The 55,615-nt window shown below is 64.3% G+C and carries 56 protein-coding genes, 2 tRNA genes and 1 pseudogene (2 of these 59 cut by a window edge); 25 read left to right on the plus strand and 34 right to left on the minus strand.

All coding sequences use genetic code 11. From position 1 onward, the window contains the following. The 5 genes from dapD to cls all read left to right on the plus strand — a co-directional run. Positions 1–308, plus strand: partial view of a 2,3,4,5-tetrahydropyridine-2,6-dicarboxylate N-succinyltransferase gene (gene dapD, locus P9220_RS11935; RefSeq protein ID WP_309765039.1) — the 3' end only. Its footprint begins 520 nt before the window's first position; 308 of the gene's 828 nt are visible here — the last part of the coding sequence; the start codon falls outside the window, past its left edge; the stop codon is at positions 306–308. 1 nt (position 309) lies between these two features. Beyond that, on the plus strand, positions 310–669 hold the full coding sequence (locus P9220_RS11940; protein ID WP_309765040.1) for an ArsC family reductase: 360 nt from the start codon (positions 310–312) through the stop codon (positions 667–669). Positions 670–773: 104 nt separating this feature from the next. Beyond that, positions 774–1,913, plus strand: a complete 1,140-nt coding sequence (gene dapE, locus P9220_RS11945) for a succinyl-diaminopimelate desuccinylase (RefSeq protein ID WP_309765041.1) — start codon at positions 774–776, stop codon at positions 1,911–1,913. A gap of 30 nt (positions 1,914–1,943) precedes the next feature. Then, positions 1,944–2,834 carry a 50S ribosomal protein L3 N(5)-glutamine methyltransferase gene (gene prmB / locus P9220_RS11950; RefSeq protein ID WP_309765042.1) on the plus strand — a complete coding sequence of 297 codons (891 nt, stop codon included), beginning with the start codon at positions 1,944–1,946 and terminating at the stop codon, positions 2,832–2,834. A 118-nt stretch (positions 2,835–2,952) separates the two neighbouring features. Continuing rightward, entirely contained in the window at positions 2,953–4,446 is a 1,494-nt protein-coding gene (gene cls / locus P9220_RS11955; RefSeq protein WP_309765478.1) for a cardiolipin synthase, read from the plus strand. 4 nt (positions 4,447–4,450) lie between these two features. Here the strand turns inward: cls and P9220_RS11960 are convergent, their stop codons facing one another. Further along, positions 4,451–4,942, minus strand: coding sequence for a glutathione peroxidase (locus P9220_RS11960; protein ID WP_309765043.1), 492 nt, complete (start codon positions 4,940–4,942; stop codon positions 4,451–4,453). Positions 4,943–5,095: 153 nt separating this feature from the next. Between P9220_RS11960 and P9220_RS11965 the strand changes: the two genes are divergently transcribed. Together P9220_RS11965 and P9220_RS11970 are read left to right on the plus strand one after the other, a co-directional pair. Beyond that, entirely contained in the window at positions 5,096–7,042 is a 1,947-nt protein-coding gene (locus tag P9220_RS11965) for an ATP-binding cassette domain-containing protein (RefSeq protein ID WP_309765044.1), read from the plus strand. Beyond that, positions 7,039–8,070, plus strand: a pseudogene (locus P9220_RS11970) (CaiB/BaiF CoA transferase family protein). Before P9220_RS11965 ends, P9220_RS11970 begins: the two are co-directional and overlap by 4 nt. Here P9220_RS11970 and P9220_RS11975 read toward each other — a convergent pair. From P9220_RS11975 to alr, 3 genes are all read right to left on the minus strand, one after another. Further along, positions 8,067–8,330, minus strand: a complete 264-nt coding sequence (locus P9220_RS11975) for a DUF2866 domain-containing protein (protein WP_309765045.1) — start codon at positions 8,328–8,330, stop codon at positions 8,067–8,069. The pseudogene P9220_RS11970 and the gene P9220_RS11975 overlap by 4 nt on opposite strands. Before the next feature lie 151 nt (positions 8,331–8,481). After that, complete coding sequence (radA, locus tag P9220_RS11980; RefSeq protein WP_309765046.1) at positions 8,482–9,870, minus strand: DNA repair protein RadA; 1,389 nt, start codon at positions 9,868–9,870, stop codon at positions 8,482–8,484. Positions 9,871–9,919: 49 nt separating this feature from the next. Next, the gene (alr, locus tag P9220_RS11985) at positions 9,920–10,990 is read right to left on the minus strand and encodes an alanine racemase (protein ID WP_309765047.1); all 1,071 of its coding nucleotides are present in this window, start codon (positions 10,988–10,990) and stop codon (positions 9,920–9,922) included. Positions 10,991–11,295: 305 nt separating this feature from the next. Between alr and lplT the strand changes: the two genes are divergently transcribed. From lplT to thiD, 4 genes are read left to right on the plus strand one after another with little or no spacing between them, the layout of a single operon-like run. Further along, positions 11,296–12,603, plus strand: a complete 1,308-nt coding sequence (gene lplT / locus P9220_RS11990; RefSeq protein ID WP_309765048.1) for a lysophospholipid transporter LplT — start codon at positions 11,296–11,298, stop codon at positions 12,601–12,603. Between the two features lie 34 nt (positions 12,604–12,637). After that, positions 12,638–13,453, plus strand: a complete 816-nt coding sequence (thiM, locus tag P9220_RS11995) for a hydroxyethylthiazole kinase (protein WP_309765049.1) — start codon at positions 12,638–12,640, stop codon at positions 13,451–13,453. Position 13,454: 1 nt separating this feature from the next. Beyond that, on the plus strand, positions 13,455–14,102 hold the full coding sequence (gene thiE, locus P9220_RS12000) for a thiamine phosphate synthase (RefSeq protein ID WP_309765050.1): 648 nt from the start codon (positions 13,455–13,457) through the stop codon (positions 14,100–14,102). A gap of 8 nt (positions 14,103–14,110) precedes the next feature. Further along, a complete protein-coding gene (gene thiD, locus P9220_RS12005) occupies positions 14,111–14,923 on the plus strand; it encodes a bifunctional hydroxymethylpyrimidine kinase/phosphomethylpyrimidine kinase (RefSeq protein ID WP_309765051.1) in 813 nt (270 codons plus the stop codon). 18 nt (positions 14,924–14,941) lie between these two features. On the opposite strand, the gene P9220_RS12010 is transcribed toward thiD, so the two are convergent. From P9220_RS12010 to tsaB, 4 genes are read right to left on the minus strand one after another with little or no spacing between them, the layout of a single operon-like run. Beyond that, positions 14,942–15,898 (minus strand): DUF1853 family protein, encoded by a 957-nt coding sequence (locus P9220_RS12010; protein WP_309765052.1) that lies wholly within the window; start codon positions 15,896–15,898, stop codon positions 14,942–14,944. Then, positions 15,898–17,016 (minus strand): uracil-DNA glycosylase family protein, encoded by a 1,119-nt coding sequence (locus P9220_RS12015; protein ID WP_309765053.1) that lies wholly within the window; start codon positions 17,014–17,016, stop codon positions 15,898–15,900. The genes P9220_RS12010 and P9220_RS12015 overlap by 1 nt, the downstream gene beginning before the upstream one ends. Continuing rightward, positions 17,003–17,494 (minus strand): ribosomal protein S18-alanine N-acetyltransferase, encoded by a 492-nt coding sequence (gene rimI / locus P9220_RS12020; protein ID WP_309765054.1) that lies wholly within the window; start codon positions 17,492–17,494, stop codon positions 17,003–17,005. The genes P9220_RS12015 and rimI overlap by 14 nt, the downstream gene beginning before the upstream one ends. Then, positions 17,491–18,309, minus strand: a complete 819-nt coding sequence (tsaB, locus tag P9220_RS12025; RefSeq protein ID WP_309765055.1) for a tRNA (adenosine(37)-N6)-threonylcarbamoyltransferase complex dimerization subunit type 1 TsaB — start codon at positions 18,307–18,309, stop codon at positions 17,491–17,493. Before tsaB ends, rimI begins: the two co-directional genes overlap by 4 nt. Before the next feature lie 144 nt (positions 18,310–18,453). On the opposite strand from tsaB, the gene P9220_RS12030 reads away from it, so the two are divergent. The 3 genes from P9220_RS12030 to aceA all read left to right on the plus strand — a co-directional run bounded on the left by P9220_RS12030 (position 18,454) and on the right by aceA (position 22,503). After that, positions 18,454–18,723: an acyl-CoA-binding protein gene (locus tag P9220_RS12030; protein WP_309765056.1), complete on the plus strand. Its 270-nt coding sequence runs from the start codon at positions 18,454–18,456 to the stop codon at positions 18,721–18,723. Between the two features lie 434 nt (positions 18,724–19,157). Then, on the plus strand, positions 19,158–20,792 hold the full coding sequence (locus P9220_RS12035) for a DEAD/DEAH box helicase (RefSeq protein ID WP_309765057.1): 1,635 nt from the start codon (positions 19,158–19,160) through the stop codon (positions 20,790–20,792). 403 nt (positions 20,793–21,195) lie between these two features. After that, positions 21,196–22,503, plus strand: coding sequence for an isocitrate lyase (gene aceA / locus P9220_RS12040; protein WP_309765058.1), 1,308 nt, complete (start codon positions 21,196–21,198; stop codon positions 22,501–22,503). A gap of 90 nt (positions 22,504–22,593) precedes the next feature. Here the strand turns inward: aceA and P9220_RS12045 are convergent, their stop codons facing one another. The 3 genes from P9220_RS12045 to P9220_RS12055 are packed head-to-tail and all read right to left on the minus strand — an operon-like array spanning position 22,594 to position 24,897. Then, positions 22,594–23,028, minus strand: coding sequence for a universal stress protein (locus P9220_RS12045; RefSeq protein WP_250451246.1), 435 nt, complete (start codon positions 23,026–23,028; stop codon positions 22,594–22,596). A gap of 41 nt (positions 23,029–23,069) precedes the next feature. Next, positions 23,070–23,978 carry a DUF3800 domain-containing protein gene (locus tag P9220_RS12050; RefSeq protein ID WP_309765059.1) on the minus strand — a complete coding sequence of 303 codons (909 nt, stop codon included), beginning with the start codon at positions 23,976–23,978 and terminating at the stop codon, positions 23,070–23,072. A 13-nt stretch (positions 23,979–23,991) separates the two neighbouring features. Further along, positions 23,992–24,897 (minus strand): LysR family transcriptional regulator, encoded by a 906-nt coding sequence (locus tag P9220_RS12055; protein ID WP_309765479.1) that lies wholly within the window; start codon positions 24,895–24,897, stop codon positions 23,992–23,994. Between the two features lie 139 nt (positions 24,898–25,036). Between P9220_RS12055 and P9220_RS12060 the strand changes: the two genes are divergently transcribed. The 3 genes from P9220_RS12060 (at position 25,037) to P9220_RS12070 (ending at position 27,881) form a co-directional block, all read left to right on the plus strand. Further along, positions 25,037–25,783 (plus strand): haloacid dehalogenase type II, encoded by a 747-nt coding sequence (locus P9220_RS12060; protein ID WP_309765060.1) that lies wholly within the window; start codon positions 25,037–25,039, stop codon positions 25,781–25,783. Positions 25,784–25,846: 63 nt separating this feature from the next. After that, on the plus strand, positions 25,847–27,457 hold the full coding sequence (aceB, locus tag P9220_RS12065; protein WP_309765061.1) for a malate synthase A: 1,611 nt from the start codon (positions 25,847–25,849) through the stop codon (positions 27,455–27,457). Positions 27,458–27,620: 163 nt separating this feature from the next. Continuing rightward, positions 27,621–27,881, plus strand: a complete 261-nt coding sequence (locus tag P9220_RS12070) for a DNA-binding protein (protein ID WP_309765480.1) — start codon at positions 27,621–27,623, stop codon at positions 27,879–27,881. 24 nt (positions 27,882–27,905) lie between these two features. On the opposite strand, the gene P9220_RS12075 is transcribed toward P9220_RS12070, so the two are convergent. Both P9220_RS12075 and bamC read right to left on the minus strand, forming a co-directional pair. After that, on the minus strand, positions 27,906–28,196 hold the full coding sequence (locus P9220_RS12075; RefSeq protein ID WP_309765062.1) for a putative quinol monooxygenase: 291 nt from the start codon (positions 28,194–28,196) through the stop codon (positions 27,906–27,908). Positions 28,197–28,670: 474 nt separating this feature from the next. Then, the gene (bamC, locus tag P9220_RS12080) at positions 28,671–29,876 is read right to left on the minus strand and encodes an outer membrane protein assembly factor BamC (protein ID WP_309765063.1); all 1,206 of its coding nucleotides are present in this window, start codon (positions 29,874–29,876) and stop codon (positions 28,671–28,673) included. A 419-nt stretch (positions 29,877–30,295) separates the two neighbouring features. On the opposite strand from bamC, the gene P9220_RS12085 reads away from it, so the two are divergent. Beyond that, positions 30,296–30,763 carry a DUF2844 domain-containing protein gene (locus P9220_RS12085; RefSeq protein ID WP_309765064.1) on the plus strand — a complete coding sequence of 156 codons (468 nt, stop codon included), beginning with the start codon at positions 30,296–30,298 and terminating at the stop codon, positions 30,761–30,763. A gap of 17 nt (positions 30,764–30,780) precedes the next feature. Next, the gene (locus P9220_RS12090; protein WP_309765066.1) at positions 30,781–32,058 is read left to right on the plus strand and encodes a DUF3443 domain-containing protein; all 1,278 of its coding nucleotides are present in this window, start codon (positions 30,781–30,783) and stop codon (positions 32,056–32,058) included. Positions 32,059–32,142: 84 nt separating this feature from the next. Here the strand turns inward: P9220_RS12090 and pcaC are convergent, their stop codons facing one another. The 6 genes from pcaC to P9220_RS12120 are packed head-to-tail and all read right to left on the minus strand — an operon-like array spanning position 32,143 to position 37,326. After that, positions 32,143–32,535 (minus strand): 4-carboxymuconolactone decarboxylase, encoded by a 393-nt coding sequence (pcaC, locus tag P9220_RS12095; RefSeq protein ID WP_309765067.1) that lies wholly within the window; start codon positions 32,533–32,535, stop codon positions 32,143–32,145. Further along, complete coding sequence (gene pcaD, locus P9220_RS12100; RefSeq protein WP_309765068.1) at positions 32,532–33,326, minus strand: 3-oxoadipate enol-lactonase; 795 nt, start codon at positions 33,324–33,326, stop codon at positions 32,532–32,534. Before pcaD ends, pcaC begins: the two co-directional genes overlap by 4 nt. Before the next feature lie 40 nt (positions 33,327–33,366). Continuing rightward, positions 33,367–34,725, minus strand: coding sequence for a 3-carboxy-cis,cis-muconate cycloisomerase (locus tag P9220_RS12105; RefSeq protein ID WP_309765069.1), 1,359 nt, complete (start codon positions 34,723–34,725; stop codon positions 33,367–33,369). Between the two features lie 4 nt (positions 34,726–34,729). Beyond that, positions 34,730–35,932 carry a 3-oxoadipyl-CoA thiolase gene (pcaF, locus tag P9220_RS12110; RefSeq protein WP_309765070.1) on the minus strand — a complete coding sequence of 401 codons (1,203 nt, stop codon included), beginning with the start codon at positions 35,930–35,932 and terminating at the stop codon, positions 34,730–34,732. 28 nt (positions 35,933–35,960) lie between these two features. After that, positions 35,961–36,617, minus strand: a complete 657-nt coding sequence (locus P9220_RS12115; protein WP_309765071.1) for a 3-oxoacid CoA-transferase subunit B — start codon at positions 36,615–36,617, stop codon at positions 35,961–35,963. 16 nt (positions 36,618–36,633) lie between these two features. Beyond that, entirely contained in the window at positions 36,634–37,326 is a 693-nt protein-coding gene (locus P9220_RS12120) for a 3-oxoacid CoA-transferase subunit A (protein WP_309765072.1), read from the minus strand. A 243-nt stretch (positions 37,327–37,569) separates the two neighbouring features. Between P9220_RS12120 and P9220_RS12125 the strand changes: the two genes are divergently transcribed. From P9220_RS12125 to P9220_RS12145, 5 genes are all read left to right on the plus strand, one after another. Beyond that, positions 37,570–38,373, plus strand: a complete 804-nt coding sequence (locus tag P9220_RS12125) for an IclR family transcriptional regulator (RefSeq protein ID WP_309765073.1) — start codon at positions 37,570–37,572, stop codon at positions 38,371–38,373. Between the two features lie 7 nt (positions 38,374–38,380). Beyond that, a complete protein-coding gene (locus P9220_RS12130) occupies positions 38,381–39,304 on the plus strand; it encodes a LysR family transcriptional regulator (protein WP_309765074.1) in 924 nt (307 codons plus the stop codon). Between the two features lie 59 nt (positions 39,305–39,363). Further along, positions 39,364–40,257, plus strand: a complete 894-nt coding sequence (locus P9220_RS12135) for a LysR family transcriptional regulator (protein ID WP_309765075.1) — start codon at positions 39,364–39,366, stop codon at positions 40,255–40,257. A gap of 34 nt (positions 40,258–40,291) precedes the next feature. After that, entirely contained in the window at positions 40,292–40,462 is a 171-nt protein-coding gene (locus tag P9220_RS12140) for a hypothetical protein (RefSeq protein WP_309765076.1), read from the plus strand. 96 nt (positions 40,463–40,558) lie between these two features. Next, positions 40,559–40,635, plus strand: a tRNA-Pro gene (locus P9220_RS12145). 545 nt (positions 40,636–41,180) lie between these two features. Here the strand turns inward: P9220_RS12145 and P9220_RS12150 are convergent. The 14 genes from P9220_RS12150 to P9220_RS12215 all read right to left on the minus strand — a co-directional run bounded on the left by P9220_RS12150 (position 41,181) and on the right by P9220_RS12215 (position 54,773). Then, entirely contained in the window at positions 41,181–41,564 is a 384-nt protein-coding gene (locus P9220_RS12150; RefSeq protein WP_309765077.1) for a MerR family transcriptional regulator, read from the minus strand. A gap of 83 nt (positions 41,565–41,647) precedes the next feature. Beyond that, complete coding sequence (locus P9220_RS12155) at positions 41,648–42,055, minus strand: integration host factor subunit alpha (protein WP_309765078.1); 408 nt, start codon at positions 42,053–42,055, stop codon at positions 41,648–41,650. A 63-nt stretch (positions 42,056–42,118) separates the two neighbouring features. Beyond that, positions 42,119–44,551 carry a phenylalanine--tRNA ligase subunit beta gene (gene pheT, locus P9220_RS12160; RefSeq protein WP_309765079.1) on the minus strand — a complete coding sequence of 811 codons (2,433 nt, stop codon included), beginning with the start codon at positions 44,549–44,551 and terminating at the stop codon, positions 42,119–42,121. 83 nt (positions 44,552–44,634) lie between these two features. After that, a complete protein-coding gene (pheS, locus tag P9220_RS12165; protein WP_309765080.1) occupies positions 44,635–45,648 on the minus strand; it encodes a phenylalanine--tRNA ligase subunit alpha in 1,014 nt (337 codons plus the stop codon). 192 nt (positions 45,649–45,840) lie between these two features. Then, entirely contained in the window at positions 45,841–46,200 is a 360-nt protein-coding gene (gene rplT / locus P9220_RS12170; RefSeq protein WP_008350196.1) for a 50S ribosomal protein L20, read from the minus strand. A 28-nt stretch (positions 46,201–46,228) separates the two neighbouring features. Then, a complete protein-coding gene (gene rpmI, locus P9220_RS12175; RefSeq protein ID WP_309765081.1) occupies positions 46,229–46,426 on the minus strand; it encodes a 50S ribosomal protein L35 in 198 nt (65 codons plus the stop codon). A 230-nt stretch (positions 46,427–46,656) separates the two neighbouring features. Next, entirely contained in the window at positions 46,657–47,184 is a 528-nt protein-coding gene (gene infC / locus P9220_RS12180; RefSeq protein WP_084592761.1) for a translation initiation factor IF-3, read from the minus strand. Positions 47,185–47,231: 47 nt separating this feature from the next. Beyond that, entirely contained in the window at positions 47,232–49,139 is a 1,908-nt protein-coding gene (gene thrS, locus P9220_RS12185; RefSeq protein WP_309765082.1) for a threonine--tRNA ligase, read from the minus strand. A gap of 299 nt (positions 49,140–49,438) precedes the next feature. Then, positions 49,439–49,515: transfer RNA gene (locus P9220_RS12190), tRNA-Val, on the minus strand. Between the two features lie 122 nt (positions 49,516–49,637). After that, complete coding sequence (locus P9220_RS12195) at positions 49,638–51,872, minus strand: bifunctional (p)ppGpp synthetase/guanosine-3',5'-bis(diphosphate) 3'-pyrophosphohydrolase (RefSeq protein ID WP_309765481.1); 2,235 nt, start codon at positions 51,870–51,872, stop codon at positions 49,638–49,640. Between the two features lie 47 nt (positions 51,873–51,919). After that, a complete protein-coding gene (locus P9220_RS12200) occupies positions 51,920–52,273 on the minus strand; it encodes a RidA family protein (RefSeq protein ID WP_035967012.1) in 354 nt (117 codons plus the stop codon). Between the two features lie 63 nt (positions 52,274–52,336). After that, positions 52,337–53,257, minus strand: a complete 921-nt coding sequence (locus tag P9220_RS12205) for an alpha/beta hydrolase (protein WP_309765083.1) — start codon at positions 53,255–53,257, stop codon at positions 52,337–52,339. Positions 53,258–53,424: 167 nt separating this feature from the next. Then, a complete protein-coding gene (locus P9220_RS12210; protein ID WP_309765084.1) occupies positions 53,425–54,066 on the minus strand; it encodes a CoA transferase subunit B in 642 nt (213 codons plus the stop codon). A gap of 2 nt (positions 54,067–54,068) precedes the next feature. Beyond that, the gene (locus P9220_RS12215) at positions 54,069–54,773 is read right to left on the minus strand and encodes a CoA transferase subunit A (RefSeq protein WP_309765085.1); all 705 of its coding nucleotides are present in this window, start codon (positions 54,771–54,773) and stop codon (positions 54,069–54,071) included. Between the two features lie 186 nt (positions 54,774–54,959). Here P9220_RS12215 and P9220_RS12220 point away from each other — a divergent pair, with 186 nt between their 5' ends. After that, positions 54,960–55,505: a LuxR C-terminal-related transcriptional regulator gene (locus tag P9220_RS12220; RefSeq protein WP_309765086.1), complete on the plus strand. Its 546-nt coding sequence runs from the start codon at positions 54,960–54,962 to the stop codon at positions 55,503–55,505. A 3-nt stretch (positions 55,506–55,508) separates the two neighbouring features. On the opposite strand, the gene P9220_RS12225 is transcribed toward P9220_RS12220, so the two are convergent. After that, positions 55,509–55,615 carry the 3' portion of an acyl-CoA thioesterase gene (locus P9220_RS12225; RefSeq protein ID WP_309765087.1) on the minus strand. It continues 340 nt past the right edge of the window, so only the last 107 of its 447 coding nucleotides appear in the window; the start codon falls outside the window, past its right edge; its stop codon occupies positions 55,509–55,511.

Below are 55,615 nucleotides of genomic sequence, written 5' to 3' on the forward strand. Positions count from 1 at the left end.
AGGCGAACCCGGTCATCATCGAGGACAACTGCTTCATCGGCGCGCGCTCGGAAGTGGTGGAAGGCGTGATCGTCGAAGAGAACTCGGTCATTTCGATGGGCGTGTACCTCGGCCAGTCGACGAAAATTTACGACCGCGAAACAGGCGAAGTCACGTATGGCCGAATTCCGGCCGGTTCGGTGGTGGTCGCGGGCAATCTGCCGTCGAAGGACGGTTCGCACAGCCTCTACTGCGCGGTCATCGTGAAGAAGGTCGATGCCAAGACGCGCGCGAAAGTCGGCCTGAACGAACTGCTGCGAGGCGACTGAGTTGGCCAAGACGACTGTCGTGTACGGCATTCCGAACTGCGACTCGGTGAAGAAGGCGCGCGTGTGGCTGGAAGAGCGCGGCGTGCCGTTCGAATTTCACGACTTCAAGAAAGCCGGCGTGAACGAGAAACTGCTTCAGGACTGGTTGAAGGACGTGCCGCTCGATCAGCTCATCAACAAGCGCGGCACGACCTGGCGCGGGCTGTCGGACGTCCACAAGGCCGAAGCCGACACCACGGCCGGCGCCATCGCGCTGATGATCCACAAGCCGTCGATCATCAAGCGGCCGGTCATCGTCGTGAACGGCCGCGTGAAGACGCTCGGCTTCTCGGCCGAGCAGTACGAGACGCTCTTCGCGTAATGCGTGGCGATGGCTCTCACGGACGCCATCGCTCGCCTCGATACAGAACCGCTTGCCGGCCGCCGCGCCGGCATTTTTTTGTCTTTCCAGACGCAGGTCCAACCATGTCCGGCACACTCTCCCTTACCGAAGCCCTGATCGCACGCGCGTCCGTCACGCCCGACGATCGCGATTGCCAGTCGCTGATGACCGAACGTCTGTCCGCTGCCGGCTTCGTGTGCGAAACCATCGCGTCGGGCGGCGTCACGAACCTGTGGGCAGTCAAACGCGGCGCGGACGGCGCTGCGGGCAAGCTGCTCGCGTTCGCCGGACACACCGACGTCGTGCCGACCGGCCCCGTCGAGCAATGGAACTCACCGCCCTTCACGCCGACGCATCGCGACGGCAAGCTCTACGGGCGCGGCGCAGCCGACATGAAGGCGTCGCTGGCGGCGTTCGTCGTGTCGAGCGAAGAGTTCGTCGCGAAGCATCCGGCGCATCGCGGTTCGATCGCGCTGCTCATCACGAGCGATGAAGAAGGCCCCGCCACCGACGGCACCGTGAAGGTCGTCGAGGCGCTGCAGGCGCGCGGCGAGCGACTCGACTACTGCATCGTCGGCGAGCCGACTTCGAACGAAACGCTCGGCGACATGGTCAAGAACGGACGGCGCGGCTCGATGACCGGCAAGCTCACGGTAAAGGGCGTTCAGGGGCACATCGCGTATCCGCACCTTGCGAAGAATCCGATTCATCTGCTCGCGCCGGCGCTCGCCGAACTCGTCGCCGAACGCTGGGACGACGGCAACGAATACTTTCCGCCGACCACGTGGCAGGTCTCGAACCTGCACTCGGGCACGGGCGCGACGAACGTGATTCCCGGCCATGCCGAGCTCATATTCAACTTCCGGTTCTCGACGGCGAGCACGGTCGAGCGCCTGCAAAGCCGCGTCCACGCGATTCTCGACAAGCACGCGCTCGACTACGATCTCAAGTGGTTCGTCAGCGGCCTGCCGTTTCTGACGCCGCGCGGCGCGCTGTCCGACGCGCTCGAAAGAGCGATCCGCGAGGAAACCGGTGCACAGCCCGAACTGTCGACCACCGGCGGCACCTCGGATGGCCGCTTCATCGCGCGCATCTGCGAGCAGGTCGTGGAATTCGGCCCGCCGAACGGCAGCATCCATAAAATCGACGAACATATCGAAGTGCGATTCATCGAGCCGCTGAAGAACGTGTATCGCCGCGTGCTCGAAGAACTGATCGCCTGAATTCATTCGCACAACAACAAGGAGCCTTCGATGGCGCTACCCTTTCTCACCGTGCGCGACCTGCTGCGTTTCGGCGTCTCGCGCTTCACCGAAGCGGGCCTCTCGTTCGGCCACGGCTCGACCAATGCCTATGACGAAGCCGCGTATCTCATCCTCCACACGCTGCATCTGCCGCTCGACACGCTCGATCCGTTCCTCGACGCGCGCCTGCTCGACAGCGAAATCGACGCCGTGATGCAGGTGATCGAACGCCGCGCGAAAGAGCGCGTGCCGGCCGCCTACATCACGCAGGAAGCGTGGATGCACGGTCATCGCTTTTATGTCGATGAGCGCGTGATCGTGCCGCGCTCGTTCATCGGCGAATTGCTGCAGGACGGCTTGCAGCCGTATGTGGCCGATCCCGACCACGTCACGCGCGTGCTCGAACTGTGCACCGGCTCCGGTTGCCTCGCGATTCTGGCCGCGCAGGCCTTCGAAAACGCCGATATCGATGCAGTCGACATCTCCGCCGATGCGCTCGCGGTCGCGCGCCGCAACGTCGACGACTACGGCCTGCAGGATCGCGTGACGCTGCACGAAGGCGATCTTTACGCGCCGCTGTCCGGCGCGCGTTACGAGGTCATCATCACGAATCCGCCGTATGTGAACGCCGGCGCGATGCAATCGCTGCCCGCCGAATACCGCCACGAGCCGGAACTCGCGCTCGCGGGCGGCGAGGACGGCATGGACATCGTGCGGCGCATCGTGCGCGACGCGAGCAAGTGGCTGACCGAAGACGGCGTGCTCGTCGTCGAAATCGGCAACGAGCGTGCGAACGTCGAGGCTGCGTTCGGCGGCCTCGATCTCGTCTGGCTTTCGACAAGCGCCGGCGACGACAACGTGTTCCTCGTTCAGGCAGCCGACCTGCCTGCGCAAGCCTGACGCGCGACGCGTTTCGGACCAGGAAGGTTGGGTAAGATGACGCATCGCCGCCGACGCGGCGCTCGTCATCCCGGTCCGCGCGCCCGAGCGCGGAACGTATCGAACCTTACGCATGCCTATGCAAGCAGCAGACTGGCTCCACGTCGGCACGCTCGTGATGGCCGCGCATGTGCTCGGCGTGATCGCCGCCGTGCACGCGGTCATCCATACGCGCACGTCTCAAGGCGCGGTCGCGTGGGCGGTATCGCTCGTCGCGATGCCGTATCTCACGCTCATCCCTTACCTGTTCCTCGGCCGCAGCAAGTTCGCCGATTACATCGACGAGCGGCGGCTCGAAGTCGAAATATTGCGCCATCGCACGAAGCCGGCCGAGTGGGAATCGAAGGAGCGCAGCGACGCGCCCGAAACAGGCATGGCGCTGCTCGATTCCCCGGGCGCGCGGGGCGAGCTCTCGCCGGGTCCGGCCGAGTATCTCGGCAATCCGACGATTCGCACGCTCCAGCGTCTGTCGGGCATGCCTTTTCTGCGCGGCAATTCGGTGCGCGTGCTGGTCGACGGCGACGCCACGTTCTCCGCGATTCTCGAAGCGATCGAAGCCGCCGAGCGTTATATCGTCGTGCAGTTTTTCATCGTGCGCGCGGATGCGCTCGGCGACATGCTGCGCGATGCGCTCATCGCGAAGGCGCAAGCGGGCGTGCGCGTCTACTTTCTCTACGACAGCATCGGCAGCTTCGATCTCCCGCATCGCTACGTGCACGCGCTGCGTGCGGGCGGCGTCGAGGCGCATCCGTTCGCGACCAAGCGCAAGTTCGTGCATCGGTTTCAGATCAACTTCCGCAATCATCGGAAGATCGTGGTCGTCGACGGCAAGCGCGCGTTCGTCGGCGGGCACAACGTGGGCGTCGAATATCTCGGCGGCAATCCGCGGCTTTCGCCGTGGCGCGATACCCACGTGGAAGTGCGCGGCCCGGCCATCGCGAGCATCCAGTTCGTCTTCACCGAAGACTGGTACTGGGCGACGCAGCGCCTTCCCGAACTCGGTCCCGCGCCGCACACCGGCGACAACATGCACTGCATGGTGCTGTCGAGCGGCCCTGCCGACAAGCAGGAGACCTGCTCGCTCTTTTTCGTCGAGGCGATCAACGCGGCGCGCGAACGCATCTGGATCACGTCGCCCTATCTGATCCCCGACGAAGCCGTTTTTTCCGCGCTACGGCTCGCGGTGATGCGCGGCGTGGACGTGCGCATCCTGATTCCGAGCCGGCGTGATCATCACGTGGTGTTCGCGGCGTCGCGGCTTTATGCGTACGATCTCGTGCAGGCCGGCGTGCGCATCTTCCGCTACAAGCCGGGCTTTCTGCACCAGAAAGTCGTGCTCGTGGACGATATCGCCGCGTCGGTCGGCAGCGCGAATCTGGACAACCGCTCCTTCCGCCTAAACTTCGAGATCACCGTGCTGACCGTCGATCACGACTTCGCACGGCAGGTGGAAAGCATGCTGCTCGTCGACTTCGCGCACGCGTATGAGATCGACGACACCGATTATCTCGGCTTCCCGTTCTGGCATCGGATGGCGATGCACGTCGCGCGGCTGTTCTCGCCGATACTCTGACGCGCTACAGCAGCTTCTCGATGTCCGCCGCAATGGCCTCCGGCTTCGTGATCGGCGCATACCGCTTCACGATGTTCCCCTTCCGATCCACGAGGAACTTCGTGAAGTTCCACTTGATGGCCGCAAGCCCGAGCACGCCCGGCTCCTTCTCGGTCAGGTACTTGTAGAGCGGATGCGCGTTCGCCCCGTTGACCTCGATCTTCGCGAACATCGGAAAGGTCACGCCGTAGTTCTTCTCGCAGAATCCCCCGATCTGCGCCGCATCGCCCGGTTCCTGCTTGCCGAACTGGTTGCACGGAAAGCCGAGGACCTCGAAGCCGCGCGACGCGAGCCGCGCGTACAACTCCTGCAGTCCCTTGTATTGCGGCGTGAAACCGCATTCGCTCGCCGTGTTGACGATCAGCAGCACCTTGTCGCGGTACGTGTCGAGACCGACGGTCGCGCCGTCGAGCGTCTCCGCCGTGAAGCCGTAGATGCTGTCGGAAGTTGAACGCATGGCATGTTCCCCGCTGAAAGTTTGAATTCAGGCGATGCTACTACCGCCCGCGATCGGCCGCCATTGGCCGAACGGACGATCCGTTGGCGGCGGCGCGGCCGGTCTAAAATAGCGCTTTCCTCTCAAGCCCGCGCCCTTCGCCGCCATCCCGACGTGATCCGCTTCAACCAGTTCAGCCTGTCCCGCGGCACGAAGCCGCTTTTCGAAGAGACGAGCTTCACGCTCAATCCGGGCGAGAAAGCCGGTCTCGTCGGCGCGAACGGCGCAGGCAAGTCCACGCTCTTCGCCGTGCTGCGCGGCCAATTGCACGCGGACGGCGGCGACTTCTCGATGCCGCCGTCCTGGCGCATCGCTCACGTCGCGCAGGAAACGCCGGCGGTGGATCGCACCGCGCTCGACTACACGCTCGACGGCGACACGCACTTGCGGGCGATCGAAGCGCGCATCGCCGCCGCGTCCGCTGCGCACGACGGCGCCGAGGAAGCCGAAGCCCACGCCGCTTTCGCCGATGCCGACGGCTACACCGCCCCCGCACGCGCCGAAACGCTGTTGCTGGGCCTCGGCTTCACGCTCGCGCAGACGCGCGAACCGGTTTCGAGCTTCTCGGGCGGCTGGCGCATGCGCCTGAATCTCGCGCAAGCGTTGATGTGTCCGTCCGACCTGCTGCTGCTCGACGAGCCGACCAACCACCTCGACCTCGACGCCATCGTGTGGCTCGAAGACTGGCTGGCGCGCTATCCGGGCACGCTCGTCGTGATATCGCACGACCGCGAATTCCTCGATTCCGTTTGCAACGTCACGCTGCATTTGGAAAACCGGCAGGTGAAGCGCTACGGCGGCAACTATAGCCAGTTCGAGATTTTGCGCGCTCAACAGCTCGCGCTGCAGCAGAGCGCATTCGAGAAGCAGCAGAAGACCGTGCAGCATCTGCAGAGCTTCATCGACCGCTTCAAGGCCAAGGCGACGAAGGCGAAGCAGGCGCAGAGCCGGGTGAAGGCGCTGGAGAAGATGGAACTGATCGCGCCGGCGCACGCGAGCTCGCCGTTTACGTTCGAGTTCCGCACGCCCGATGCCGCGCCCAACCCGATGATGGTCATGGAAGGCGTGCGCTGCGGCTATCACGGCGATGACGGCGCGGAAATTCCGATCGTCGAAGGCGTCACGCTGTCGATCCAGAGCGGTCAGCGCATCGGCCTGCTGGGTGCGAACGGTCAGGGCAAGTCGACGCTCATCAAGACGCTCGCGGACACGCTCGAACCGCTGTCCGGTCACGTGCGTCAGGGCAAGGGCCTGCAGATCGGCTACTTCGCGCAGCATCAGCTCGAAACGCTGCGTCCGGACGATTCCGCGCTTCAGCATCTCGCGCGCCTCGCGCCGGACACACGTGAGCAGGAGTTGCGCGATTTTCTCGGCAGCTTCAACTTCTCCGGCGACATGGCGACCGCGAAAATCGCGCCCTTCTCGGGCGGCGAGAAGGCGCGGCTCGCGCTCGCGCTCATCATCTGGCAGAAGCCCAATCTGCTGCTGCTCGACGAACCGACCAACCACCTGGACCTCGAAACGCGTCACGCACTGACGATGGCGCTCGCGCAGTTCGAAGGCACGCTGATCCTCGTGTCCCACGACCGGCATCTGCTGCGCGCGACGACCGACACGTTCATGCTGGTCGCGAAGCATCGGCTGAGTCCGTTCGATGGCGATCTCGACGACTATCGCGACTGGCTGCTGCAGCACGCCGCCGAAACGCGCGCGGCGGCGAAGGAAGCGAGCGGCGCATCGTCGGCGGTGGGCGTCGCGCAGGACAGTGCGGTCAATCGCAAGGAGCAGCGCAAGCAGGAGGCGCAGGAACGGCAGAAGCTGTCGCATCTGAAGAAGCCGCTGCAATCGCGCATCGCGAAGATCGAGAAGGAAATGGATGCGCTGAACGCGGAGAAGTCGACGCTCGATGCGTTCGTCGCCGATCCCGCCAGCTACGACGCCGCGCTAAAGGCGAAGCTCACCGAGACGATTCGCCGTCAGGGCGAAGTCAGCGCACGGCTCGAGACGCTGGAACTGGAGTGGCTCGAAGCGCACGAGGAACTCGAACAGATCGGTTCATGACGCCTCCGCCCGCCCTCGCCGGCCTCCGTGTACTCGACCTGACGCGCCTGCTGCCCGGTCCGGTCGCGACCTTGCGGCTCGCGGAACTGGGCGCGGACGTGCTCAAGATCGAGCCGCCGGGCGAAGGCGACTACGCGCGCACGATGTTGCAGACGGAAGCCGAGCGCCGAAGCGGTACGCCGAGCGCGTTCTATCGCATCGTGAATCGCGGCAAGCGGACGGTCACGCTCGATCTCAAGACCGAAGCGGACCGCGCGAAGCTGATCGATTTGGTGCGCAATGCCGATGCGCTCGTCGAGAGCTTTCGGCCATCGGTGATGGCGCGGCTGGGCGTCGGCTATGACGTCCTGCGTCAGGTGAATCCCAAGCTCGTCTATTGCGCGATCACCGGCTTCGGAAGCAACGGCCCGTTCGCGGACAAGGCAGGCCACGATATCGACTACATGGCGTATGCGGGCGTGCTCGATCAGCTCGCCGCGCCGGATGGCACGCCCGTCGCGCCGAATTTTCAGCTGGCGGACTTGCTGGGCGGCGCGCTTTGCGCCGTGACCGAGATGCTTGCGGCGCTCTGGCATGTCGCGCGTGGCGGCGAAGGACGTCGGGTCGATGTTTCCATGACCCACGCGGTTCACGCACACAACGTGATGGCGCATGTCGCGCTCACTCGCGGCGACGACGCGAGCACGCGCGCGGGCGCCGGCTTGCTGAACGGCGGCGTGCCGTGCTACGACGTGTATCGCACGCGGGATGACCGGTTCATCGCGGTCGGCGCGCTCGAACTGAAGTTCTGGCAGACGCTGTGTCACGCACTCGGCCGCCCCGAGTGAGCCGCGCGGCACTGGAGTCTGGGACAGGCAATCGGTGGCGCGGACGCGAAGGAACTGTCGGCGCAAGCGGCGGCGTGCTTTCGCGAGCGCACGCGCGACGAATGGATCGCGCTGCTGGAGCCGCTCGACTGCTGCGTCGCGCCCGTGTTGACGCCGGCCGAAGCGGCGGCGCATCCGCTCTTCGCGGATAGGCAAGCCTAACGGCGCGGCAAGGTCTGACGCGGCTGACTTTCGTCGTCGACGAGCACATGCTTGCGCCCGGTCACGTGACGGCGGATGACGGCGACGACTTCATCTTCCGTGACATCCGCAGCCACGGCGCGCCGCGAAATCTGTCCCTCGCCGTCGATCCATTCGATGATCCGGCACCCGCTGCCCCACGGCTGCTGCAAGGGCGCCGACACGCGACATCCCCGCAGATGGAACGCGGGCTTGGCTCGCGTTGATTTGGCGTGCTTCAAGGCGTGGTCCTCTCGATGCTTGCGGCCGCTCCTGTCCACGAAGCTGCCGGGTCCCTGGCCAGAAGAGCATAGGCAAACGAAACCCGCCTTGGGTTACACGCGATGAGGGGTTTTTTACGGCTCGTTACGCCGGCGCCGATCCGTCGGCGCGTTACTCGAGGTCGCGCACGCGGTCGATCGCTTCCTCGATGCGATCCACGGCGATGACCTTCAGTCCGTCGATCGCCTGCTTGGGCGCGTTCGCCTTCGGAATCAGCGCGACGGAGAAGCCGAGCTTGGCCGCTTCCTTCAGGCGATCCTGCCCGCGCGGCGATGGGCGGATTTCGCCCGCGAGCCCGACTTCGCCGAACGTGATGAGACCCTTCGGCAGCGGCTTGTTGCGCATGGACGAATGAATCGCGAGCAGCACGGCGAGGTCGGCGGCGGGTTCCGTGATCTTGACGCCGCCCACTGCATTGAGAAACACGTCCTGATCGAAGCACGCAATACCCGCATGCCGATGCAGCACCGCCAGCAGCAGCGCGAGCCGGTTCTGTTCGAGGCCGACTGCGAGCCGCCGCGGATTGGGCACGTGCGCGGTATCGACGAGCGCCTGCACTTCGACGAGCAGCGGCCGCGACCCTTCCTGCGTCACGAGCACGCACGAACCCGCGACGCTCTGCTCGTGCTGCGACAGGAAAAGCGCCGACGGATTCGCGACGCCGCGCAGCCCTTTCTCCGTCATCGCGAATACGCCGAGCTCGTTGACCGCGCCGAAGCGGTTCTTGAACGCGCGCACGAGCCGGAACGACGAGTGGGTATCGCCTTCGAAGTACAGCACCGTGTCGACGATATGCTCCAGCACGCGCGGGCCAGCGAGACTGCCCTCCTTCGTGACGTGTCCGACCATGATGATCGACGTCCCCGTCTGCTTCGCGATGCGCGTCAATTGAGCCGCGCATTCGCGCACCTGCGCGACCGAGCCGGGCGCGGACGTCAGCGCTTCGGAGTAAATGGTCTGAATGGAGTCGATGACGGCGACTTCGGGACGCTGTTCATCGATGGTCGCCTGAATCTTTTCGAGCTGAATCTCGGCGAGCAGGCTCAGATCGGCCACGGCGCTGTCGTTTCCGCCGATCAACCCGAGCCGCTGCGCGCGCAACGCGATCTGCGCACCGGACTCCTCGCCGCTCACGTAGAGCGCCGGACGCTCGCGCGCGATTTCAGCGAGCGACTGCAGCAGCAGCGTCGATTTGCCGATGCCCGGATCGCCGCCGATCAGCACCACGCCGCCGGGCACCAGCCCGCCGCCGAGCACGCGATCGAACTCGCCGACGCCAGTCGTGAAGCGCGGCACGTCCGACGCTTCGATGTCGGCGAGACGCTGCACCGCCGAACTCTTCGCGAGCGCCTGGAAGCGATGCGCCGACGGCGCCTGCTCCACTGATTCCACCAGCGTGTTCCACGCTCCGCACGCCGCGCACTGCCCTGTCCACTTCGGCGCCTGCCCGCCGCACTCGCTACAGATGAAGAGCGTTTTCGCCTTTGCTGCTTTCGCCACGTATTGCCTTGTCAGAGATTCGATTCGTTCCCGCGCCCACCGGCGCTGCTTACTCGGCCCGCACCGGCACGCGCTGCGCGATCGCGCACATCAGCTCGTAGCCGATGGTGCCGCACGCGCGCGCGACATCGTCGATCGGCAGGTTGGTTCCCCACAACTCGACGCGCGAGCCGATGCCCGCGTTCGGGCACGGCGTCAGATCGACGGTGAGCATGTCCATCGACACGCGGCCGACGAGCTTCGTCATCACGCCGTCGACGATCACCGGCGTGCCTTCTGCCGCGATCCGCGGATAACCGTCCGCATAGCCGCACGCCACCACGCCGATACGCATCCCCTTCTCCGCGCGAAACGTCGAGCCGTACCCGACGCTCTGGCCCGGCTGCACCGTCTGCACGGCGATGAGTTCGGACGAAAGCGTCATGGCGGGCTTGAGGCCGGTCCCGGCGATATCGGCCGTCACACCCGACGGCGACGCGCCATACAGCATGATGCCGGGCCGCACCCAGTCGAAGTGCGCGGACGGATGCCACATCACCGCCGCCGAATTGGACAGGCTGCGCGCCCCCGCGATACCTTCCGCACCGCGCTCGAACGCCTCCAGTTGATGCGCGATGCCGCGCTCGCTGTCGGCATCGGAAAAATGGGTCATCAGCGTGATCTGGCCGATGCCCTGGCAGGCGCGCGCCCGCTCCCAGGCGGCGCGAAAACGCTCCGGCGTGTAGCCGAGCCGGTTCATGCCGCTATTCATCTTCAGCTGAATGTTGACCGGCTTCGACAGGCGCGCCATCTCCAGCATGCGCAGCTGTTCGTCGCAATGGACGGCCGTGGTCAGGCTGTAGCGGTCGATGACATCGATGTCCGTCGGCCTGAAGAAGCCTTCCAGCAGAAGAATCGGTCCTGCCCATCCCAGTTCCCGCAACTTTGCCGCCTCTTCGAGGTCCAGAAGGCCAAAGCCGTCCGTTGCGCGAAGTCCGGGGAACGCTCGCGCGAGTCCGTGGCCATACGCATTGGCCTTGACGACAGCCCAGATCTTGGATTTCGGCGCGAATTTGCGCGCGACGGCGAGGTTGTTGGCGAGTGCAGGCGTGTGAATGGTTGCTGAAAGGGGGCGCGGCATGAGCGTTTGGGTGGAATCACGGTTCGGGCGGAAAGACGAGAAGCATACGCCAGCGAAGCGAGCGGCCGCTTCGTCGATCAAGACGCCTTGTGAATCAGGACCTTATAAAAAATCCCGGGCGCGGGCGCCTTGACGGATCAGGCGGTTCGCGCGCGATCGAGATTACCGCTAGTCAGAATGCGCCTATTTTCGTGTTATAAAGCCCTGCGCACAACCCATTTCGAACGGCATAAGCCCGAACGCATGACAGCAGCACGAGCAGCGTCCGGGGCGGATCACCCGCAGTGAGGAAAGCTTCGGATCAGATGAAAAAAGGTTTTTACACCATCATGGCCGCGCAGTTTTTCTCATCGCTGGCCGATAACGCACTACTGATCGCTGCCATCGCACTGCTGAAAGACCTTCACGCGCCGAACTGGATGACGCCGCTGCTGAAGCTGTTCTTCGTGCTGTCCTATGTGATCCTCGCGGCATTCGTCGGCGCTTTCGCGGACTCGCGGCCCAAGGGTCATGTGATGTTCGTGACCAATACCATCAAGGTCGTCGGCTGCATCACGATGCTGTTCGGCGCGCATCCACTGCTCGCGTATGGCATCGTCGGCTTCGGCGCGGCGGCCTATTCGCCCGCGAAGTACGGCATTCTCACCGAACTCCTGCCGCCCGACCGGCTCGTGGCGGCGAACGGGTGGATCGAAGGCACGACGGTCGGCTCGATCATCCTCGGCACGGTCATGGGCGGCGCGCTCATCAGTCCGCATATCGCGAGTCACCTGCTGAGTCTGCATATCCCGCGTATCACCACGCCCGCCGAAGCCGCGATGCTCGTAATCATGCTGATGTACGTGATCGCCGCCATCTTCAATCTGCGCATTCCCGATACCGGCGCGCGCTATCCGAAGCAGGAAACGCGGCCGATCAAGCTCATCACGGATTTCGCCGACTGCTTCCTCACGCTCTGGCGCGACAAGCTGGGCCAGATTTCGCTTGCCGTCACGACGCTCTTCTGGGGCGCGGGCGCGACGCTGCAGTTCATCGTGCTCAAATGGGCGGAAGTGTCGCTCGGCATGACGCTCTCGCAGGCGGCCATCCTGCAGGCGGTGATCGCGGTCGGCGTGGCGGCGGGCGCGGTGCTCGCGGCGGCGCGCGTGCCGCTCAAGCGCTCGCTGTCGGTGCTGCCGGTCGGCATCATGATGGGCCTCGCCGTCATGCTCATGGCGTTCTACACGCGGCATCTGTTTCCGGCGCACTGGGGCATCTACTTCGGCAAGATGCACTTCCCCGGCTATCTGCTCGTCGCGTATCTGTTCCTGATGATCGTCGGCGGACTGTCGGGCTTCTTCGTCGTGCCGATGAACGCGCTGCTGCAGCATCGCGGACACGTGCTGCTCTCGGCCGGACACTCGATCGCCGTGCAGAACTTCAACGAGAATCTGTCGGTGCTGGTGATGCTGTGCCTGTACGCGGTGCTCGTGTGGCTCGACATGCCGATCCAGTTCGTCATCGTGATGTTCGGCTCGTTCGTGTGTCTGATGATGTACTTCGTCATGCGCCGTCATCAGGCGAATCAGCGCGCGTTCGATTCCGTCGCGCTGATCGGCGAGGCGCGGCACTGACCGCTCGCGCGCCGTCGGCTAGTCTTTACTCATCATGCAATCAGCCGATCTCTTCTCGTTCGTCACGCGCGTGCGCGATACCGCGCCGCTCGTGCATTGCCTGACGAACCTCGTCGTCACGAACTTCACCGCGAACGTGCTGCTGGCCGTGGGCGCCGCACCGGCGATGGTCGTCGCGCGCGAGGAAGTCGCCGAATTCGCACCGGTCGCCAATGCGCTCTCGGTGAACCTCGGCACGCTCGATGTGCCGCAGTCGCGCGCGATCCGCGCCGCCGTCGACGCCGCCAACGGCGCCGGCAAGCCGTGGGTGCTCGATCCCGTCGCCGTGGGGCCGCTCGCGTTTCGCACGGAGTTCGCGCTCGAATTGCTCGATGCGAAGCCGGCGGTGATTCGCGGCAACGCGTCGGAAATCATCAGCCTGTCGGGCGGAACGGCGAGCGCGCGCGGCGTGGACAGCACCGCCGCGACCGATGCGGCGCTGGAAGCCGCGCAAATCCTCGCGCTGAACACGCAGGCGGTCGTCGCCGTGACGGGCGAGACCGACTACATCACCGATGGCCGCCGCGTGACCGGGCTGTCGAACGGCTCGCCGCTGATGACGCGCGTGACCGGCGTCGGCTGCGCCCTGTCCGCGACGGTCGCCGCATTCGCGGGCGTGGCACGCACGCGCGACGAGCATTTCATCGCGACGGTCGCGGCCATTGCCTATTCGACCGTGGCCGGGGAACTCGCCGCCCGCGACGCGGCGTTGCCCGGCAGCTTTGCGGTAGCGTATCTGGATCGCCTCGCGTCGCTGGACGCGCACGCGTTCGACACGACGCTCGTACAGCGCGACGTCGCGCTTTCATGACATGCGGCATTCCTTCGATCTTTCGCTTTATCTGGTGCTCGATCCGGTGCAATGCGGCGGTCACGGGGCGGCGCTCGACGTCGCGCGCGCGGCGCTGGAAGGCGGCGCAACGGTCGTGCAGTTGCGCGCGCCGCAGTGGCACAAGCGCGCGTGGCTCTCGCTCGCGCTCGACCTCTTGCCGCTGACGCGCGCGCACGGCGTTCCGCTCGTCATCGATGATCACGTCGACGTCGCGCTTGCCGCCGGTGCGGATGGCGTGCACATCGGCCAGCGCGATCTGCCGGCGGACGTCGCGCGGCGGCTGATGGGACCCGGCGCGCTGATCGGCCTGTCGGTATCGAATCTGGCGGAAGTCGCGCACGCGAACCAATTGCAGGGCGTGGTCGATTATCTCGGTGCGGGACCGGTGTACGCGACCCCCACGAAAACCGACGCTTCCGCGCCGTGCGGCATCGGCGGCCTCGCCGAAATGTGCCGTGAAGCGCGCTTTCCGACCGTCGCGATCGGCGGCATTCAGGCGCGCAACGCCGCCGACGTGATGCGGGCGAAACCGGCTGGCCTTGCTGTCGTATCCGCGATCTGCAAGGCGGCGAATCCGCGCGAAGCCGCCGCGGCATTGCGCGCGACGATCACCCGCGCACGAACCTGATTCTTCCGATGACTTCGACGAAACGCATTCCCAACGCGCTCACCATCGCCGGCTCCGACTCGGGCGGCGGCGCGGGCATTCAGGCCGACCTCAAAGCGTTCTCGGCGCTCGGCGCATACGGCGCGAGCGTCATCACGGCGCTGACCGCGCAGAACACGCGCGGCGTGACGGCGGTCCATGCGCCCGATCCCGGCTTCGTCACGGCCCAGCTCGACGCCGTGTTCGACGACATCCGCATCGATGCGGTAAAGATCGGCATGCTGGCGAACGCGGGCATCGTCCGCGCGGTGGCGGATGCGTTGCGGCGGCATCGTCCGATGCATGTCGTGCTCGACACCGTGATGATTTCGAAGAGCAATCACGCGCTGCTCGCGCCGGAAGCCGTCGCCGCGCTGCGCGACGAACTGCTGCCCCTCGCGACGCTCGTCACGCCGAATCTGCCGGAAGCGGCGGCCTTGCTCAGCGTCGAAGCAGCGACCGATGAAGACGCGATGGTGCGCCAGGGCGAAGCATTGCTCGCCGCCGGCGCGCGTGCGGTGCTGATGAAGGGCGGGCATCTCACGTCTTCCGACAGCCCCGACTGGCTGATCGAGGCTTCGGGCGCGCTGCGGCTTTCCGGCGCGCGCGTCGCGTTGAAGAACACGCACGGGACGGGATGCACGCTCTCGTCGGCGATCGCCGCGCTGATCCCGCAGACCGATGATCTGGCGAGCGCGACCGCCGAGGCGAAGCGCTATCTCACCGGCGCGATCGAGGCGAGCGCGCGGCTCGACGTGGGACATGGCGTGGGCCCGGTCCACCATTTCTATCGATGGTGGTGAGCGCCGGGCCGATGGCGCTCACAGCGCCGACGCCGCGAACGCCCTCGCCCGCTCCGGCCAGTCGTCCGGCACGATGAAGCCGCGCGATTCCTCCGTCCAGCCGCCCGCGCCGTCGCGGATGTAGGACGCCACCATCGTCGGCGCGTCAGCCGCTTGCAAGCGCGTGTGGATCGCGGCGGATTCGGCTATCAGCGATCCGGCGTCACCGGCGCGCAGGCGGCGCGAGGCAAGCCAGGCAAGGCGCGGCTGCACGACCCAGGCGCGCGCATCGTCGATTGCGTCGTGACGGGCACGCCATTCCGACGCCGTCAGCCACCAGCCGCGCACGTGCCGCGCGCCGACTTCGGGCGCGGGGAGCACGGTGTCGTCGTGGTAGAAAAGCCGGCCCTTGATGAACAACTGCGCGTCCCACGGCCCGCCGAGCCCGAGCGCCGCGAATTCCGCGCGCGAGGTCAGCCCGAGCTGATGAGTAAGCAGCCGCGCGTACTTGAGGTCGAAGCGGTCCTGCAGATTCGGCCCGACGTAATCGGAAAGCCGGGCCGTCCGTGTCGCGCCATCGCCGATATGCAGGTAGAACTTCACGGCCAGTTCCCAATGCAGCCGCGCGCCGCCCGCCGTCTGGAGCAGGAAATCGCATTCGCCAATGGTGCGCCGCTGCCTTCTCAGCGGCACGTTCGCCGCGATCAGGCGCGCGGCGGGACCGTGCGCCAGGAAAAACTCGAGCAGGCTCTCGGCATAGATGCCGAGGCGCGTCGACCTGGGATTGCGTGAGCGGACGTGCAGCGCATCGGGGGCGGCGTCGAGCGCCTGCAGCCATTCGAGCGTCGCATCGCGGTCTGCCGGCGATGCGAACGGCTGAGCGAGTTCAGCGCCGGCTTCCCCGGCGCGCAGCAGATCGGGGGCAAAAAGCAGCCACGCCAGGTCACGCACCGTCGCGTCCTCGAATCGATCGACGAGACGCGACAGCCCGCTCATCAACGCGCGCCCTTCCCGGCTCCCGGTTGCACGCCGAGCGCGGCGAGCGCGTCCTGATACGTCTTGCGCGCGAGGCACAGATCGGCCCATGCCTTCGCCTTGTCCGGCAAGCTGCGCAGCAGATACGCCGGGTGATACGTGACGACGACCGGCACCCCGCGATACTCATGCACCCGCCCGCGCAGCGACGCGATGCTGCCATCGCTCTTCAGGAGGCTCTGCGCGGCGAAACGCCCCAGCGCGACGATCACTTTCGGCTTCACGAGTTCGACCTGACGTTGCAGATACGGCTCGCAACGCGCGACTTCGTCGGCTTCGGGATTGCGGTTGCCGGGCGGCCGGCATTTGATGACGTTGGCGATATAGACATTCGATTCACGCGACAACGCGAGCGAGCGCAGCATGTTGTCGAGCAGCTTGCCCGCCTGTCCGACGAACGGCTCGCCCTGCTTGTCTTCGTTTTCGCCGGGCGCTTCGCCGATGAGCATCCAGTCGGCCTCGCGGTCGCCGACGCCGAAGACCGCGTTCGTGCGGCGCTCGCATAGGCGGCACCTTTCACACGTCGAGACGCGGTCGGCGAGCGTAGTCCAGTCGAGGGTACGAACGTCGTCGGCGGGTTCGGGCGCAGCGGGCGGCGCGAAAGACGGCGCGTCGTCGGTCCAGGGAAGGTCGTCGTAGGCTTCGAAGGGCGGCGCATCGAAGTCTTGCGGCGCGGCTTCCGGTTGCTTCGAACCGGATGATCGCGGCGCGGCTTCGTCGGCGGGCCGGTCGACGGGAGGCTCGTTCGCGGACCGGCTCGCCGGCGAATCGACGCCGTGCGTATCCGCCGATCGCACTGATTGCACCGGCGCCCGCTGCCCGGCCGCCGTTTGCGCGGGAACGTCTGCGAGCGTCGATGGCGTTCGCTCGAAGCCGCCTGCGTCCACCGGTGGCGAGGCCTCCGCGTGCGAGCCGCCGGCATCCGCCGATACGCGCGACGAACGCGTGACCGCTTCGCTTTGCTCGCTCGCCGGCTCAGGCGACGTTTCGCGCGGCGCCGAAACCGACGCGCCCGTACGCCGCCGCACCCACACCGGTCCGAATCCCAATTCCTCGACCAGCAGTTCATCGAGCGCCATGCGCATTCTCCTTGAACGAAAGACGCATGACGATTGCGTCCTCGCGCGACCGATGCCGCGCGGGATAGTAATTCTTGCGCCGCCCGATGGCCGTGAAGCCGAAGCGTTCGTAAAGCTGAATCGCACGCGGATTCGACGGCCGCACTTCGAGCAGCATCCCGTCCAGCTTTTCGGCGTGCGCGATGCGCACCGCCTCGCGCAGCAGCGTCAGCCCTGCGCCCGCGCGCTGGGCCGCCGGCGCGACGCACAGATTCAGCAAATGCATTTCGTCGACGACCGGCATCAGCACGCAATAGCCGATGAGCGTGCCCGTCACATGACGAAGACATACGCCGTAGTAACCGTTGCGCAACGAATCCTGAAAATTGCCGCGGCTCCACGGAAATTCATACGCGAGCCTCTCGACGGCGGCGACTTCGTCGAGATCCGCTTCGGTCATCGGCGTGAGATACCGATCCGCGAGCAGCACGCCGCTCACCGCAGCGCCTCCTCGCGGGCCGCGCCGGCGTCTCCCTTGCCTGCGGCGGCGCGTGCCTCCATCCGCTCGGCCGTCGTCTGTGCGACCTTGTTGCGCACGTAGTCGGGCGCGGCCAGTTCCGGCGCGACTGCACGCCCGGCGCGCAGCGCGCGCAAAGCCAGCAGCGCGACCGGCAACGCGTGAGGCAGCGCGTTCGTGTCGACATGCGCAGCCGCCGCGAGCGCCGGCAGGCGGTCGCCGAAGGCTTCGGCCGCATTGCCCGCAAGCGCGAAAGGCGCATCGGGAAGCGGCAGCGCGGCGGGCGCATCGAGCGATGCCGGATGCACGATGCGCCAGTCGGCGCCCGCGGCATCGGCGTGCAATTCGTAGTCCGCCCAGTACACCTCGTCCATCCGCGCATCGAGCGTGGCGAGCACACGCGGCGGCAGCAAAGGGTCGCGCAAGCGCGCGGCTTCCGCGCACGCGAGCAGCGTGCTCACCGGCGCTACCGGCACGTTCAGTCCGAACGCGAGGCCCTGTGCGACGCCTGTGGCGGTGCGAAGGCCCGTGAACGAGCCCGGCCCTGCGCCGAAGGCGATCGCACTGCAATCGGACAGGTCGAGGCCGGCTTCATCGAGCAACTCCCGCACGGCGGGCAACAGGCGCGTGCTCGATACCGCGCCGGTCGCTTCGTGGCGGAACCACACGCGCGTGGCGCCGCTTTCGTAATGCGGCGCGGATCGGCAGGGATGTTGCGCGGCGGGATCGTCGAGCAGCAGCGCGACGGAACAGAATTCCGTCGAGGTATCGACGGCGAGCAGGATGGTGCGGGTCATGGCCGACATTGTAATGCGGGACGGGCCATGCTTTTGCACGATGCTTGCGGGCGGCGCATCGGCGATTCGAGGAAAGCCTCGACAGGCGCAGCGCGTATCGCTTGCTAAGATCGTCGGCCAATCACGATGCAAAGGACCCGACGCATGACCGACATCGACCAGCAATTCGCCCAGGCTCAGATCGACGTAAAGGAATTGCCCGAGCGTCCCGGCAATCTCACGCTGCTGCGTCTTTACGCGCTTTTCAAGCAGGCGAGCGTCGGCGACGTGCAAGGCGAAAAGCCCGGTTTCACCGACATCGCCGGGAAATACAAGTATGAAGCGTGGTCCGCCCTGAAGGGCACGCCCGCCGATACGGCCAAGCAGCACTACGTCGAGCTAGTCGAATCCCTGAAGCGCGGCGACGCGAGCTGACGCGATATTTCTGAATTCGCGCCGTCGATGCCCGCCGATGGCGCGGGAATGCGTCAACATGTGGCGCGGTGCAGCAAATTCCGATATACTGCTGTTCAAGCAGCGTGACTGTGAGCTGCATGCATAAAGCATGCGGCACACAGGAAGCCGCTTCGTAGCGTTTCGCTCCAATCCAGTTTAGAAACTGTCCCTTCCCTGCTAGGCCGTAGCGCAGTTTGCGCGCTGTTTGTTCCGCGGCCCGTCATGCATCAGGCTGACGTCAGTGCTCCCCGAGCCTGCCGTATCCGATACAGCTTCTAACAACATTACTCGCCTTTCCGTTGCGCGAGTTGCCCCCGTTTTTCGATTTGCTCGCTGTTTCTTCGCTCGCTGAATCCAACGACTTGGGTATGCCGATTGGCGCCGACGCCTTATCTTCCGTTTCAAGGATCGACATGACTTCGAGTATCACCCCTAGCCCGTTGGACAACATCGCAGCACAGACGCTCGGCATCGCGCCCATCGTGGATGCAGCCGCAGCAACCGCAGCCCCGGCCGTCGAAGCGCCCGCCGGCCCGACCTTCGAATCCCTCGGCCTTTCCGCCGACATCGTCACCGCCCTGACCGCCGCCGGCTATCAGTCGCCGACGCCCGTGCAGCAGCGCGCGATTCCCGCCGCGCTCGCCGGCCGCGACCTGCTCGTTTCGAGCCCGACCGGCTCCGGCAAGACCGCGGCGTTCATGCTGCCGGCCATCGAAAAGTTCGCGCAACTCGAAAAGCTCCAGGCGCAACAACCGCGTCAGCCGCGCGATCCGAACGCGCGTCCCGGCCGCCGTCCGCAGCCGGTTGCACGCCCGCAACTGCTCGTGCTCACGCCGACGCGCGAACTCGCAATGCAGGTTTCCGCCGCCGCGACCACGTACGGCCGTCACCTGCGCCGTCTGCGCACGGTCAGCATTCTGGGCGGCGTCGCCTACGGTCAGCAATTGATGCTGCTCGCGAAGAACCCGGAAATCCTGGTGGCGACGCCGGGCCGTCTGATCGACCATCTGGAACGCGGCCGCATCGACCTGTCGAACCTCAACATGCTCGTGCTCGACGAAGCCGACCGCATGCTGGACATGGGCTTCATCGAAGACATCGAGACGATCGTCGCCGCTACGCCGGCCACGCGTCAAACGCTGCTTTTCTCGGCGACCATCGACGGCAAGATCGCGTCCCTCACGGGCCGTCTGCTCAACGACCCGGAGCGCATCGAGATCGTGCAGAAGCTCGAAGCGCGCAGCAACATCGCGCAGACCGTGCATTACGTCGATGACCGGGATCACAAGGATCGCCTGCTCGATCACCTCTTGCGCGATGCCGGCCTCGATCAGGCCATCGTGTTCACCGCGACGAAGAGCGACGCCGATCTGATCGCCAATCGTCTCGCCGATGCCGGTTTCGAATCGGCCGCGCTGCACGGCGATCTGCCGCAAGGCGCGCGTAACCGCACGATTCGCGCGCTGCGCGAGCGTCGCGTGCGCGTGCTGGTGGCAACGGATGTCGCCGCGCGGGGTATCGACATCCCCGGCATCACGCACGTCTTCAACTACGATCTGCCGAAGTTCGCGGAAGACTACGTGCACCGCATCGGCCGTACGGGCCGCGCGGGACGCAGCGGCACGGCGGTGAGCCTCGTGCATCACGCCGAGACCGGTGCGCTGAAGCGGATCGAGCGCTTCGTGCGCGCGCCGCTGCCGGTGAACGTCGTCGTCGGTTTCGAACCGCGCAAGTCGCCGCCGAAAACCGGCTTTGGCGGTCGTGGCCGTCCGGGTGGCGGTAACGGCGGGCGCCGTTTCGGCAGCGGCAGCAGCAACGGCGGTGGCCGGGGCTACGGTGCGGGCAACGCCAGCGGTTACGGCAACAAGCCGAGCACGGGTTCGCGCGAAGGCGGCTATCGTGACGGCGGCTATCGCGGCGCGAGCAGCGGAGCCGGCGATCGTGAAGGCGGTTATCGCGGCGGCAATCGTGATGGCGGCTACGGCCAGCGCGACGGCTACAGCGCGCGCCGGAACGACGGCCCGCGCGCACCGCGTCGTGGCAATTAAGCGCTGATCGCGTGAAGCAATAGCAGGTGGCGTCACACGCCGCCTGGCGCTGCAAGAAGAAACCGATGCCTCGCGCATCGGTTTTTTTTCGTCCGTCGCCATATTTCACGATGCGCAACGGCTTTTTGTTTCGCAAAAGCCTTGCTGCGCGGCACAACCGTAAATCTTGCAGGATGGGAAAAGCCGTTTCTCAATGCAAAATCTGAGCCGTAAGTTGCTGTTTCGACAGTGCTATTTTCTCGTTCGATTTCTCCAGGCAACGCTGTTCCGTATCGTCGCGCGCGCTTAGACTCTTATATAAGAGTTGAGCAAATGCGGGCCGCCAAGTGCGGCGCCTGACTGCTCGAATCGCGCGAAGCATCGATACCAGTTCGTCGTACAGCCAATCTAAAGGAGAAACGCCATGACCTCCCGTCAGCAACAAGCTCAGCAACTCCATCAGCAATGGGAAACCGATCCGCGCTGGAAAGGCATCAAGCGCGGTTATTCCGCCGAGGACGTCGTGCGTCTGCGCGGCTCGGTGCCGGTCGAGCACACGCTTGCGCGTCGCGGTGCGGAAAAGCTGTGGTCGCTGATTCACCACGAGCCGTTCGTCAACGCGCTCGGTGCTCTGACGGGCAATCAGGCGATGCAGCAGGTCAAGGCCGGCCTCAAGGCCATCTACCTGTCCGGCTGGCAGGTCGCCGGCGACGCCAACATCGCGGGCGAAATGTATCCGGACCAGTCGTTGTATCCGGCGAACTCGGTGCCGCTCGTTGTGAAGCGCATCAACAATACCTTCACGCGCGCCGATCAGATTCAATGGTCCGAAGGCAAGAATCCGGGCGATGAAGGCTATGTCGATTATTTCGCGCCGATCGTCGCCGATGCGGAAGCGGGATTCGGCGGCGTGCTGAACGCGTTCGAACTGATGAAGGCCATGATCGAAGCCGGTGCCGCGGGCGTGCACTTCGAGGATCAACTGGCGTCGGTCAAGAAGTGCGGCCACATGGGCGGCAAGGTGCTCGTGCCGACGCGCGAGAACGTCGCGAAGCTGGTCGCCGCGCGTCTCGCTGCGGACGTGTGCGGCACCCCGACGCTGCTCGTCGCGCGCACCGATGCCGAAGCGGCGGATCTCGTGACGTCCGATATCGACGACAACGACAAGCCCTTCCTCACGGGCGAGCGCACGGTGGAAGGCTTTTATCGGACGCGGCCCGGGATCGACCAGGCGGTATCGCGCGGTCTCGCCTACGCGCCCTACGCCGATCTGGTGTGGTGCGAAACCGGCAAGCCCGACCTCGAATACGCGAAGCAGTTCGCCGAAGCGATCCACAAGGAGTTCCCCGGCAAGCTGCTGTCGTACAACTGCTCGCCTTCGTTCAACTGGAAGAAGAATCTCGACGACGCGACCATCGCCAAGTTCCAGCGCGAACTCGGCGCGATGGGCTACAAGTTCCAGTTCATCACGCTCGCGGGCTTCCACGCGCTCAATTACGCGATGTTCAATCTGGCGCATGGCTATGCCCGCACGCAGATGAGCGCGTTCGTCGAATTGCAGCAGGCCGAGTTCGCCGCCGCCGACAAGGGTTTCACGGCGGTGAAGCATCAGCGCGAAGTGGGCACCGGCTACTTCGACGCGGTCACGCAGACGGTCGAGCGCGAAGCATCGACCACCGCGCTGCATGGATCGACGGAAGACGAGCAGTTCTTCGACAAGAAAGTCGCATAAGCGACTGCAGGTTGAATCAGGGAGAGCGGTGAAAACAGCGGCGGCTGTGACGCGGCAGTACGAGGTGCGTCGCGGCCGCCGCTCGAAACATCACCGGTACACGATGACGGGAATCTTGGTGTGCGTGAGCACGCGCTGCGTCTCGCTGCCTATCAGCAGGCTTCCGAGCCCGCGCCGGCCGTGCGAAGCCATCAGGATAACGTCGCAGCCGTTCTGCTCCGCCGCGTCGATGATGCCGATGTACGGCGCCGCTTCGATGCTCGTGACGCTTGCGCACGGCACGCCGGCGCCTTCGGCCGCGCGTTCGACGGCGCGCAGGTGGTCCCGCGCTTCGCGTTCAGCGCGCGCGTGGAAGTCGTCGGGCGGCTCGACGGCGACATCGGCGAATGGCGAGTATGGATACTGAGGCAGGCACGCGTAGGCGGTGATGCGCGCGCCGACGGATTGCGCGAGATCGATCGCGCCGTCGATGGCCTTTTGCGACAACTCCGAGCCGTCGGTCGGCACGAGGATGTGCTTGAACATGGCGTCCTCCTTCGGAACGTCGGGGCACGCTTCAATTGTAGTCAGGCAGCGCATTCCGCGACAGCTTCCGATGCGCTGGCAGGTGCGGCATCGGGAAACAGGTAAAGGCCGTGCGCGACACCGCCGTCGCTGTCGAAACGGTGCTTGATGATGTCGTAGAACTGGTGGTCGTCGTATTCGTGAGAGCGAAAGAGCGCGAAGGCGACGAGATCGGCGAGTTGAATCAGGCGCGAAGAGCGGGAGTCGAGAAACACCGGCACTTCGGCATAGTTGCGCGTCTTGCCGTACGTGTGGCCGATGTACTTGAAATCGCGCGCCAGCGTCTGCACGCGCCGCTCCGTCGACGACTTGTCGAACAGGATCAGCCCCCGCTGGGCGTCGCCATGCTTGCGATAACGGCGGAGCAGAAACAAATCGAAGCGATTGGCGAGTTGTTCGAACGCTAGTTCGACCGCGTCCTGCTTTTGGAGCGATGCTTTGCTGATGATCGCTCCGAAGAGCCGGACATTGGCAGGAGACTGCGCCTCGATGCCGTCATTGAGCGCGTCTTTCATCGCCTGAACGCGGTCGCGCAAGGGAAAGCGCTTCCAGCCGTCACGCCCTGAACGCATCGGTGAGCCGTGGAGCTCGAGCAAATGAGTGTTCATCGGCTCGAAGCGCTCCGCGATGGCGTTGAGCTTTTGCTCGATCCAGTGTGTCGTCCCGCTCGAATGCGCAGACGCCGGCGAGAACGAAATATCGATGCTGCGGATCAGCAGCCGAACCCGATTCGTCAAGATAGAGCAGATGCATAGGAATCCGTAGCAAGGACGCTGAAACAGAAACGGGCCACCTGCAGGTAGCCCGTTCCGAGATAGGTAAGACGGGTGGAACAATCGCCCAGGCGCATCGATTAATGGTCGACACTCCCGCCTCAGAAGCAAGTGTATCAGAAGACCGGCCCCGATCAACTAGCCGGACGGCCTACTCGCCCCAATACCCGGACGCGTGATACGTATGTTTGAGCAAATCGAGAAACAGGCGCACTCGCAACGGCAAATGCCGCCGCTGCGGAAACACCGCATGAATGCCGATAGGCGGCGCGGCGAACGCGTCCAGCACGCTCACGAGCCGTCCCGCGTGAATATCCTCCCCCACTTCCCACCAGGACCGCCACGCCAGACCGCGCCCTTCCAGACACCACTCGTGAAGCACCGCCCCATCCGAGCATTCCATCGTGCCGGAGACCTTGATCGTCACCACCTTGCCGTCGTGCTGAAACATCCAGCCGCGCTGCTGGTTCGCCGATGCTCCCAGCGCCAGGCAATTGTGATGCGCGAGCGCCGCCAGATTCGCCGGCTTGCCGCGCTTCGCGAGATAACCGGGCGACGCCACGCAGACGCGCCGGTTCTCGCCGAGCTTGAGCGATACGAGCGACGAATCCGGCAGCTCCCCGAGACGCACCGCGCAATCGAAGCCTTCGTTGACGAGATCGACCATGCGGTCGGTCAAATCGAGGCTCACGGAGACATCCGGATGCAGCGTCGTGAACTTCGGCACCAGCGGCGCGACGTGGCGTCTGCCGAAGCCGGCCGGCGCGGACACGCGCAGGTGCCCGCTCGCCTTCACGCCGCCCGCCGAGACGCTCGCTTCCGCGTTCTGCATGTCGTTGATGATGCGCTGACAGTCTTCGAGAAACGCCGATCCTTCGAACGTGAGCGTGATCTTGCGCGTCGTGCGCACGAGCAACTTGACGCCGAGCCGCTCTTCGAGCGCATCGAGCCGCCTGCCGATGACGGCCGGCGCGATGCCTTCCGCCTGCGCCGCAGCCGAAAGGCTGCCCTTCGCCGCCACAGCCGCGAACGTCTCGATCTGCTTGAACCGATCCATGCCTTTTTCTTCGTCGTCTTCGATGCCCGCGTAGAGATTAGATATCGAAAAGTGAAAGATCAAGTGATTCCGCGATGCTTTTTCACTCACTTCGATCACCAATAGAATTCGTCCCGACCTCTTCCAGGAGTGCAAGGCTATGTCGGCCATAACGACACACGCATCGTCATCCCGTTCGACCGCAGTTCCCCGAGCCGTTATCTTCGACGCCTACGGCACGCTGTTCGACGTGCATTCCGTCATCGCCGCCGCCGAGCAGCTGTTCCCCGGCAACGGCAACATGCTCTCGCAGCTTTGGCGGCAGAAGCAGATCGAATACACGCAACTGCGCACGCTCGCCGATCCTGCCGGCAGTCATTACGCGCCGTTCCGGGACATCACCATCGATGCGCTGCGCCACGCCGCGGCGCGCCTCGGTCTCGCGCAGTCGCTCACGAGCGCTGCCGAGAAGCGCCTGATGGACGAATACGCGTGCCTGTCCGCGTTCCCCGACGTGCTTCCCGCACTAAACACGCTGCGCAATCGCGTCTGCCTTCCGCTCGCGATCCTGTCCAACGGCAATCCGCCGATGCTCGACATCGCCGTGAAAAGCGCCGGCATGACCGGTGTCTTCGATCACGTCCTGTCCGTCGATGCCGTTCGCGCGTACAAGCCCGACGCCCGCGCCTATGAGCTCGGCACCCGCGCCTTCGGCATCACCGAAGCGGCGGCGCGCGAGATCGTGTTCGTGTCGTCGAATGGATGGGACGTCGCCGGTGCGGCGTGGTTCGGCTACACGACGTTCTGGCTCAATCGCACCGCCCTGCCCGTCGAGAACCTCGGCGTCGCGCCGCATCGCACGGGACGCGACATGAGCGAGCTTGTCGCGTTCATCGAAGGCGCGTGAGAAACGCATCGCCACAAAGTAAAACCCCAAGCAGAACCGTCTGACCGACCAAGGAGAAAACACATGACGCAACCGTCGAATCCGCTCTCGCTGCCCGAAGGCGTGGCAATCTCGGCCGATATCCAGCCCGGCTTCGAAACGATCCTCACGCGGGAGGCGCTCGCTTTCGTCGCGATGCTGCATCGCCGCTTCGAGCCGCGTCGCCAGGAACTGCTCGCGGCGCGCGTCGAACGGACAAAGCGGCTCGATGCAGGCGAGCGCCCCGGCTTCCTCGAAGCAACGAAGGCCATTCGCGAAGGCGACTGGACTGTCGCGCCGCTGCCGCGGGATCTGCAATGCCGTCGCGTCGAGATTACGGGGCCGGTGGAGCGCAAGATGATCATCAACGCGCTCAACTCCGGCGCTGATTCGTACATGACCGACTTCGAGGACTCGAACGCGCCCGTTTGGGAAAACCAGATCGCCGGCCAGATCAACCTCGGGGAAGCCGTGCGCCGCACGATCTCGCTGGATCAGAACGGCAAGTCGTACAAGCTGAACGACAAGGTGGCGACGCTGATCGTGCGCCCGCGTGGCTGGCATCTCGATGAAAAGCACGTGACCGTCGACGGCCAGCGCGTTTCCGGCGGCATCTTCGACTTCGCGCTCTTCCTGTTCCACAACGCGCACGAACTGATCGCGCGCGGCAGCGGCCCGTACTTCTATCTGCCGAAGATGGAAAGCCATCTCGAAGCGCGCCTGTGGAACGACATCTTCATCGCGGCGCAGGAAGGCATCGGCATCCCGCGCGGGACGATTCGCGCGACGGTGCTCGTCGAAACCATCCTCGCCGCGTTCGAGATGGACGAGATCCTGTACGAGTTGCGCGAACACAGCTCCGGGCTCAACGCGGGCCGGTGGGACTATATCTTCTCGGCGATCAAGAAGTTCAGGAACGATCCCGACTTCTGCCTCGCGGACCGCTCGCAGATCACGATGACCGTGCCCTTCATGCGCGCCTATGCGCTGCAATTGCTGAAGACGTGCCACAGGCGCAACGCGCCGGCGATCGGCGGCATGGCCGCGCTGATTCCGATCAAGAACGATGCCGCCGCGAACGACAAGGCGATGGGCGGCGTGCGCGCCGACAAGGCTCGCGACGCCACCGACGGCTACGACGGCGGCTGGGTCGCGCATCCGGGCCTCGTGCCTGTCGCGATGGAAGAGTTCGTCAAGGTGCTCGGTGAAGCGCCCAACCAGATCGGCAAGCAGCGCGACGACGTGCAAGTGACCGCGCACGACCTGCTCGATTTCCGTCCCGAAGCGCCGATCACCGAAGCGGGCCTGCGCAACAACGTGAACGTCGGCATTCACTATCTGGGTTCGTGGCTCGCGGGCAATGGTTGCGTGCCCATCCACAACCTGATGGAAGACGCCGCGACCGCCGAGATTTCGCGCTCGCAAGTGTGGCAATGGATTCGCTCGCCGAAGGGCAAGCTGGACGACGGCCGCAAGGTGACGGCGCCGATGGTGCGCGAGATCGTCATCGACGAACTGGAGAAAGTGAAGCTGAGCGTCGGCGGCTCGGGCAGCGATACGAAGCCGTATGAGCGCGCAGCGAAGATCTTCGAAACGATGTCGACGTCCGACGAGTTCACCGACTTCCTGACTTTGCCGCTGTACGAGGAAATCTGATCGCGCTTTGGACGCACCGTGATGAAACGGCCCGCGAGTTCGCGCTCGCGGGCCGTTTGTTCATCCGACGCGCGCCCACGGATGGAGCACGGCGTGTGCTACATTGCGCATCGTCTTTTTCAACGATTCAACCGTGGAGCGCACTCACCGTGCGAACGACAGCATGAGCAATATCCAGCTCGATATCGAATGGACCGAAGCAGCATCGCGCAAAATCGAAAAGCTGATGCCGCGCAATGCCAATAAAGACGCGTTTCTCGCGTTGCCGCCGATCGAATGCCTCCCGATGGAAGGCGACGTGCTTTTTCTGGGACCGGATGGAAAGCAGCAGCCTTTCATCGTCGCGGAACGCCAGTATCACCATGACGGCGAAGCGGACTGGACCATCATCCTCATTCTCGACGTCCCGCAGTCAACGCATTGAGCGCGCGGCGTTCGCGCTGCGTCGTCAGAGCAGCCTGGTCGACACGTGCACTTCGCCATGCTCGACGAACTCGGGCGACCGGGCGCGAAACGCCTGGATATGCGCCGTCTTGCCGTGCTCTTCTAGCGCGGCTTCGCTGGCCCAGCGCTCGACGAAGATGAAGCGGCGCGGCTCCTTGATGTCCCGATGCAGATCGTACTGAAGCGCGCCGGGCTCCCGGCGCGTCGGCTCGACATTCGCTTCGGCGAGTTGTCTGAGTTCTTCTTCCTTTCCCGGCTTGGCGACGAAAATAGCGACGACGGCGACTTCTTCCACGAGCGGTTCTCCCTGTTTTCAGTAAACGTTAAAAGCGAAGCATAAACGTCCGCCATAAAGTCTGCCTGAAACGCATATCGCAGGTTAAAAGAAAAAGCCCGCGCTTGGTTAAAGCGCGGGCAAAAGCCGTCGCCCTACGAGGATAGGCGACGGGGCCATCGGGGCTCGCGCGCGAGCCGTTGTCCGGGAAAGGTGTATCGATCACGGCTTTATCAGGGCCGTGCGGCGCAGTCGTCTCGCCATGCACGCAATGTAATGGTCGCGCGCCAATTTTTATAAGCTATTGCGCACATTCGACGATAGAAACAATCGTCAGCGCAATAAATGTGTGCGGTTTATATCGCCCGCACTGCTGGCTGTCTTTTAATTGGGTTATTGGTCGCTTGCACGCGGTGAGAGCGTCGCAAAAAAAAACCGCCTCGCGAAGAGGCGGTTTGCATGCGGTACAACCTCCACGTTCCGTGGAGGAGTCGCTCAGCTGATCTGGCCCGCGAGCAACGCCATGATCTGACGCGCTTGCGGCGACGAATCCACTTCGCCCTTGTCGTCGACGATAGCGACCCGCGTTTGCGCTTCCGTGATCGCCCGCACATTTACCTGATACTGCTTCGCCACGATTTCCTTGCGGCCGTGGAAGACCTGGCTCCAGAAGCCCTGCTCGCGTGCGGATTTGTCGTTCGGGTCCACGTAGCGGACGTAATAGACGCCGCGCGCGCGGTCGCGGTCGTCCACCGTGAAGCTCGCGCGATCCAGCGCCATGCCCACGCGCAGCCAGGCGCGGTCATACGCTTCGGGCAGCGTCAGTTGCGCCGACGTGGCTTCCGGCACCGTCTCGTTGCGGATCGCGCTGTTTCCGGCGTTGGCCGCGTTCTGTGCGGCCACGGCGGCGGCTTTCGAATCGCCGCCCTTGGCCGGTCGCGCTTTGGCTGCATTCGCCGATGGCGCGCTCACATCCGCCGCGCCCGATGCCGTGCGCGAATCCGCCATTGCCAGCGACGACATCAGCCGCTTCAGATATTCGTTCTCCAGCGCGGGATCGTTCGGCCGTGCCTGCCACTGGCTGGAGTCGTTATTGACGCCCGTGAGGGCCTCGCGCATGCCCTTCTGGCTGATGAACACGTAGGTGCCGCCGGTGGGCGCGGCTTCGAGACGCGTGCGGTACTTGTTGCGCTCGGCGGTGACATACGAGTTGCCGGTGGCTTTCGCGAGCGTGTCGCGGATCAGGCCGTCCGAAATCTGCGGATGCGTTTCGTTCCAGTCCGTTTCCATCACGCCCTTGTCGCGCGAATCGACTACGAGCAGAAAGCCCTGCTCTTGCCAGAAGCGGCGAACTTGCGGCCAGACCTGATCCGGCGCGCGGCCGTCGATGACGAGCCAGCGTTCCGCGCCGTCGCGCTGAATGCGCATGCCTGATACGGGCGGCACGACGGTCGGCGCGTTCGGCGCGACTTTCTGAACCTGCTGGAGGTCGGAGAGCGATGCCTGCCCGCTTTGCGGCGGAAGCGAGCGCTGATCGCCCGCTTCGTCGAGAAGGTTCGGCGGAACGGCGAGCGACGACTGCTTCGAGCGCTGGTCGCTCTTGTAATTGATCGCGGTGGGGGAAGACGTGCCGCATCCCGCCACGATCCCGGCCACCGTCAAAAGCGCAGCCATCCGCTTGGTCACACGAAAATCTGTCATGTCTGGAAAGTCCTTCCGCTACGCCACGGCGTTCGCCCGTGGATCAACCCAGCATTTTACCGGTCCGGCGGACCGCCGTGCAAAAAGAGGCATCGAGGGCGGCGCATGACCCGCATGTCGTCGAACGCTGCGCTTGATCAGCCGAAAACGGCGATGCACTGGCTGTCAGCAGTTCACGATGCAACACCGCCTGACGAGTGATGCTTTCCGCCCGATTTTGACAATTTATGACAGTCGCGACAAATCATCGCCGCTTCCCGTTCGAACGCACGCAACCCCTTGTTTTATAGACGCTTCTTTCGCTTGCAACGCACTTTCCCAGCGGCGCAAACGACACGGCACCCCCGCCTCCCTGTGTCCCATTCATCCTAAAATTCAATCTCAAAAATAGGAATAATCCCAAGAAGTCGGAGAGCAAAATGAAGAAGTTAAGACATCCTCATCGCGTAGCCGGGGCCGCCATCGCGATGACAATCCTGTCGGGCGTGAGTCCGCTGTCGCATGCACAACTCGGCGCGACGGGGCGCACCGCGGACGCATCCGACGGAGCGGTCGTCAACCGTTCCGGGAGCGGGCTCGTGACTTACCGCGAGACGACCGACGCGCATGGCGTCGCCGTGCGGCAGTACGTCGATTCGACGGGCGCCGTGTACGCCGTGTCCTGGCGCGGCCCCGCGATGCCCGACGTGCAGGCGCTGCTCGGCGCGTATTTCCAGCGCTTCAGGGAGGCCGCGAACGCGTCCGCCGGCGATGCGGGCCTGCACACGTCGCGCGTGATGGATGGCGAACTCGTCGTTGAAAATCGCACGCGGCTGCGCGAGTTCAGCGGCCGCGCGTGGCTCGCGAGCGCGCTGCCGCCGGCCGTATCCGCTGCGGACATCGAATGAGCGCGGGGAGACCAACCATGATCATCCGCAAGCTACTTTGCGTGCCCGCGATCGCCCTTTGCGTCCTGCTTCACGGATGCGGCGGCGGTGGCGGTTCGGACGCCGGCTCACCCACGCCGGCCAGCACGCCGACGGCAGCAAGCACTCCTGCGGCAGCCAGCGCGCCGGTCGCAGCGAGCGCGCCGGCGCCCGCCAGCAACGTCGTCACGCAGTCGACGACGCTCAACGTGCATCCGATCCGCGTCACCGCGCTCGCGAACGGCACCCGCAACATGCTGCAAACGAGCGTGACGCTCTGCGTGCCCGGTACCGACACCTGCCAGACCATCGACAACATCCAGGTCGATACCGGCTCGCAAGGTCTGCGCGTGCTCGCATCGGCGCTGAATCCGTCGATTGCGCTGCCGATCGTCGCCGGCAACACGGCAAACACGGCAATGGCGGAATGCTCCGTGTTCGGCTCCGGTTATACGTGGGGCGCGGTGCGACAGGCCGACATCAGGCTCGCTGGCCACGTCGCGCGTTCGACATCGGTTCAGTTGATCGCCGATACCGCCGTGCCCGGCGCGGCGGCCGATTGCAGCCAGTCGGGCCTGCCGATGCTCGATGCGGCGAAGCTGCGTGGCAACGGCATTCTCGGCGTCGGCCCGTTCACTGCCGACTGCGGCGGTGGCTGCGCGAATTCCGCGATGCCGCGCTGGTACTACAGCTGTACGTCGGCGGCCTGCTCGCCGAGCGCGCTCGCGGCTGCGCAGCAAGTGACCAATCCGATCGCGCGCTTCGCCGCCGATAACAACGGCGTCCTGATCGATCTGCCCGCCGTGCCGCCGGAGGGCGCATCGTCGGTGGCGGGAACGATGACGTTCGGCATCGGATCGCAGGCGAACAATCTGCTCGGCGCAGCGACCGTGCTGAAGTCCAGTTCGATCACGGGTTTCGTATCGACGAGCTTCAGCGGCAGCCAGTACGGATCGAGCTTCATCGATAGCGGATCGAACGGACTCTTCTTTCCGTCGGCGACGCTTGCGACGTGCGGCGTATGGTTCTGCCCGGCGACGACGCAGGCGCTGAACGCGACACTCAGTTCGACGACCGGCGTGACCGCCGACGTATCGTTCAGCGTCGCGAAATCGACGACGCTCTTCGCGACAGGCAATTACGCGTTCAACAATCTCGCAGGGCCTGCGAACGGCTTCTTCGACTGGGGATTGCCGTTCTTCTATGGCAGGCGCGTGTTCACCGCGCTCGAGGGACGCCCGACGCCGGCGGGAACGGGGCCGTACTACGCGTTCTAGACGCGCGAAAGCCGTCTTTCTGACATCGAAAGACGGCTTTCTTCACGAGCCGACGAGCCGACGACCCGACGACCCGCCGAGCGCTTACTGCCCGCCCGCCTTGCTTTCCTCGTCGAAAATCTTCTGCGCCAGATGGAACGCCGAGTTGGCCGCCGGCACGCCGCAATAGACGCCCGTCTGCAACAGCACTTCCTTGATCTCGTCCTGCGTCACGCCGTTGTTCTTCGCGGCGCGCAAGTGCAGCGCGAGTTCTTCGCTACGGTTGAGCGCAACCATCATCGCGATGGTAATGAGGCTGCGCGTGTGGCGCGGCAGACCGTCGCGCGTCCAGATTTCGCCCCAGGCATAGCGCGTGATGAAGTCCTGGAATTCGGTCGTCAGTTCCGTGCGATTCGCGAGCGACCGGTCCACGTGCGCGTCGGACAGCACGGCGCGGCGCACCTTCATGCCGGCTTCGTAGCGTTCGTCGTCAGTCATTGTGCTTCTCCGAGAAAGTCCAGCACGGCGCGCGTGTACGCCTCGCGCTTTTCGATGTTCGACAGATGCGCCGCGTCCAGTTCGACGTAGCGCGAGCCTCCGATATACGCGGCCAGTTCGCGGCCCTGCTCGGCCGTCGTCGACAGGTCGTGCGTGCCCGCGATCACGAGCACCGCCAGGGCGATGGTCTTCGCTTCGTCGCGCAGATCGGCGTCGCGGATGGCTTCGCAATTCGATGCGTAGCCGTCGCCCGACGTGTGACGGAATACATCGCGGATATTGGCGAGCGCGAGCGGCTCACGCTCGATGAACGGCGCGGTGAACCAGCGGGCGATGACGGCATCGGTGAGCGCGGCCATCCCGCCTGATTCGCGCGCTTTCGCGGCGCGCGGGGTCCACAGGGCGTCCGATCCGATCAGCGCCGCCGTGTTCGACAGCACCATGCGGGAAAAGCGCTGCGGATGGCGCGCGGCGAGACCGATGCCGGTCAGCCCGCCCATCGACAGGCCGCAGTAGTTCGCGCGCTCGATGCCGAGATGATCCATCAGGCCGATTACATCGCCGATCAGCTGGTCGATGGTGTACGGGCCTTGCGGCGCATCTGAATGACCGTGACCGCGCGTGTCGTACCGCACGACGCGATAGTGCTGCGCGAACGCTTCGATTTGCGGCGTCCACATCGACACATCCGCGCCGAGCGAGTTCGACAGCACGAGCCAGGGCGCAGCGTCGCCGGCCGTCGAGTCGATGCGATAGTGGATGCGGGTTCCGTTTACAGCGGCGAGTGGCATGTTGGTGATGCTCCTTCGGGTTGGGATGGCGCAGGCGCCGTCATGCGCTCGCGCGATGCTGCCCGAGCGCGGCATCGACGAAGGCCTGCGCCTGACCGACATAATTGGCCGGGTCGAGCAAGGGCTTCAGTTGCTCGGGCGATAGGTGGCGCGCGACGGTTTCATCCGCGGCGAGAACGTCGTACAGCGATTGCCCGCTCGCGACCGCCGCCTTCGATGCGCGCTCGACGAGCTTGTGCGCATCCATCCGGCCGATGGCGTCGCCGAGCGCGAGCATCACCGCTTCGCCGAGGACGAGTCCGTTGGTCGCGTTCAGGTTCGCGGCGAGGCGATCGACATTCACCTCCAGGCCCGGCACGATACCCATCACGTTCGCAAGCGCGCCGGCGGTCAAGCGCGCCAGATCGGGCAGCGCTTCCCATTCGGCCTGCCAGCCGCCGAGCGCGCGTTCGTGTTCCTGGACCATGCCGGCGAAGATCGTCGCGACGAGGTTCGGCGCACGCGTCGCCGCCGTCAGCACGGCTGCGCAGCCGACCGGATTGCGCTTGTGCGGCATCGTCGACGAACCGCCCTTGCCTGCCGCCGCCGGCTCGGCCACTTCGCCGAGTTCGGTCTGCATCATCAGCGAGATGTCGCGCGCGATCTTGCCGAGCGTGCCCGTCAGCATGCCGAAGAAAGAAGCGGCTTCCGCGATGCGATCGCGCTGCGTGTGCCACGGCAGTGCGGGCAACGCGAGACGAAGATCGTCGGCAAGCGCCTGCGCAACCGGCAGCGCCTTGTCGCGCAGGCTCGCGAGCGTGCCCGCCGCGCCGCCGAACTGCAGCACGAGCGCGCGCTCGCGCAAGTCGGCGAGACGCGTGCGATGGCGCGTGATCGCATCCAGCCATTGCGCGAACTTGAGGCCGAGCGTGATCGGCAGCGCCTGCTGCAGCCACGTGCGGCCGATCATCGGCGTCGCGCGATGCGTCTGTGCCTGCGTGGCGAGCGACGCGGCGAGCGCGCGCAGGTCGGCATCGAGCAGGTCGAGGGCGGCGCGAAGCTGAAGCACGACGCCCGTATCGATGATGTCCTGGCTCGTCGCGCCCCAGTGCACGTACTTCGCGGCCTGTTCGTCGCTCGCCTTCACCACCGCTGTCAGTTGCCTGACGAGCGGGATCGCGAGATTGCCGCCCGCGGCCGCGCCGGTCATCAGCGCGGCCGCGTCGATGGTGTCGGCGCTGCACGCGGCGACGATCGCATCCACCGCGCTCGCCGGAATCACGCCCGCTTTGGCCGACGCCCGCGCGAGCGCGGCTTCGACGTCGAGCATCGCCTGAACGGTCGCGCGCGGCGACCAGACCGCATTGGCTTCGGCGCTTCCGCAGATCAGATCGGTAAGCCGTCCGGTCGATGAAAACATGAGCTCAGACCCGCTCGATGATCATCGCGATGCCCTGTCCCACGCCGATGCACATCGTGCAAAGCGCGTAGCGCCCGCCGGTGCGGTGCAGCTGGTACGTCGCCGCCGTCACGAGCCGCGCGCCGGACGCGCCGAGCGGATGACCGAGCGCGATCGCGCCGCCGTTCGGATTCACGCGGGCGTCGTCATCGGCGACGCCGAGCATGCGCAGCACCGCGAGCCCTTGCGACGCGAAGGCTTCGTTCAGCTCGATCACATCCATCTGGTCGATGGTCATGCCGAGGCGCGCAAGCAGCTTCTGCGATGCCGGCGCCGGACCGATACCCATCACGCGCGGAGGAACGCCCGCCGTCGCCATGCCGAGAATGCGCGCGCGCGGCGTGAGGCCGTGACGCTTCGCGTTTTCTTCGTCGGCGATCAGCATTGCCACCGCGCCGTCGTTGACGCCCGACGCATTGCCGGCCGTCACCGAACCATCGGGACGCACGACGCCCTTCAGCTTCGCGAGCGCTTCGAGGCTCGTTTCACGCGGATGCTCGTCCTGCGTGACGACGATCGCATCGCCCTTCTTCTGCGCGATCGTGACCGGCGTGATTTCCTGCGCGAGCGTGCCGTCCTTCTGCGCGCGCGACGCCTTCTGCTGCGAGCGCAGCGCGAACGCATCCTGATCGGCGCGGCTGACCTTGTAATCGTCGGCGACGTTCTCGGCGGTTTCGGGCATCGAATCGACGCCGTATTGCTTCTTCATCAGCGGATTGACGAAGCGCCAGCCGATGGTCGTATCGAAAATCTCCGCCTGGCGCGAGAAGGCGGTCGCGGCCTTGCCCATCACGAACGGCGCGCGGCTCATGCTTTCGACGCCGCCCGCGATCAGCAAGCCGGCTTCGCCCGATTTGACCGCCCGCGCCGCGATGCCGACCGCATCCATGCCCGAGCCGCACAGGCGATTCACCGTCGAACCGGGCGTGCCGACCGGCAGCCCCGCGAGCAGCGCCGACATGCGCGCGACGTTGCGATTGTCTTCGCCTGCCTGGTTCGCGCAGCCGTAAATGACTTCCTCGACCGCTTCCCAGTCCACTTCCTTGTTGCGCTCGACGAGCGCGCGCAGCGGCACCGCGCCGAGATCGTCGGCACGCACGGACGACAGCGCGCCGGCATAGCGGCCGATCGGCGTGCGGATCGCATCACATACGAAGGCTTCTTTCATCGCTTGCTCCAGTTTTCGGTAGTGTCTCTCAGGCCGCTTCGGAAATCGGCGCGTATTGCAGCGGCACGTTCGCCAGCTTCTGCAGTTCGTCGAACGACAGGCCGTCGACAATTTCACGCACGACGAAGCCTTCCGGCGTCACGTCGAACACGGCGAGGTCCGTGTAGACGCGGTCGACGCACTCCACGCCCGTCACCGGATAGGAACACTCGGCTACGAGCTTGCTTTCGCCCTGCTTGGTGAGCAGTTCCATCATCACGTAGACCTGCTTCGCGCCGATGGCGAGATCCATCGCGCCGCCGACAGCGGGAATCGCATCGGGCGCGCCGGTATGCCAGTTCGCGAGGTCGCCCCTGGCCGATACCTGAAACGCGCCGAGCACGCAGAAATCGAGATGGCCGCCGCGCATCATCGCGAACGAATCCGCATGATGGAAGAACGCGCCGCCCGTCAAGAGCGTCACATGCTGCTTGCCGGCGTTGATCAGTTCGTCGTCTTCCTCGCCCTTCGCGGGCGCGGGGCCCATGCCGAGCAAACCGTTTTCGCTGTGCAGGAAAATTTCGCGATCCGCCGCGAGGTGATTGGCGACGAGGGTCGGCACGCCGATGCCCAGGTTCACGTACGCGCCTTCCGGAATGTCGGCGGCCACGCGCTTGGCCATTTCGTCACGAGTCAGTTTCTTCATGGCTTTCCGTCCTTCCTCAGGCAGCGAGTTCAGCTTGATGCACGGCTTGCGGCACTTCCACGACGCGCTGCACGAAAATGCCCGGCGTGACGATGTTCTCAGGGTCCAGTTCGCCGAGCGGCACGACTTTCGACACCTGCACGATGGCGGTCTTCGCGGCGCTCGCCATGATCGGCCCGAAATTGCGCGCCGTCTTACGATAGACCAGATTGCCCCAGCGGTCGCCCTTATAGGCCTTCACGAGCGCGAAGTCGGCATGCAGCGGCGATTCGAGCACGTAATGCTTGCCGTCGATCTCGCGGGTTTCCTTGCCTTCCGCGAGCTTCGTGCCGTAACCGGTAGGCGTGAAGAATCCGCCGATGCCCGCGCCCGCCGCGCGAATGCGCTCTGCCAGATTGCCCTGCGGCACGAGTTCGAGTTCGATTTCGCCCGCGCGATACAGCGCGTCGAACACGTGCGAATCCGTCTGGCGGGGAAACGAGCAGATGATCTTGCGCACGCGCTTCGCCTTGAGGAGCGCGGCGAGACCGGTGTCGCCGTTTCCTGCGTTATTGTTGACGATGGTCAGATCGCGCGCGCCTTGCTCGATGAGCGCATCGATCAGTTCGGACGGCATGCCCGCCGTCCCGAAACCGCCGATCATGATGGTAGCGCCATCGTGGACGTCGGCCACCGCCGACGCGAGCGAATCGAAAATCTTGTTGATCATTTGCACTCTTCTCCTGTGACCAGAACCGGCTGGTCGCCGCGGTCATCGCCTTTGTGAAGCGGTCAGCGCGTTTCGCGCTCGAAGCCGGGTATACCCGCTGCCGTGCCCTCTTGCATCGGAATGTTCGTCATGCGAACATGGATTCGTTTAGCGAACATCGGCATGTTAGTCCGGCGTTCGTTGCCATGTCAACGAAGGCCGCGCGATTCGCGGGTTTGTACCAAGTCTTCTTACCCGGAACTCATGGACACTTTCTCTTCGGACGCGCAAGACGCGCCCTCCCGCCCCGGCGATGCCTACGTGCAGTCGTTCGCCCGCGGACTCGCCGTCATCCGCTCGTTCGACGCCAACCGCCCCGCGCAGACGCTGACCGAAGTGGCCGCCGCGGCGGGTCTCACGCGCGCCGGAGCGCGGCGCATCCTGCTGACGCTGCAGACGCTCGGCTACGTCGAGGCGGACGGGCGGCTTTTTCAGCTGACGCCGAAGATTCTCGACCTGGGCTTTGCCTATCTCACGTCGATGCCGTTCTGGAATCTCGCCGAGCCGGTCATGGAAGACCTCGTCGAGCAGGTTCACGAGAGTTGTTCGGCGGCCGTGCTCAACGGCGCGGAGATCGTCTACGTGCTGCGGGTGCCGACGCACAAGATCATCACGCAGAACCTGTCGATCGGCAGCCGCCTGCCCGCGTTCTGCACGTCGATGGGCCGCGTGCTGCTGTCCGCGCTCGACGACGATCGGCTCGACGCGGTGCTCGACGCCAGCGATATCGTCGCCCGCACGCCGCATACGATCGTCGATCGCGCGGCGCTGAAGGAAGCGATCGTGGCCGTGCGCCGCCAGGGCTGGGCGATCGTCGATCAGGAACTGGAGGAGGGCCTGATATCGATGTCGGCGCCGATCCGCGACCGGCAGGGGCGCATCATCGCGGCGCTGAACATCAGCGGCAACGCGCAGCGCAAGAACGCGAAGCAGATGGTGAAGGCGTTCCTGCAGCCGTTGCAGGAGGCGGCGCAACGCGTATCCGACATGGTCGCACGGCGCGGCTGAGCGCAGCATGAACGACCTCGATCTGAACCTCATCCCCTTCCTCGTGGCGATCGAGGAAACGCGCAACGTGAGCCGCGCGGCCGAACGGCTCGGCGTCAGCCAGCCGCGCGTGTCGACGGCGCTCGGGCGGCTGCGCGAGTACTTCAACGATCCGCTTTTCGTTCGCACTTCGCGAGGCATGGAACCGACACCGCGCGCGCTCGCGCTCGTGCCCGCCGCCCGCGACGCGCTCGGGCGCATCGAGCGCGGCCTGCTCGATACGCAGCACTTCGATCCCTCTTCAAGCACCGATACTTTTTCGATCGCGCTATCGGATGTCGGCGAGATCGTGTTTCTTCCGCGCCTGTTGCAGGCGTTCGCGAAAGACGCGCCGCGCGCGAATCTGCGCTCGGTGTCGGCATCGCATGGGGATGTGGAGCGTGGGCTCGAAGCGGGCGACATCGATCTTGCGGTCGGCTATTTTCCCGACCTGCGCGGCAACAATTTTTTCCAACAGCGGCTCTTCTCGCATCGCTTCATCTGTCTGATGCGGCGAGATCATCCGTATGCAAACGAGCCACTGACGCTCGAACGCTTCGTCGAATGCGGACACGCCGTCGTGCGTGCCGAAGGACGAAGCCAGGAAGTGCTCGAGAACTATCTGGACAAGGAACGCGTCCGACGGCGCGCCGTGCTCGAAACGCCCCACTTCATGAGCCTGCCGTTCATTCTTTCGCGCACGGACCTCATCGCGACGGTGCCGCACGCGATCGGCTTTGCGTATGTGGCCGAGCACGCGTCGATCACGCTCGCCGAGCCGCCGCTTCCGTTGCCGCGCTTCGATCTGCGGCAGCACTGGCATCGCAAGTTTCATAACGATCCGCGCACGACGTGGCTGCGCGGCATCGTCGCGTCACTCTTCAACGATGCACTCGACGAATGGCCCAAGTAAGCGTTTCCCGGTGAATTGGCGCTAACATCGCCGTTTTCTTTCCTGGAAGGAAACGAGCGATGGATGCGCTGACCAGTTTGCGCGTGTTCCGCGAAGTCGTCGATGCGGGCAGCTTTGTCAAAGCCGCAGAGCGTCTCGACATTTCGACCGCGATGACGAGCAAGCACGTCGCCAACCTGGAGCGGCAACTCGGCGTGCGTCTGCTCAACCGCACGACGCGGCATCTGAGCCTGACCGAAGCCGGCAGCGTCTATTACGAACAGTGCAGCGAAGCGCTCGACATTCTGAAGGCGGCCGAAGCGGCGGTCGGCATGCAGACGGCGCAGCCGCAAGGCGTGCTGAAGGTGACGGCGCCCGGCTGGTTCGCGAACCGGCGGTTCGCGGATTTGCTCGTCGCGTATCAGGCGCGGTATCCCGGCGTGCTCGTCGATCTGCGCCTCGAGAACCGCTTCGTCGATCTGGTCGAGGAAGGTTACGACATGGCGCTGCGCGCGACATCGGAGCCGTCGCCCTCGCTGATCGTACGGCCGCTGTGCAAGACGCCGTTCGTGCTGGTCGGCTCGCGCGCCTATCTGGATCGGCACGGCGAGCCGCGCCATCCGGAGGATATCGCGCGCCATCGCCTAGTCCTGCCGACTTACACGAACATCGAGTCCGTCACGCTGACGGGCCCGGACGGCGTCTTTTCGGTGAAAAATCATGCGGTGCTGAAAACCAACGACAGCTCGATGGTGTTGCAACTCGTCCACGCCGGCATGGGGCTCGCCTACGTGCCTGTGTGGATGATCGACGAGGAACTGGCGTCGGGCGCGCTCGTGCACTTGTTGCCCGAGTATGGGGCGTTCGCGCCGTCGGTCTACGCCGTGTACACGAGTCGTAAATATATGACGACGAAGGTCCGTACGTTCATCGACTTCCTGTCCGAATCGCTCGGTGAGCGCCCAAATTGTTAGGAACCATACGCAGTATGAAAGCGTCGCGTCGCGCATGGCCTGGGCCGGGCGCATTTTCGGTTATCTGATTCCGTGCGCCGTGGCGCTCGTGATGGCGATGCGTTTTCGCAAGCGCCAGCAGTCGGCGGCCTCGCCTGCGCGTGCGGTCGATGAGACCGAGGACGCGGTGACCGCCGGCGAGGCATCGGCTGCCGCGGCTTCGTGATCCCTGGCGCGTCGAAGGTGGATTTTGCGACGTTTGCAGCAAAAATCGCCGAAGCAGTTCTACTATTCGATTCGCTCTGATATACTTTCGCTCTTTCGGGGCGTAGCGCAGCCTGGTAGCGTACCTGCATGGGGTGCAGGTGGTCGGAGGTTCAAATCCTCTCGCCCCGACCAAATTAAAAAGCCCACGCGAGTTTCATCGCGTGGGCTTTTTGTTTTTTCGGCCCGTACTTCTTCGAGCCGCCAGGCATCCTTCCCGAGACGCCAAAACAACACCAAATACTTGCTTGTCAGCAACTTAAACTCTATTCTTCGCGTGACACTTAAGGAGCGGCACTGCAATGCCTTCGTCAGCTCGCGGATCGGTATCGCGACGCCGAGTTCAGCCTGATCGTCCCTCATTCTCACTCCGCGCAGAAATCGAAAGATGGTTCAGCGCGGCAAGTGCTGCGCGCGTCGCGCGTTTCGGCCGCATCTATCCGGGCGGCAGCCGGTACGTCTGCGTCAGCGCACCCAATCGTCATCGCGGCGGACTCTTCGCGCTCTACTTCTTTCATCATGGCATCGACGATTGGCGGATCTATCCGCCATCAGGCGTCGGGCCGAGCATCGTCTATTGGTCGTCGGCTGGCGGACCTTCGCAAAGCGCGCGCGTCGCACCGGGGTAATGCGCCCCGTCAGGCGAAAAAAACCGCGATGCGTGATCGCGGCTCTTCTTGTCACCCGCCCAGCAAGCCGATGACCTGCAGCAACTCCTTGCGCAACTGCTCGACATCGACCGCCGGTTGCTGCGGTTCCGCTGCAGCCTGAGCGTCGGCGTTCGCGGCGTCGTCATCGATCGCGCGCCCCTGCGAATCCAGCCGGTTGCGCGCGCCATTGATCGTGAAGCCCTGCTCGTACAGCAACTCGCGGATGCGCCGGATCAGCAAGACTTCGTGGTGCTGATAATACCGACGATTCCCCCGCCGCTTCACCGGCCTCAACTGCGTGAATTCCTGCTCCCAATAGCGCAGCACGTGCGGCTTGACACCGCACAGCTCGCTGACTTCGCCAATCGTGAAATAACGCTTGGCCGGGATCGGAGGCAAGACGACTTTTTCCATCGTCGATCAACCATCGTTTGAGTGATGTCGATTGAAGCGCGGCGGTCGAACTGCAGGGAGCGCCCATCGGCGCACGGAACGCGTCAACGAGTGAGGCTCGTCTCCGCGCCCGTTTCGACCAGCGCCTTCAGTTTCTGGCTTGCATGAAAAGTGACGACCCGCCGCGCTGCAATCGGAATGGCTTCACCGGTCTTGGGATTGCGCCCGGGGCGCTGAGGCTTGTCGCGCAACTGGAAATTGCCGAACCCCGACAGCTTGACGCTGTCGCCGCTCTCGAGCGCGTCGCGGATGACTTCGAAGAACGCTTCGACCATGTCCTTCGCTTCGCGCTTGTTGAGGCCGACGTGGTCGAACAGCATTTCAGCCAGTTCGGCCTTCGTGAGCGTCGGCGTGTCGTTCGACATCGCGCCCGAAGCAGTGCTGTCTCGGGTCATGGCGCTGCGCTGCGCCGAAAGAAGGGCTTCGAAATCACTCGAGTTCATTTGGTTCATATCGGTAAAACGGCGCGAAACAAGTTTTGACTTGGCGATCCCTGCGGACGGGCCAACTGCAGGCTATCCACGCAACCGCGCGCCGTGTACTCGAGCCAGGCGATCCACCAGCGTCCTGATCGCCGTGTCGACCGTTTCGTCCTGAAGCGTGCCGCCAGTATCTTGCAACGTTACACGGAAGGCAAGACTTTTCTCATGCTCTCGCAAACCACCGGAAGTGTTTGATTTTGGACGGAATTCGTCGAAAAGCGCAACCCTCGTGACGTGCTTGCAGGCGGGCTCGGAACGGGCATTTTCGAGCTCGTCCAGCAGCGCCTGGACCGGCACGGACTGGTCGACGACGATCGCAATATCGCGCCGCACCGGCGGAAATTTCGATACTTCCGACGGCACCGGCAGCGCGCGTTCCATCAACGCTTCGGCTTCGATTTCGAAGAGGATGGGCGCGTGCGGCAAGTCGTATGTCTGCAGCCAGCGCGGATGCAGTTCGCCGATCCAGCCGACCGCGCGTCCCGCCACTTCGATGCGCGCGCTGCGCCCCGGATGCAGTGCCGGATGCTCGGCCTTGACGAAGCGTGGCACGACGGGCGCGAAGAGCGCTTCGACATCGCCCTTCACGTCGAAGAAGTCGACGTTGCGCGAAGCCGCGCCCCACTGTTCCTCGATCGCCGGACCATACGCGAGACCGCCGATCATCTTCGGCTGTGCGAAACCTTCGACCGCCAGCTCGCCCGCCTTCACGGATGCGTCGCGCAAAAACACGCGCCCCGCTTCGAACACGCGAATGCGGTCGGCACGGCGATTCAGGTTGTAGCGCAGCACGTCGATCAGGCTGCCGAACATGGTCGTGCGCATGACCGAGAGCTGGCTCGCGATGGGGTTGATCAGCTTCACCGGAATCTCGTTGCCGGCGAAGTTCTTCTCCCACTCGGCATCGACGAAGCTGAAGTTGACCGTCTCCGCATAGTCACGCGCGGCCACGGCGTGACGCAGCACATGGATGGAGCGCTTCGTTTCGTTCGTGCGGCGCATCTCGCTTGCGGCCACCGGCGGGCGCGCCGGAATCTTCTCGAAGCCGTAGATGCGCGCGACTTCCTCGATCAGATCTTCCTCGATCTCGATATCGAAGCGATACGGCGGCGGCGTGACCCTGAAGGTATCGCCATCGCGTTCGAACGCAAGATTGAGCCGCGTGAAAATCTGCGCGATCTCTTCCGCACCGATTTCCACGCCGATGATGCGATGCGCGCGCGATACGCGCATCGACACCGGATGACGCTCGGGCACGTTCGCGATCTGGTCGTCGACGGGACCGGCCTGGCCGCCGCAGATATCGACAATCAGCTGCGAGATGCGCTCGATGTGCTCGACGGTCGTCGAATAATCCACGCCGCGTTCGAAGCGATGCGCCGCGTCCGTCGAGAAGTTGTACTTGCGCGCGCGCCCGCGGATGGCGTCCGGCCACCAGAACGCGGCTTCGAGATAGATGTTCGTGGTGTCGAGCGAGACGGCCGTGCTGTCGCCACCCATGATGCCCGCGAGACTTTCGACGTGCGAGTCGTCCGCGATGACGCCGACGGTTTCGTCGAGTTCGACGGTGTTGCCGTTGAGCAGCTTGAGCGATTCGCCCTTCTTGCCCCAGCGCACTTCGATTGCACCGTGAATCTTGTCGAGGTCGAACACGTGCGACGGGCGGCCGAGTTCGAGCATAACGTAGTTAGAAATATCCACGAGAGCCGAAATGCTGCGCTGGCCCGCGCGTTCGAGGCGCTCGATCATCCATTGCGGGGTCTTCGCGCGCGCGTTCACGCCGCGAATCACGCGACCCGAGAAACGCCCGCACAGATCCGGCGCGAGCACCTTGACCGGCAGCTTTTCGTCGAGCGTCACGTTGACGGCCGGCATGTCCGGCGTCTTCAGCGGCGCGCCGGTGATCGCGGCCGTTTCGCGCGCGACGCCGAACACCGAGAGGCAATCCGCCTTGTTCGGGGTGAGCTTGATCTCGAAGACCGTGTCGTCGAGATTCAGCGCCTCGCGGATGTCCTGGCCGACCTTCGCATCGGCGGACAGGATCAAAAGACCGCTGTGATCTTCCGACAGCTTCAGCTCGCGCGCCGAACAGAGCATGCCCTGACTGTCGATGCCGCGCAGTTTCGTCGGCTTGATCGCGAACGGCTCACCGCCCGCTTCGACCGGCGGGAGCACTGCGCCGATCAGCGCCACCGGCACCTTGATGCCCGGCGACACATTGGGCGCGCCGCAGACGATGTTCAACTGCTCGCCCGTGCCGGCATCGACCTGGCAGACGTTGAGCTTGTCGGCGTTCGGATGCTTCGCCACTTCCAGCACTTGCCCGACGACGATCTTCGTGGTCGGCGGCGCAACGGCGCGCAGGTCTTCGACTTCGAGACCGGCCATCGTGAGCGCGTGGGCGAGTTCGTCGGTGGACAGTTTGGGATCGACGAAGCTGCGAAGCCAGGATTCGGGGAATTGCATGTGTGTCTACGTTCGAAATGTGAGGTTCTCTCGTTCGGCTTCTTGCGACATTGCGCTGCCGAACGCCGCGGGCCGTGCGTCTTTCAGGCGAACTGTCGCAGGAAACGCAGATCGTTTTCGAAGAACAGGCGCAGGTCCTGCACGCCGTAACGCAGCATCGTGAGACGCTCGAGGCCGCTGCCGAATGCGAAGCCGATATACCGCTCCGGGTCCAGACCCATGTTTCGGATGACGGTCGGGTGCACCTGCCCGGAGCCCGAGATTTCCAGCCACTTGCCGGCGTTCTTGCCGTGTTCGAACATCATGTCGATTTCGGCGGACGGTTCCGTGAACGGGAAATACGACGGACGGAAGCGCACGAGGATGTCGTCGCGCTCAAAGAACTTCTTGAGAAAGTCGGTATAGACGCCCTTCAGATCCGCGAAGCTGATGTTCTCTTCAATCCACAGGCCTTCGACCTGGTTGAACATCGGCGAGTGCGTGGCGTCGCTGTCCACACGATACGTGCGACCCGGCACGATCACCTTGATCGGCGGCTTGTTCATGCGCGCGTAGCGAACCTGCATCGGGCTGGTATGCGTGCGAAGCAGCAGCGGTCGGCCTTCGGCGTCCTTGCCGTCGACGTAGAAGGTGTCCTGCATCGAACGCGCCGGATGATTCTCGGGACTGTTCAACGCGGTGAAGTTGTACCAGTCGGTTTCGATTTCCGGACCGTCGGCCACGTCGAAACCGATGGTCCCGAAAATCTGCTCGACGCGCTCCCACGTGCGCATGACCGGATGCAGCGTGCCGACGCCCGCGCCGCGCCCCGGCAGCGTCACGTCGATGGCCTCGGCCGCGAGCCGCTGATTCAGGAGCGCATCGGCCAGCGCCTGACGGCGCGCGTTGAGCGCCGCTTCGACCTGCTGCTTCGCCACGTTGATGCGCGCGCCTTCGGTTTTCTTCGCGTCGGGATCGAGCTTGCCGAGGCCCTTCAGCAGCTCGGTGAGCGCGCCGGATTTGCCCAGGAAGCGCGCTTTCTCGTTCTCGAGCGTGGCGGCATCGTTGGCGTTTTCAAAGGCGCTTTTCGCGTCGGTGACAATCTGGTCCAGATCCATTGATCCCATCTTTTCAACGTCGAAGTTCTAACTGAATTACGGTTTTGCGCGTGCCCTGCCAGAGCGTGCTCAAGTCATGCGCAAAACCGTCCGTCCAACGAAAACGGGGCTCGGTGAGAGCCCCGTTTTCTGCTTGAACGCCGCCGTTCGTACGGCAACGTTCAGGCGAACCACGCAGTACTAATTTCGCAATTAGGCTGCAACGGCGGCTTTCACCTGCTTGACGATCGCAGCAAAAGCAGCCTTGTCGAACACAGCCATGTCAGCCAGCACCTTGCGGTCGAGTTCGATCGAAGCCTTCTTCAGGCCGTTGATGAACACGCTGTACGTCATGTCGTGCTGACGCACCGCCGCGTTGATACGCGTGATCCACAATGCGCGGAACACACGCTTCTTGTTGCGGCGATCGCGGTAGGCGTACTGGCCTGCGCGCATGACCGCCTGCTTGGCGATGCGATAGACGTTATTGCGACGGCCGCGGTAACCCTTGGCCAGACGGATGATCTTCTTGTGACGGGCCCGTGCGGTAACCCCACGTTTTACTCGAGGCATGTTGCGCTCCTTGGAGTGTTAGTTGAGGTTAGGCGAACGGCAGCATTGCGCGGACGGAGCTCAGATCGGAATCATGAACAGCCGTGGCGCCACGCAGATGGCGTTTGTTCTTGGTGGTTTTCTTGGTAAGAATGTGGCGCTTGAAGGCCTGACCGCGCTTGACGGTACCGCCCGGACGCACCACGAAGCGCTTTGCAGCACTCTTCTTGGTCTTCATCTTCGGCATGAAACTACTCCAGTTTATTAGATGGTCATGGGTGTGCGGCTGATCCTTCCGTACTGGCCAGAACCGCTTTCCGCCCTTCGAAACCCACGCTCCACTTGTGTGCAGACGGCCTTTTCAGGCCGCCGCTTTTCATGAGCAGCGCCGCAGATACGGCGCCTCTCTGAAATTTCCGACGATGCCGCGCCTGCCGCCTTGCGACGGCGCGCGATCCATCGTCTTGCTGCTCGTGCTTACTTGCCCTTCTTCTTGGGCGCCAGCACCATGATCATCTGACGGCCTTCCATCTTCGGCATCTGCTCGACCTGACCGACTTCGTCCAGATCCGTCTTCAGACGTTCGAGCATGCGCATGCCGATTTCCTGGTGCGCCATTTCGCGACCGCGGAAACGCAACGTGATTTTCGTCTTGTCGCCGTCTTCGAGAAAGCGCGTGAGGTTGCGCAGCTTGACGTTGTAGTCACCGTCATCCGTGCCGGGGCGGAATTTGACTTCCTTCACCTGCACGATCTTCTGCTTCAGTTTCGCCTCGTGCTGCTTCTTCGCTTCCGAATACTTGAACTTGCCGTAATCCATCAAACGGCAGACAGGCGGCGAAGCCTGCGGCGCAATTTCGACGAGATCCACGTCGAGCTGTTCCGATTGACGGAACGCTTCGGCCAGCTTCACGATTCCGAGCGGCTCGTTGTCCACTCCGACCAAGCGCACTTCCGGTGCCGTAATTTCACCGTTGATGCGATGTGACGACTTATCAGTAGCGATGTTACGTTTCCTCTAAAAATGAAAAAACAAGCCGCGCTGCGAGTGACTTACTTGAACGCCCGCACTTCCTGCTGCAGACGTTCGAGGAACGCGCCGACCGGCATCACGCCCAGATCGACACCGCCACGAGCACGCACGGCTACGGTTTGCGCCTCACGCTCCTTGTCCCCGACGACCAGCAAATACGGAACCTTTTGCAGCGTGTGCTCGCGTATTTTATAGCTAATCTTCTCGTTGCGCAAATCGCTCTCTACTCTAAGCCCTTGTTTTTGCAACGATTGGGTCAAAGACGCCGCATATTCCGACTGACTTTCGGCAATATTCAGCACGACGGCCTGCACCGGCGACAGCCACGGCGGCATGGCGCCGGCGTGATGCTCGATCAGAATGCCGAGGAAACGCTCCATCGAACCGACGATCGCGCGGTGAAGCATGACCGGGCGGCGGCGGCTGTTGTCCTCGGCAACATACTCCGCGCCGAGACGCTCCGGCAGCACCATGTCGAGCTGCAGCGTGCCGCACTGCCACGAGCGGCCGAGCGCGTCCTTGATGTGGTATTCGATCTTCGGACCGTAAAACGCGCCCTCGCCCGCGAGCTCTTCCCACTGCAGCCCGCACGCGGTCAGCGCCTCACGCAGCCCTTGCTCCGCGCGATCCCAGATTTCATCGGTGCCCGCGCGCTGTTCGGGGCGCAGCGACAGCTTGATGTCGATGTGATCGAAGCCGAAATCCTTGTACACGCTCATCGCGAGCGTATTGAAGGCGATCGACTCCGCGATGAACTGGTCCTCGGTACAGAAGATGTGTGCGTCGTCCTGAACGAAGCCACGCACGCGCATGAGGCCGTGCAACGCGCCCGAGGGCTCGTTCCGGTGGCACGAACCGAACTCCGCATAACGCAGCGGCAAGTCGCGATACGAACGCAAGCCGTGATTGAACACCTGTACGTGGCCCGGGCAGTTCATCGGCTTGATGGCGTAGTCGCGCTTTTCCGATTCGGTCGTGAACATGTTTTCACGATAGTTCTGCCAGTGGCCGGACGCTTCCCACAGCGAACGGTCCATGACCATCGGGGTCTTGATTTCCAGATAGCCGGCTTCGTTCACGCGGCGGCGCATGTACTGCTCGACCTGCTGCCACAGCGACCACCCCTTCGGATGCCAGAACACCATGCCCGGCGCTTCGTCCTGCAGATGGAACAGGTCGAGCTGCTTGCCGAGCTTGCGGTGATCGCGCTTCTCCGCTTCCTCGAGCATGTGCAGGTACTGATCCTGGTCTTCCTTCCTCGTCCAGGCAGTGCCGTAAATGCGCTGCAGCTGCTCGTTCTTCGAGTCGCCGCGCCAGTACGCGCCCGCGACCTTCATCAGCTTGAAGACCTTCAGCTTGCCGGTGGACGGCACGTGCGGGCCGCGGCACAGATCGATGAAATTGCCGTGCGAGTAAAGCCGAATCTCGTCGCTTTCCGGAATCGACTGGATGATCTCGGCCTTGTACGCTTCGCCGATGCTCTTGAAGTACTCGACCGCCTCATCGCGCGACACGACGCGACGCGACACCGGCTCGTTCTTCTGCGCGAGCTCCTGCATGCGCTTCTCGATTTTCTCGAGGTCTTCGGGCGTGAAAGGACGGTTGTACGAGAAGTCGTAATAGAAGCCGTTGTCGATGACCGGGCCGATGGTCACCTGCGCCTCGGGGAACAGGTCCTTGACCGCGTACGCCAGAAGGTGCGCGGCGGAGTGACGAACGACATCGACGCCTTCCGGGTCCTTGTCCGTCACGATGGCAAGCGACGAATCGTGGTCGATGAGATAAGAGGTATCGACGAGTTCGCCATTGAGCTTGCCGGCGAGCGCCGCCTTGGCCAAGCCCGCCCCGATCGATGCCGCGACTTCCGCGACGGTCACCGGGTGGTCATATTGGCGGACCGACCCGTCAGGCAAACGTACCGAAACCATTTCGTTCTCCAAGACGCCGGCCGAGGCCCGGCGAGTTCGACTAAGCACTGCCCCGCGATACCGATATCAGAAACCGAGGGACAAAAAAAATGCGGCCCCGCTATCGAGGGGCCGCATTCACTTTTCACACATACCGCAGATCGAAAAGGGCAGAAGGCGAAAGAGGTCCTCGACTAGCGTCGCTCCGAATGTGTTTCGGTCAACGTTCGAAGTGCCATTTCGCTATTCGCCTTTTGCGCCTGAGCGCTTCTGCGGAGTGAAACTTCGTGAACCGGGATTCGCCGAAGTCTCGTTTTCGTTGGTAGGCTCGATTGGACTCGAACCAACGACCCCCACCATGTCAAGGTGGTGCTCTAACCAGCTGAGCTACGAGCCTGAAAGAAGTGAGATTATATGGAGCGTTTCGAATCTTAGCAAGTGTTTCTGCGCAATGAAACGAAAAAGATTCGTCGATCGTTCACTTTTCACGGCGTCGTTCAAGCGCGGTTCAAGTGCGGCTCAAGCGCGCCGCGATGCGCGAATCACGCCCTGCACTTCGCCGAGCAGCGTGCACGCGCGTTGAATCTGCGCTGAATTCGACACCTCGACGGTGAATTGCATATACGCGATGTTTCGCCGGCTCTGGCTCTTCACGCCGATCACGTTGATCTTTTCACGCGCGAACACTTCGGAGATGTCGCGCAGCAGCCCCTGCCGGTCCGCCGACTCGACAGAAAGGTCCACCGGATACACCGACGATCCGCGCCCGCCCATCACTTCGGCCGACCACGTCGTATGCAGCACGCGTTCGGGCGAGCGCTGCGCCATGCGCTGGAACGTCGTGCAGTCCGCGCGATGGATCGACATGCCTTTACCGCGCGTCACGAAGCCCGCAATCGGATCGGGCGGCGCGGGACGGCAGCAGCGCGCGAGCTGCGTCAGCAGGGCATCGACGCCGACGACCAGCACGCCCGTCGATGCGCCCTGCGCGACGCTTTGCCCGCTGCTGCGCTTTTCGAACTGCGCGGGCGCTTCCGCCTCCGGCTCGGGCGGCGGCGCGTCCGAAAGCGCATGTTCGATGTTCCGCACGCTGAACTCGTCCTTCGCGACGACCGCGTACAGATCCTCCGGCGCCTTGAAGCCGAGCTTGGCCGCGAGCTGATCCAGGTTGACCGACGTCTTGCCTTCGCGCTGCAGCGTCTTTTCGACGATCGCGCGGCCCTGCGCCAGATTCTCCGCGGCATCCACTGCGTTGAACCACGCGCGCACCTTTTGCCGCGCCCGCGGGCTATGCATGTAGCCGAGCTGCGGATTGAGCCAGTCCCGTGACGGCCCGCCCTCCTTCACCGCGATGATCTCGACCGTCTGCCCGTTTTGCAGCGGCGTGTTGAGCGGCACCATCGCGCCGTCGACACGCGCCCCCCGGCAACGATGCCCCAGTTCGCTATGCAGGTGATACGCGAAATCGACGGCCGTCGCGCCGTGCGGCAGCGCCACCACGCGCGCCTGCGGCGTCAGCACGTAGATGTGGTCGTCGTCGAGCGTGGCGTCGCGCAGATGCTGCCAGCCGCGCTGTTCGCCCTGCCCCTCGCCTTCGACGTCGTCCTTCCAGGCGAGCAGCTGGCGCAGCCACGCTATCTTCTCGTCGTATTTCTCGCTGGCGGTGACCTGCCCTGCGTAGCCGCGCGCGCCCGCTTCCTTGTAGCGCCAGTGCGCCGCCACGCCGTACTCCGCGAACTGATGCATTTCGTGTGTGCGAATCTGCACCTCGAACGCGCGGCCATCGTCGCCGACGACGACCGTATGCAGCGACTTGTAGCCATTCGGCTTCGGCCGCGATATGTAGTCGTCGAACTCGCGCGGCACCGGCTGCCACAGGTTATGCACGATGCCGAGCACCGTGTAGCAATCCTTGATGTCCCCGACGATCACGCGAAAGGCGCGCACGTCGTTCAGTTCGGAGAAGTCGAGCTGCTTGCCGCGCATCTTCTTCCAGATGCTGTAGATGTGCTTGGGCCGGCCGCTCACTTCGGCCTTGATATGCGCGGTGTCCAGCTCCTTCTGCAGCCGGGCGATGGCACCGGTCACGTACGATTCCCGCTCGACGCGTTTTTCATCGAGCAGTTTCGCGATCCGCTTATACGTGGCGGGGTCCTCGAAGCGAAACGACAGGTCCTCGAGTTCCCACTTCAGTTGCCAGATGCCGAGACGATTCGCGAGCGGTGCGTAGATTTCGAGGGTTTCGCGCGGCACGTCGGGCGATGGCTCGATCTTGTGCGCGGCGTAGTAGCGCAGCGTCTGCAGCCGGGACGCGAGCCGAATGAGCACCACGCGTATGTCCTGCGCGAACGCGAGCAGCATCTTGCGCAGCGATTCGACCTGCGCACGCCGCGCCGCCTGCGCATCGCGCGTGTTTTCCGGCACCGCCGCGAGCGTCGCGCGCGAACTGACGGAGCCGAGGCGCAGCAGCTTGCGCACATCCGCGACGAGCCGCTGCACTTCCGTCCCGAAGCGCTCGGCGATCAGCTTGTCGGGATCGTCGAGATGCGGCGCGAGCGCGAAGAGCGCGGCAGCGGCGATCGCGTAAGGATCGACGTTGAGCGTCTGCATGATGCGCGCGGTGCCGGCCGCGTGATCCACCAGCAACTCGCCCGTCGAGACCCGCGCGTCCTTCGCGTGCTCGCGCACGAACGCGAGCGCGTCCTCGATGGACGGCTCCGGCAGCGTGTCGGCGGGAACGGCGGTCTCGGTCATACGGATCAAGCGACTGCTCGTTGGCTCAATGACGGCTCAATGACGGCTTAGCTGCGCTGAGCCGCCACCACGACGACCTCGACCAGGCAGTCGGGGTTGGCCAGCTTCGCCTCGACGGTGGCGCGCGGCGGCGTGTTGCCTGGGGCGACCCATGCATCCCATACGGCGTTCATGCCGGCGAAGTGCACCATGTCGGAGACGTAGATTTGCACCGACAGCAGATGCGACTTGTCGCTGTTCGCCTCTTCCAGCAACCGGTCGATGTGACCCAGCACTTCGCGCGTCTGGCCCGTGATGTCCTGGTTGGTGTCCTCGGCGATCTGCCCGGCGAGATACACCGTGCCGTTGTGAATCGCGATCTCGGAAAGCCGTGCGCCGACGTGGTGACGAGTGACTGCCATGTGTATATCGATCCTTTGAAGTGGTCCAAAAACGAGACAGAGCGTCAGGCGCTCAGCCCGATATTATGCCCCGCTGACATTGTTTTCGAGAAAGAACGCCCGAGCGGTGGAGATCTGCTCGTGCGAGAGAAACGCAGGCGCATGGCCGGCGCCGGGCGCCTCGACGCTCGATACGGCCTGTCCCGTTTCGACCATCTTTCGGACGGTTTCCCGCGACAGCAGGTCGGAGCTTTCGCCACGCACGACGAGCACCGGCGTCGCGATGGACGCGAGCGAGCGCCACATGAACGCCTCGCCGGCCGCGTTCTGCTCCTCCGTGCTCGCGGAAAACGGCGCGGCGATGCCGGGGTCGTAGCGGAACGTCCACGCGCCATCGCGCTCGTGCAGGAGCGGCGTGTTGATGCTCGTCCATTCCTCGTCCGTCAGCGGGCCGAACGATGCCGCGAGCCTGGCCGCATGCCGCACGCCTTCCTCGAGCGATGCGAAGCGCGCCGGCTTGCCGAGATAATCGCGGATGCGTTCCAGCGCGACCGGCTCGATATGCGGTCCTACATCGTTGAGCAGCATTCTGCGGATCGGCGTGCCGGGCAGTCCGCCGAGCGCCATGCCGATGAGTCCGCCCATCGACGTGCCGAACCAGTCGACCGTTTCCACGTTAAGCCGCGCGATCAGCGTGACCATGTCGGCCACATACTGCGCGACGCCGTAATAGCGCGAATCCGCGAGCCAGTCCGACAGCCCGCGCCCGACGACATCCGGACATACCACGCGATACTCGCTTGCGAACGCCTTCGCGAGCCTGTCGAAGTCGCGGCCCGAGCGCGTGAGGCCATGCACGCACAGCAGCACGCGCGGGTTGGCCGGATCGCCCCACTCGGTATAGGCGATGCGATGCAGCCCGGCCGGACTCGCGCACTGCACGAAGCGCTGGCGGGGTTCGTCGAGCGTGTAATGCGATGCGTCGGCAACGATGGATGCGCTCATGAAATGTCCTCGTGGAAGGTGTCTGAACGATTGTAAAGCGCCGCGCCGGCCGCCGAACGCACGTTAGCCGAACGGACGATGGCCAGCGATGCGAGCGAGCGCGCAAAAGCAAAGCGGGCGAAGCCTCGCAGCTTCGCCCGCCTCGCGGAACGCTGATCAGCGCCGCGTCAGCTCACGCTGCTCACATCGAGCGGCGCGCCCGTCTTGCGCTGGATTTCCTCGACGGTGACGCCGTCGGCCAGCTCGACCAGCTTGAGCCCGCTTTCGGTGACGTCGATCACCCCGAGGTCGGTGATGATGCGATCCACGACGCCCACGCCCGTCAGCGGCAGCGTGCACGATTCGAGAATCTTGTGCTGATCGCCCTTCGCGACGTGCTCCATCAGGACGACGACGCGCTTCACGCCTGCAACGAGGTCCATTGCGCCGCCCATGCCCTTGATCATCTTGCCGGGGATCATCCAGTTGGCGAGATCGCCCGTCTTGCTGATCTGCATCGCGCCGAGGATCGCCAGGTTGATATGCCCGCCGCGAATCATCGCGAACGAATCCGCCGACGAAAAGATCGACGAGCCCGGCAGCGTCGTCACCGTCTGCTTGCCGGCATTGATGAGATCGGCGTCGACTTCTTCTTCATACGGCGACGGCCCGATGCCGAGCAGCCCGTTCTCCGACTGCAGCCACACTTCGACGCCCTGCGGCACGTGATTGGCCACGAGCGTCGGCAAGCCGATGCCGAGGTTTACGTAGAAGCCGTCCTGCAGTTCCTTCGCCGCGCGCGCGGCCATCTGGTCACGATTCCAAGCCATGGTCATTCTCCTTTCGCGCGGACGATGCGTTGTTCGATGCGCTTTTCCGGATGCGCGTTCAGGACGAGCCGTTGCACGAAGATGCCCGGCGTGTGGATCGCGTCCGGGTCGAGCTCGCCGACTTCCACGATCTCCTCGACTTCCGCGACGGTGATCTTGCCGGCCATCGCGCACATCGGGTTGAAGTTGCGCGCCGTGCGGCGATAGATCAGATTGCCGGACTTGTCGGCCTTCCACGCCTTCACGAGACCGACGTCCGCCGTCAGCGAATGTTCGAGCACGTAGTGATTCTCGCCGAACTGACGCGTTTCCTTGCCTTCCGCGATGACCGTGCCGTAGCCCGTGTTGGTGAAGAACGCCGGGATGCCCGCGCCGCCCGCGCGCAGCTTCTCGGCGAGCGTGCCTTGCGGCGTGAATTCGAGCTCCAGTTCGCCGGCGAGGTATTGCCGCTCGAACTCCTTGTTCTCGCCCACGTAGGACGAAATCATCTTCCTGATCTGGCGCGTTTCCAGCAGCAGGCCGAGCCCGAAGCCATCGACGCCCGCGTTATTGCTGATGCAGGTGATGTCCTTCACGCCCGAATCGCGCAGCGCCGCGATGAGCGCTTCGGGAATGCCGCACAGCCCGAATCCGCCGACGGCGAATGTCTGCCCGTCCTTGACGATGCCATCGAGCGCCTCTTTCGCGCTGGGATAGACCTTGTTCATCTGTTCGTCCCTTCCATGTGTGAACCCGACTGAAAACCGGTTTTCGTCGCCGTCCGATGCCTGCCCGGCGGCGCTTTGATTGGCGAAAAGAGTACGCTGTGCGGTCGATCCGGCACAATACGCAAAAATACATAAGTCTTTGCCCGCGCGCGTTGGTTCCTCGATCCGCCGGGCGCCCGATTCCACATGCGTGCACTGGATTATCAAACCGCGTTTCATCTCGCGCCCGTCGGCCTCGTGCTATCGCGGGAGCGCATCATCGAGGACTGCAACGAGCAAGTCTGCGCGATCTTCGGATCCGCACGGGAAGCGCTCATCGGCAAGTCGTTCGAGGTGCTGTATCCGACGCCCGACGAATTCGCGCGCATCGGCGAACGCATCGCCGCGCATATCGTGGATCGCGGCACGTATGGCGACGATCGCATCATGAAGCGTTCGAACGGGGAACTGTTCTGGTGCCACGTGACCGGCCGCGCGCTGGACCGCGCCGCGCCCCATGCGGCCGGCGTGTGGACTTTCGAGGACCTGAGCGCGACACGGCGCGTCGCGATCGAACTGACGCCGCGCGAGCGGGAAATCGCCGCGCAGCTGGTGACGGGCAAGACGAGCAAGCAAATTGGCCGCGTGCTCGATATCAGCCCGCGCACGGTCGATATCTACCGCGCGCGGCTCATGCGCAAATACGACACGGGCAACGCGACGGAACTGCTGCAGCGGCTGCTCGGCAACTGAAGCTTACTGGGCGACGGACGCGCCCGTCTCGATGATCCGACGCAACAGGTCGGGAATCGGCACGGACTTGGCCGCCGCATAGTCGATCCAAACGATCTTCGCCGCGCCCC

Source organism: Caballeronia sp. LZ016, assembly GCF_031450805.1.
In the GTDB taxonomy this organism is placed as follows: Bacteria; Pseudomonadota; Gammaproteobacteria; order Burkholderiales; family Burkholderiaceae; genus Caballeronia.

What these genes read in the sequence shown, in the direction of transcription:
- dapE (WP_309765041.1), top strand. Translation starts at nt 774, where the DNA reads ATGTCCGGCACACTCTCCCTTACCGAAGCCCTGATCGCACGCGCGTCC.
- prmB (WP_309765042.1), top strand. Translation starts at nt 1,944, where the DNA reads ATGGCGCTACCCTTTCTCACCGTGCGCGACCTGCTGCGTTTCGGCGTC.
- cls (WP_309765478.1), top strand. Translation starts at nt 2,953, where the DNA reads ATGCAAGCAGCAGACTGGCTCCACGTCGGCACGCTCGTGATGGCCGCG.
- P9220_RS11960 (WP_309765043.1), bottom strand. Translation starts at nt 4,942, where the DNA reads ATGCGTTCAACTTCCGACAGCATCTACGGCTTCACGGCGGAGACGCTC.
- alr (WP_309765047.1), bottom strand. Translation starts at nt 10,990, where the DNA reads ATGCCGCGCCCCCTTTCAGCAACCATTCACACGCCTGCACTCGCCAAC.
- lplT (WP_309765048.1), top strand. Translation starts at nt 11,296, where the DNA reads ATGAAAAAAGGTTTTTACACCATCATGGCCGCGCAGTTTTTCTCATCG.
- thiM (WP_309765049.1), top strand. Translation starts at nt 12,638, where the DNA reads ATGCAATCAGCCGATCTCTTCTCGTTCGTCACGCGCGTGCGCGATACC.
- thiE (WP_309765050.1), top strand. Translation starts at nt 13,455, where the DNA reads ATGCGGCATTCCTTCGATCTTTCGCTTTATCTGGTGCTCGATCCGGTG.
- thiD (WP_309765051.1), top strand. Translation starts at nt 14,111, where the DNA reads ATGACTTCGACGAAACGCATTCCCAACGCGCTCACCATCGCCGGCTCC.
- P9220_RS12010 (WP_309765052.1), bottom strand. Translation starts at nt 15,898, where the DNA reads ATGAGCGGGCTGTCGCGTCTCGTCGATCGATTCGAGGACGCGACGGTG.
- P9220_RS12015 (WP_309765053.1), bottom strand. Translation starts at nt 17,016, where the DNA reads ATGGCGCTCGATGAACTGCTGGTCGAGGAATTGGGATTCGGACCGGTG.
- tsaB (WP_309765055.1), bottom strand. Translation starts at nt 18,309, where the DNA reads ATGACCCGCACCATCCTGCTCGCCGTCGATACCTCGACGGAATTCTGT.
- P9220_RS12030 (WP_309765056.1), top strand. Translation starts at nt 18,454, where the DNA reads ATGACCGACATCGACCAGCAATTCGCCCAGGCTCAGATCGACGTAAAG.
- P9220_RS12035 (WP_309765057.1), top strand. Translation starts at nt 19,158, where the DNA reads ATGACTTCGAGTATCACCCCTAGCCCGTTGGACAACATCGCAGCACAG.
- aceA (WP_309765058.1), top strand. Translation starts at nt 21,196, where the DNA reads ATGACCTCCCGTCAGCAACAAGCTCAGCAACTCCATCAGCAATGGGAA.
- P9220_RS12045 (WP_250451246.1), bottom strand. Translation starts at nt 23,028, where the DNA reads ATGTTCAAGCACATCCTCGTGCCGACCGACGGCTCGGAGTTGTCGCAA.
- P9220_RS12055 (WP_309765479.1), bottom strand. Translation starts at nt 24,897, where the DNA reads ATGGATCGGTTCAAGCAGATCGAGACGTTCGCGGCTGTGGCGGCGAAG.
- P9220_RS12060 (WP_309765060.1), top strand. Translation starts at nt 25,037, where the DNA reads ATGTCGGCCATAACGACACACGCATCGTCATCCCGTTCGACCGCAGTT.
- aceB (WP_309765061.1), top strand. Translation starts at nt 25,847, where the DNA reads ATGACGCAACCGTCGAATCCGCTCTCGCTGCCCGAAGGCGTGGCAATC.
- P9220_RS12070 (WP_309765480.1), top strand. Translation starts at nt 27,621, where the DNA reads ATGAGCAATATCCAGCTCGATATCGAATGGACCGAAGCAGCATCGCGC.
- bamC (WP_309765063.1), bottom strand. Translation starts at nt 29,876, where the DNA reads ATGACAGATTTTCGTGTGACCAAGCGGATGGCTGCGCTTTTGACGGTG.
- P9220_RS12085 (WP_309765064.1), top strand. Translation starts at nt 30,296, where the DNA reads ATGAAGAAGTTAAGACATCCTCATCGCGTAGCCGGGGCCGCCATCGCG.
- P9220_RS12090 (WP_309765066.1), top strand. Translation starts at nt 30,781, where the DNA reads ATGATCATCCGCAAGCTACTTTGCGTGCCCGCGATCGCCCTTTGCGTC.
- pcaC (WP_309765067.1), bottom strand. Translation starts at nt 32,535, where the DNA reads ATGACTGACGACGAACGCTACGAAGCCGGCATGAAGGTGCGCCGCGCC.
- pcaD (WP_309765068.1), bottom strand. Translation starts at nt 33,326, where the DNA reads ATGCCACTCGCCGCTGTAAACGGAACCCGCATCCACTATCGCATCGAC.
- P9220_RS12105 (WP_309765069.1), bottom strand. Translation starts at nt 34,725, where the DNA reads ATGTTTTCATCGACCGGACGGCTTACCGATCTGATCTGCGGAAGCGCC.
- pcaF (WP_309765070.1), bottom strand. Translation starts at nt 35,932, where the DNA reads ATGAAAGAAGCCTTCGTATGTGATGCGATCCGCACGCCGATCGGCCGC.
- P9220_RS12115 (WP_309765071.1), bottom strand. Translation starts at nt 36,617, where the DNA reads ATGAAGAAACTGACTCGTGACGAAATGGCCAAGCGCGTGGCCGCCGAC.
- P9220_RS12120 (WP_309765072.1), bottom strand. Translation starts at nt 37,326, where the DNA reads ATGATCAACAAGATTTTCGATTCGCTCGCGTCGGCGGTGGCCGACGTC.
- P9220_RS12125 (WP_309765073.1), top strand. Translation starts at nt 37,570, where the DNA reads ATGGACACTTTCTCTTCGGACGCGCAAGACGCGCCCTCCCGCCCCGGC.
- P9220_RS12130 (WP_309765074.1), top strand. Translation starts at nt 38,381, where the DNA reads ATGAACGACCTCGATCTGAACCTCATCCCCTTCCTCGTGGCGATCGAG.
- P9220_RS12135 (WP_309765075.1), top strand. Translation starts at nt 39,364, where the DNA reads ATGGATGCGCTGACCAGTTTGCGCGTGTTCCGCGAAGTCGTCGATGCG.
- P9220_RS12140 (WP_309765076.1), top strand. Translation starts at nt 40,292, where the DNA reads ATGGCCTGGGCCGGGCGCATTTTCGGTTATCTGATTCCGTGCGCCGTG.
- P9220_RS12150 (WP_309765077.1), bottom strand. Translation starts at nt 41,564, where the DNA reads ATGGAAAAAGTCGTCTTGCCTCCGATCCCGGCCAAGCGTTATTTCACG.
- P9220_RS12155 (WP_309765078.1), bottom strand. Translation starts at nt 42,055, where the DNA reads ATGAACCAAATGAACTCGAGTGATTTCGAAGCCCTTCTTTCGGCGCAG.
- pheT (WP_309765079.1), bottom strand. Translation starts at nt 44,551, where the DNA reads ATGCAATTCCCCGAATCCTGGCTTCGCAGCTTCGTCGATCCCAAACTG.
- pheS (WP_309765080.1), bottom strand. Translation starts at nt 45,648, where the DNA reads ATGGATCTGGACCAGATTGTCACCGACGCGAAAAGCGCCTTTGAAAAC.
- rplT (WP_008350196.1), bottom strand. Translation starts at nt 46,200, where the DNA reads ATGCCTCGAGTAAAACGTGGGGTTACCGCACGGGCCCGTCACAAGAAG.
- rpmI (WP_309765081.1), bottom strand. Translation starts at nt 46,426, where the DNA reads ATGCCGAAGATGAAGACCAAGAAGAGTGCTGCAAAGCGCTTCGTGGTG.
- thrS (WP_309765082.1), bottom strand. Translation starts at nt 49,139, where the DNA reads ATGGTTTCGGTACGTTTGCCTGACGGGTCGGTCCGCCAATATGACCAC.
- P9220_RS12195 (WP_309765481.1), bottom strand. Translation starts at nt 51,872, where the DNA reads ATGACCGAGACCGCCGTTCCCGCCGACACGCTGCCGGAGCCGTCCATC.
- P9220_RS12200 (WP_035967012.1), bottom strand. Translation starts at nt 52,273, where the DNA reads ATGGCAGTCACTCGTCACCACGTCGGCGCACGGCTTTCCGAGATCGCG.
- P9220_RS12205 (WP_309765083.1), bottom strand. Translation starts at nt 53,257, where the DNA reads ATGAGCGCATCCATCGTTGCCGACGCATCGCATTACACGCTCGACGAA.
- P9220_RS12210 (WP_309765084.1), bottom strand. Translation starts at nt 54,066, where the DNA reads ATGGCTTGGAATCGTGACCAGATGGCCGCGCGCGCGGCGAAGGAACTG.
- P9220_RS12215 (WP_309765085.1), bottom strand. Translation starts at nt 54,773, where the DNA reads ATGAACAAGGTCTATCCCAGCGCGAAAGAGGCGCTCGATGGCATCGTC.
- P9220_RS12220 (WP_309765086.1), top strand. Translation starts at nt 54,960, where the DNA reads ATGCGTGCACTGGATTATCAAACCGCGTTTCATCTCGCGCCCGTCGGC.